General features: G+C 71.2%; 41 protein-coding genes and 5 tRNA genes (1 of these 46 running past the window's edge). 32 read left to right on the plus strand and 14 right to left on the minus strand.

Translation table 11 applies throughout. The features are described 5' to 3' along the window. Positions 1-128 precede the first annotated feature (128 nt). Positions 129-1412 carry an adenylosuccinate synthase gene (locus P3T37_RS28005; RefSeq protein WP_280726693.1) on the minus strand — a complete coding sequence of 428 codons (1284 nt, stop codon included), beginning with the start codon at positions 1410-1412 and terminating at the stop codon, positions 129-131. A 126-nt stretch (positions 1413-1538) separates the two neighbouring features. On the opposite strand from P3T37_RS28005, the gene P3T37_RS28010 reads away from it, so the two are divergent. The 3 genes from P3T37_RS28010 (at position 1539) to purM (ending at position 5252) form a co-directional block, all read left to right on the plus strand. After that, positions 1539-2372 carry a diacylglycerol kinase family protein gene (locus tag P3T37_RS28010; protein WP_280726694.1) on the plus strand — a complete coding sequence of 278 codons (834 nt, stop codon included), beginning with the start codon at positions 1539-1541 and terminating at the stop codon, positions 2370-2372. 151 nt (positions 2373-2523) lie between these two features. Then, a complete protein-coding gene (purF, locus tag P3T37_RS28015; protein ID WP_280726695.1) occupies positions 2524-4104 on the plus strand; it encodes an amidophosphoribosyltransferase in 1581 nt (526 codons plus the stop codon). A 71-nt stretch (positions 4105-4175) separates the two neighbouring features. Then, positions 4176-5252 carry a phosphoribosylformylglycinamidine cyclo-ligase gene (gene purM / locus P3T37_RS28020; RefSeq protein WP_280726696.1) on the plus strand — a complete coding sequence of 359 codons (1077 nt, stop codon included), beginning with the start codon at positions 4176-4178 and terminating at the stop codon, positions 5250-5252. Positions 5253-5408: 156 nt separating this feature from the next. Here the strand turns inward: purM and P3T37_RS28025 are convergent, their stop codons facing one another. Together P3T37_RS28025 and P3T37_RS28030 are read right to left on the minus strand one after the other, a co-directional pair. Further along, positions 5409-5663, minus strand: coding sequence for a DUF3073 domain-containing protein (locus P3T37_RS28025; RefSeq protein ID WP_280726697.1), 255 nt, complete (start codon positions 5661-5663; stop codon positions 5409-5411). A gap of 379 nt (positions 5664-6042) precedes the next feature. Beyond that, positions 6043-7173, minus strand: coding sequence for a Glu/Leu/Phe/Val dehydrogenase dimerization domain-containing protein (locus tag P3T37_RS28030; protein ID WP_280726782.1), 1131 nt, complete (start codon positions 7171-7173; stop codon positions 6043-6045). A 212-nt stretch (positions 7174-7385) separates the two neighbouring features. Here P3T37_RS28030 and P3T37_RS28035 point away from each other — a divergent pair, with 212 nt between their 5' ends. Further along, on the plus strand, positions 7386-8288 hold the full coding sequence (locus P3T37_RS28035) for a hypothetical protein (RefSeq protein WP_280726698.1): 903 nt from the start codon (positions 7386-7388) through the stop codon (positions 8286-8288). Between the two features lie 551 nt (positions 8289-8839). Beyond that, positions 8840-9046: a developmental transcriptional regulator BldC gene (gene bldC, locus P3T37_RS28040; RefSeq protein ID WP_280726699.1), complete on the plus strand. Its 207-nt coding sequence runs from the start codon at positions 8840-8842 to the stop codon at positions 9044-9046. Positions 9047-9580: 534 nt separating this feature from the next. Here bldC and P3T37_RS28045 read toward each other — a convergent pair. From P3T37_RS28045 to P3T37_RS28055, 3 genes are all read right to left on the minus strand, one after another. Beyond that, positions 9581-9654: transfer RNA gene (locus tag P3T37_RS28045), tRNA-Asp, on the minus strand. A 136-nt stretch (positions 9655-9790) separates the two neighbouring features. After that, positions 9791-13699: an ATP-dependent RNA helicase HrpA gene (hrpA, locus tag P3T37_RS28050; protein ID WP_280726783.1), complete on the minus strand. Its 3909-nt coding sequence runs from the start codon at positions 13697-13699 to the stop codon at positions 9791-9793. Positions 13700-13892: 193 nt separating this feature from the next. Continuing rightward, positions 13893-14903: a LysR family transcriptional regulator gene (locus P3T37_RS28055; RefSeq protein WP_280726700.1), complete on the minus strand. Its 1011-nt coding sequence runs from the start codon at positions 14901-14903 to the stop codon at positions 13893-13895. A gap of 155 nt (positions 14904-15058) precedes the next feature. On the opposite strand from P3T37_RS28055, the gene P3T37_RS28060 reads away from it, so the two are divergent. Further along, positions 15059-15988, plus strand: coding sequence for a zinc-binding dehydrogenase (locus P3T37_RS28060; protein ID WP_280726701.1), 930 nt, complete (start codon positions 15059-15061; stop codon positions 15986-15988). 31 nt (positions 15989-16019) lie between these two features. After that, on the plus strand, positions 16020-17063 hold the full coding sequence (locus P3T37_RS28065) for an alpha/beta hydrolase (protein WP_280726702.1): 1044 nt from the start codon (positions 16020-16022) through the stop codon (positions 17061-17063). 229 nt (positions 17064-17292) lie between these two features. Here the strand turns inward: P3T37_RS28065 and P3T37_RS28070 are convergent, their stop codons facing one another. The 5 genes from P3T37_RS28070 to P3T37_RS28090 form a co-directional block, all read right to left on the minus strand. Further along, positions 17293-17838 carry a Uma2 family endonuclease gene (locus P3T37_RS28070; RefSeq protein ID WP_280726703.1) on the minus strand — a complete coding sequence of 182 codons (546 nt, stop codon included), beginning with the start codon at positions 17836-17838 and terminating at the stop codon, positions 17293-17295. 111 nt (positions 17839-17949) lie between these two features. Beyond that, positions 17950-18023 (minus strand) — tRNA-Phe (locus P3T37_RS28075). A gap of 29 nt (positions 18024-18052) precedes the next feature. Continuing rightward, positions 18053-18126 (minus strand) — tRNA-Asp (locus P3T37_RS28080). Positions 18127-18192: 66 nt separating this feature from the next. Beyond that, positions 18193-18265 (minus strand) — tRNA-Glu (locus P3T37_RS28085). A 133-nt stretch (positions 18266-18398) separates the two neighbouring features. After that, positions 18399-18740 carry a metallopeptidase family protein gene (locus P3T37_RS28090; protein ID WP_280726784.1) on the minus strand — a complete coding sequence of 114 codons (342 nt, stop codon included), beginning with the start codon at positions 18738-18740 and terminating at the stop codon, positions 18399-18401. A gap of 345 nt (positions 18741-19085) precedes the next feature. Between P3T37_RS28090 and P3T37_RS28095 the strand changes: the two genes are divergently transcribed. The 3 genes from P3T37_RS28095 (at position 19086) to P3T37_RS28105 (ending at position 23557) form a co-directional block, all read left to right on the plus strand. Next, positions 19086-19985, plus strand: coding sequence for a hypothetical protein (locus P3T37_RS28095; RefSeq protein WP_280726704.1), 900 nt, complete (start codon positions 19086-19088; stop codon positions 19983-19985). A 195-nt stretch (positions 19986-20180) separates the two neighbouring features. Beyond that, positions 20181-22589: a DEAD/DEAH box helicase gene (locus P3T37_RS28100; RefSeq protein WP_280726705.1), complete on the plus strand. Its 2409-nt coding sequence runs from the start codon at positions 20181-20183 to the stop codon at positions 22587-22589. A gap of 140 nt (positions 22590-22729) precedes the next feature. Next, positions 22730-23557 (plus strand): TIGR02452 family protein, encoded by an 828-nt coding sequence (locus tag P3T37_RS28105; protein WP_280726706.1) that lies wholly within the window; start codon positions 22730-22732, stop codon positions 23555-23557. A 13-nt stretch (positions 23558-23570) separates the two neighbouring features. Here P3T37_RS28105 and P3T37_RS28110 read toward each other — a convergent pair whose 3' ends face one another. After that, entirely contained in the window at positions 23571-23876 is a 306-nt protein-coding gene (locus P3T37_RS28110) for a hypothetical protein (protein ID WP_280726707.1), read from the minus strand. Positions 23877-24027: 151 nt separating this feature from the next. Here P3T37_RS28110 and P3T37_RS28115 point away from each other — a divergent pair, with 151 nt between their 5' ends. The 3 genes from P3T37_RS28115 (at position 24028) to P3T37_RS28125 (ending at position 25239) form a co-directional block, all read left to right on the plus strand. Further along, on the plus strand, positions 24028-24765 hold the full coding sequence (locus tag P3T37_RS28115) for a nucleotidyltransferase domain-containing protein (RefSeq protein WP_280726708.1): 738 nt from the start codon (positions 24028-24030) through the stop codon (positions 24763-24765). Between the two features lie 47 nt (positions 24766-24812). After that, a tRNA-Lys gene (locus P3T37_RS28120) sits at positions 24813-24885 on the plus strand. A gap of 126 nt (positions 24886-25011) precedes the next feature. After that, positions 25012-25239: a phospholipase D-like domain-containing protein gene (locus P3T37_RS28125; RefSeq protein WP_348533290.1), complete on the plus strand. Its 228-nt coding sequence runs from the start codon at positions 25012-25014 to the stop codon at positions 25237-25239. A gap of 211 nt (positions 25240-25450) precedes the next feature. Here P3T37_RS28125 and P3T37_RS28130 read toward each other — a convergent pair whose 3' ends face one another. Beyond that, a complete protein-coding gene (locus tag P3T37_RS28130; protein ID WP_280726710.1) occupies positions 25451-26017 on the minus strand; it encodes a helix-turn-helix domain-containing protein in 567 nt (188 codons plus the stop codon). A gap of 626 nt (positions 26018-26643) precedes the next feature. On the opposite strand from P3T37_RS28130, the gene P3T37_RS28135 reads away from it, so the two are divergent. The 6 genes from P3T37_RS28135 to P3T37_RS28160 all read left to right on the plus strand — a co-directional run bounded on the left by P3T37_RS28135 (position 26644) and on the right by P3T37_RS28160 (position 31156). After that, positions 26644-27000, plus strand: a complete 357-nt coding sequence (locus P3T37_RS28135) for a hypothetical protein (RefSeq protein ID WP_280726711.1) — start codon at positions 26644-26646, stop codon at positions 26998-27000. Positions 27001-27097: 97 nt separating this feature from the next. Beyond that, a complete protein-coding gene (locus tag P3T37_RS28140; RefSeq protein ID WP_280726712.1) occupies positions 27098-27784 on the plus strand; it encodes a DUF5819 family protein in 687 nt (228 codons plus the stop codon). After that, complete coding sequence (locus P3T37_RS28145; RefSeq protein WP_280726713.1) at positions 27781-28803, plus strand: hypothetical protein; 1023 nt, start codon at positions 27781-27783, stop codon at positions 28801-28803. Before P3T37_RS28140 ends, P3T37_RS28145 begins: the two co-directional genes overlap by 4 nt. A 22-nt stretch (positions 28804-28825) precedes the next feature. Beyond that, complete coding sequence (locus tag P3T37_RS28150; RefSeq protein ID WP_280726714.1) at positions 28826-29191, plus strand: DCC1-like thiol-disulfide oxidoreductase family protein; 366 nt, start codon at positions 28826-28828, stop codon at positions 29189-29191. A gap of 29 nt (positions 29192-29220) precedes the next feature. Further along, positions 29221-30471 carry a M23 family metallopeptidase gene (locus P3T37_RS28155; RefSeq protein ID WP_280726715.1) on the plus strand — a complete coding sequence of 417 codons (1251 nt, stop codon included), beginning with the start codon at positions 29221-29223 and terminating at the stop codon, positions 30469-30471. Positions 30472-30634: 163 nt separating this feature from the next. Then, positions 30635-31156, plus strand: a complete 522-nt coding sequence (locus P3T37_RS28160; protein WP_280726716.1) for a hypothetical protein — start codon at positions 30635-30637, stop codon at positions 31154-31156. A gap of 443 nt (positions 31157-31599) precedes the next feature. On the opposite strand, the gene P3T37_RS28165 is transcribed toward P3T37_RS28160, so the two are convergent. Next, positions 31600-31791, minus strand: coding sequence for a hypothetical protein (locus tag P3T37_RS28165; RefSeq protein ID WP_280726717.1), 192 nt, complete (start codon positions 31789-31791; stop codon positions 31600-31602). A gap of 309 nt (positions 31792-32100) precedes the next feature. Here P3T37_RS28165 and P3T37_RS28170 point away from each other — a divergent pair, with 309 nt between their 5' ends. The 13 genes from P3T37_RS28170 to P3T37_RS28230 all read left to right on the plus strand — a co-directional run. Further along, positions 32101-33402, plus strand: a complete 1302-nt coding sequence (locus P3T37_RS28170; RefSeq protein ID WP_280726718.1) for a helix-turn-helix domain-containing protein — start codon at positions 32101-32103, stop codon at positions 33400-33402. A 39-nt stretch (positions 33403-33441) separates the two neighbouring features. After that, on the plus strand, positions 33442-33885 hold the full coding sequence (locus P3T37_RS28175) for a cobalamin-dependent protein (RefSeq protein ID WP_280726719.1): 444 nt from the start codon (positions 33442-33444) through the stop codon (positions 33883-33885). Beyond that, positions 33882-35165, plus strand: coding sequence for a methylaspartate mutase (locus P3T37_RS28180; RefSeq protein WP_280726720.1), 1284 nt, complete (start codon positions 33882-33884; stop codon positions 35163-35165). Before P3T37_RS28175 ends, P3T37_RS28180 begins: the two co-directional genes overlap by 4 nt. A gap of 29 nt (positions 35166-35194) precedes the next feature. Beyond that, positions 35195-36187, plus strand: coding sequence for an asparagine synthetase A (locus P3T37_RS28185; RefSeq protein ID WP_280726721.1), 993 nt, complete (start codon positions 35195-35197; stop codon positions 36185-36187). Continuing rightward, positions 36184-37410 carry a glutamate synthase-related protein gene (locus P3T37_RS28190; protein WP_280726722.1) on the plus strand — a complete coding sequence of 409 codons (1227 nt, stop codon included), beginning with the start codon at positions 36184-36186 and terminating at the stop codon, positions 37408-37410. The genes P3T37_RS28185 and P3T37_RS28190 overlap by 4 nt, the downstream gene beginning before the upstream one ends. Positions 37411-37553: 143 nt before the next feature. Further along, on the plus strand, positions 37554-42197 hold the full coding sequence (locus P3T37_RS28195; RefSeq protein WP_280726723.1) for a non-ribosomal peptide synthetase: 4644 nt from the start codon (positions 37554-37556) through the stop codon (positions 42195-42197). A gap of 86 nt (positions 42198-42283) precedes the next feature. After that, positions 42284-46744 carry an amino acid adenylation domain-containing protein gene (locus P3T37_RS28200; protein WP_280726724.1) on the plus strand — a complete coding sequence of 1487 codons (4461 nt, stop codon included), beginning with the start codon at positions 42284-42286 and terminating at the stop codon, positions 46742-46744. Beyond that, a complete protein-coding gene (locus P3T37_RS28205) occupies positions 46741-48495 on the plus strand; it encodes a non-ribosomal peptide synthetase (protein WP_280726725.1) in 1755 nt (584 codons plus the stop codon). The genes P3T37_RS28200 and P3T37_RS28205 overlap by 4 nt, the downstream gene beginning before the upstream one ends. Then, a complete protein-coding gene (locus tag P3T37_RS28210; protein ID WP_280726726.1) occupies positions 48492-49265 on the plus strand; it encodes a thioesterase domain-containing protein in 774 nt (257 codons plus the stop codon). Before P3T37_RS28205 ends, P3T37_RS28210 begins: the two co-directional genes overlap by 4 nt. Further along, positions 49262-50455 (plus strand): cytochrome P450, encoded by a 1194-nt coding sequence (locus P3T37_RS28215; protein ID WP_280726727.1) that lies wholly within the window; start codon positions 49262-49264, stop codon positions 50453-50455. Before P3T37_RS28210 ends, P3T37_RS28215 begins: the two co-directional genes overlap by 4 nt. An 83-nt stretch (positions 50456-50538) precedes the next feature. Then, positions 50539-50751 (plus strand): MbtH family protein, encoded by a 213-nt coding sequence (locus tag P3T37_RS28220; RefSeq protein WP_280726728.1) that lies wholly within the window; start codon positions 50539-50541, stop codon positions 50749-50751. A gap of 7 nt (positions 50752-50758) precedes the next feature. Further along, positions 50759-51754, plus strand: a complete 996-nt coding sequence (locus tag P3T37_RS28225; protein WP_280726729.1) for a TauD/TfdA family dioxygenase — start codon at positions 50759-50761, stop codon at positions 51752-51754. Between the two features lie 32 nt (positions 51755-51786). After that, a protein-coding gene (locus P3T37_RS28230) for a non-ribosomal peptide synthetase (RefSeq protein ID WP_280726730.1) crosses the window boundary here: on the plus strand, positions 51787-57671 show its 5' portion. 1108 nt of this gene lie beyond the right edge of the window; 5885 of the gene's 6993 nt are visible here — the first part of the coding sequence; its start codon is at positions 51787-51789; its stop codon lies off the right edge, out of view.

Here is a 57671-nt window from a genome sequence, read left to right on the forward strand (position 1 = left end):
CTCCCTCAATCCTGCGAGACCACCACGCTCAACGCCCACGGTCCCCGCAACTCCCATCGATCACGGGTGTTGCGAGGACCGTTAGAACCCAAGGGGTCGGCGGGGCCTTCTCAGGGTCGAACCGGGGCTCAGACGAACGAGTTGATCTGGATCGTCTCGTACCGGCCCGGGCCGACGCCGATGGCGGAGATCGGCGCGCCCGACATCTCCTCCAGCGCCTTCACGTAGGCCTGGGCGTTCTTCGGCAGGTCGCTGAAGCTCTGCGCCTTGCTGAGGTCCTCGGTCCAGCCGGGGAAGTTCTCGTAGATCGGCTTCGCGTGGTGGAAGTCCGACTGGTTGTACGGGAGCTCGTCGACGCGCTTGCCGTCGATCTCGTACGCCACGCAGACCGGGATCTGCTCCCAGCCGGTCAGCACGTCCAGCTTGGTGAGGAAGAAGTCGGTCAGGCCGTTGACCCGGGTCGCGTAGCGCGCGATCACCGCGTCGAACCAGCCGCAGCGGCGGTCACGGCCGGTGGTGACACCGCGTTCGCCGCCGATCCGGCGCAGCGCCTCGCCGTCGGCGTCCAGCAGCTCGGTCGGGAACGGGCCCGAGCCGACGCGGGTGGTGTACGCCTTGAGGATGCCGATGACCCGGTCGATCTTCGTCGGGCCGATGCCCGCGCCGGTGCAGGCGCCGCCGGCCGTCGGGTTGGACGAGGTCACGAAGGGGTACGTGCCGTGGTCGACGTCCAGCAGGGTGCCCTGGCCGCCCTCCAGCAGGACGACCTTGTTCGCCTTCAGCGCCTCGTCCAGGACGAGGGTGGTGTCGGCGAGGAAGGGGCGCAGCTTGTCGGCGTAGCCGAGGTACTCCTGCACCACCAGCTCGGCCGGGATGGCGCGGCGGTTGTAGAGCTTGACCAGCAGCTGGTTCTTGTCGTGCAGCGCGGCCTCGACCTTCTGCTGAAGGATCGACTCGTCGAAGATGTCCTGCACCCGGATGCCGACACGGTTGATCTTGTCCGCGTAGGTCGGGCCGATGCCGCGGCCGGTGGTGCCGATCTTGCGCTTGCCGAGGAAGCGCTCGACCACCTTGTCCAGCGTGCGGTGGTACGGCGTGATCAGGTGGGCGTTGCCCGAGATCAGCAGCTTCGAGGTGTCGATGCCGCGCTCGTTCAGGCCGCTGAGCTCGGAGAGCAGCACGCCCGGGTCGATCACGACACCGTTGCCGATCACCGGCGTCACGTTCGGGCTGAGGATGCCGGAAGGGAGCAGGTGGAGGGCATACTTCTGGTCGCCGATGACCACCGTGTGACCGGCGTTGTTGCCACCCTGGTAGCGGACGACGTAGTCGACGGATCCGCCGAGGAGGTCGGTGGCCTTCCCCTTGCCCTCGTCTCCCCACTGAGCGCCAACGAGCACGAGTGCCGGCACAGGCGTACACCCCTTCCGGTTGGGGCATCCTGCGTAGGCCGCAGTCTGCCCCGAGATAGACGAAGCCCCTGGCGCAATAGCGCAAGGGGCTCTTGCACCGAGAGATTACCTGAGGAAGGACCGGTCGTGTCGTCCCAGTCCACGTCCGTACCCCCGCCGTCCGATACCCCGCAGCCGCCGGGGAGCTGCCCGCTGCTGCTCCTGCTGGACCCGGTCGCGCGCGAGGCCGACGGCGAGGCGGTGCGGATCGCCCGGGACGTGCTCGCGGGGGGCGCGGACGTCAAGGTCGTGCTTCCGGAGAATTCGGCCGAACTCGACCGGGTGCTGTCGCACCGCGGCCGCCGCCGTCCGGTGGTGATCGGTTCTGATCTGACGTTGCAACGGGTGGTGCAGGCCCTGCACCGGCAGCGCGAGTTGGCCGCTGGGCCGCTCGGTCTGGTGCCGGTCGGCCGGGCGTCGGCGGTGGCGCTGGCGCGAGCGCTGGGGGTGCCGACCGAGCCGGTCGCGGCGGCCCGGGCGGTGCTGACGGGCGTGCCGCGCGACTGCGGGATGCTGCTGGACGACGAGGGCGGGGTGGTGCTGGGCGAGGTCCGGATCCCCGGGCGCGGGCAGGGCCATCCCGGTGGCTGGCGTTCGCTATGGGCGAAATTGGTTGCGGCCGAGCAGGTGGAGCCGGAGCCCTCCCGGCTGCGCGTGGAGGCCGACGGACGTCCGCTCAGCGGTCACGACCGTCCGATCCGGCTGGTCGCGCTGCGGATGCCGGCCGGCTCCTCGGCGGCCGAGGTGGTGGTCCGGCAGTCCGGTCCGGGCGGGGCGCTGCTGCGCGTGCGGGCCTCCAGCGTGACCGTGGCGGGCCGGACCTTCGGCTACGAGGCGGACGGCTGCCCGGTCGGCCCGGTCCGGGCGCGGACCTGGACGGCCCATCCGGACACCTGGGGACTGCTGGTTCCCGCAGGGTGAGCAGCGTCACCCGGACACCCCTGGGTGCCGGGCACAGCCCGGCCGCAGGCATGGTAAGGGGTTTTGTCTACGCGCGTTGCCAGCGAAATCGCCAAGCCGGACCCGATCCCTCGTTCGGGAAGCCTGTGCCAACTGCCCTAGACTCGAAGACGTGCCTCGTGGTGACGGAAGACTCAACCACGACCTTCTTCCCGGTGAGAAAGGCCCCCAGGACGCTTGTGGCGTCTTCGGTGTCTGGGCTCCCGGCGAGGAGGTCGCCAAGCTCTCGTACTTCGGCCTCTATGCCCTGCAGCACCGCGGACAGGAATCCGCGGGAATCGCAGTGAGCAATGGGTCCCAGATTCTCGTCTTCAAGGACATGGGACTTGTCTCCCAGGTCTTCGACGAAGCGGCTCTGGGGTCCTTGCACGGGCATATCGCCGTCGGACATGCCCGCTACTCGACCACCGGGTCCTCGGTCTGGGAGAACGCCCAGCCGACCTTCCGGGCGACCGCTCACGGTTCGCTGGCCCTGGGCCACAACGGAAACCTGGTGAACACCGCCGAACTCGCGGAGATGGTCGCCCAGCTCCCCGGTGCCGAGCACGTCTCGCGCTCCGGCCGGACCGCCGCGACCAACGACACCGATCTGGTGACCGCGCTGCTCGCCGGCCATCCCGACCTGTCCATCGAGGAGACCGCCCGGCAGATCCTGCCGAAGGTCAAGGGCGCCTTCTCGCTCGTCTTCATGGACGAGCACACCCTCTACGCCGCCCGTGACCCGCAGGGCATCCGCCCGCTGGTCCTCGGCCGGCTCGAACGCGGCTGGGTGGTGGCCTCCGAGACGGCGGCCCTGGACATCTGCGGCGCCAGCTTCATCCGCGAGGTGGAGCCGGGCGAGCTGATCGCCATCGACGAGAACGGCATGCGGACCTCCCGCTTCGCCGAGGCCGCGCCCAAGGGCTGCGTCTTCGAGTACGTCTACCTGGCCCGTCCGGACACCTCCATCGCCGGCCGCAACGTCCACCTCTCGCGCGTCGAGATGGGCCGCAGGCTGGCCGCCGAGGCCCCTGTCGAGGCCGACATGGTGATAGCCACGCCGGAGTCGGGTACCCCCGCGGCGATCGGCTACGCCGAGGCCAGCGGCATCCCGTACGGCTCCGGCCTGGTGAAGAACGCCTACGTCGGGCGCACCTTCATCCAGCCCAGCCAGACGATCCGCCAGCTCGGCATCCGGCTCAAGCTCAACCCGCTCAAGGAAGTCATCGCGGGCAAGCGCCTGGTGGTGGTGGACGACTCGATCGTCCGCGGCAACACCCAGCGCGCGCTGGTCCGGATGCTCCGCGAGGCGGGCGCCGCCGAGGTGCACATCCGGATCTCCTCGCCGCCGGTGAAGTGGCCGTGCTTCTTCGGCATCGACTTCGCCACCCGCGCCGAGCTGATCGCCAACGGGATGACGGTGGAGGAGATCGGCCGCACGCTCGGTGCCGACTCGCTCGCCTACATCTCGCTGGACGGCATGATCGAGGCGACCAAGCAGCCCAAGGACAAGCTCTGCCGGGCCTGCTTCGACGGGGTCTACCCGATGGAGCTGCCGGACCCGGCGCTGCTCGGCAAGCTCCTGCTGGAGGCAGAAATTGCCGGCAGCCAGCAGCCGCCGGTCGTGCGGGGCAAGCCCACCGGCTCGGACCTCGACGGGGTCCAGTCGCTGCTCGGTGGCCACGGCGCGGCCGACGCGCTGCGCCGACCGTAGTCATCCCGCCGCGGGCCCCCACCAGGGGCCCGCGGCGGACCACTCCCCAGACCCGAGAGGGCCTTAAAGCCGTGACCAGCAAAGATTCCGGTGCCACCTACGCCGCCGCGGGCGTGGACATCGAGGCGGGTGACCGCGCCGTCGAGCTCATGAAGCAGTGGGTGAAGAAGACCAACCGCCCCGAGGTGGTCGGCGGCCTCGGCGGCTTCGCCGGGCTCTTCGACATCTCCGCCCTCAAGCGCTACGAGCGGCCGCTGCTGGCCTCGGCGACCGACGGGGTGGGGACCAAGGTCGCGCTGGCCGCCGCGATGGACAAGCACGACACGATCGGCCACGACCTGGTCGGCATGGTCGTCGACGACCTGGTGGTCTGCGGCGCCGAGCCGCTCTTCATGACCGACTACATCTGCGTCGGCAAGGTCCACCCCGAGCGGGTCGCCCAGATCGTCAAGGGCATCGCGGAGGGCTGCGTGCTGGCCGGCTGCGCGCTGGTCGGCGGCGAGACCGCCGAGCACCCGGGCCTGCTGGGCCCGGACGAGTACGACGTGGCGGGCGCCGGCACCGGCGTGGTGGAGGCCGACGCGCTGCTCGGCGCCGAGCGGGTCCGCGCGGGCGACGTGGTGATCGCGATGGCCGCCTCCGGGCTGCACTCCAACGGCTACTCGCTGGTGCGCCACGTGCTGCTGAACCAGGCCGGCTGGAAGCTCGACCGCGACGTGCCCGAGTTCGGGCGCACGCTGGGCGAGGAGCTGCTGGAGCCGACCCGGATCTACTCGCTGGACTGCCTGGCGCTCACCCGCGCCACCGAGATCCACGCGTTCTCGCACGTCACCGGCGGCGGCCTGGCCGCCAACCTGGCCCGGGTCATCCCGCAGGGCCTGCACGCCCGCCTGGACCGCGGCACCTGGACGCCGCTGCCGGTCTTCCAGACGGTGGCCGAGGTCGGCTCGATGCAGACCCTGGAGATCGAGAAGACCCTCAACATGGGCATCGGCATGGTGGCCGTCGTCCCGCCGGAGTCGGTGGACGTGGTGCTGGCGATCCTGGAGGACCGCGGCGTCGAGGCCTGGCTGCTCGGCGACATCGTCAACCTGCAGGACGGCCCCTACGAGGGCGGCGCGGCGCTGTACGGCGAGTACGCCGAGTAGAACCCGGATGTAGAAAGAACGTACGACGATACGGCCGCGGGGCTCCCCAAGGGGGCCCCGCAGCCGTATCCGAGGCCCGGGCGGGGTGTCTGCGTGCGGACGCGCCGAAGACCGGTCCGGCACCTGGAAGGCACCTGGACCGGTCAGGGCGGACTGCTACGCGCGGCGGCGGGCTTGGTGGTGGCCTGCGCCCGCCTCCTCGTCCTCTTCGTCCTCGTCGGCGTAGTAATCCGCATACGCCGCGTAGGGATCGTCCTCGTCCTCTTCGTCCTCAACCGGCTCAGGGTTGATCGAAGGAACGGGTGAAACGCCCAGCTCGCTGGACAGACGATTAGCATCGAAGCCGCCGCCGTTGTACTTCAGCTCGCGGGCAACCTTCGTCTGCTTGGCCTTGGCCCGGCCGCGCCCCATGGGTCGACCCCCTCAACGATGGGGCTCACGGCCCCGAGTCTGACACGTGTTCATGATCAGGAGCGGCTCCCCCGAAGTGGGATAGCCGTCCCTTGGAGCATTAACGGTACCTGTTTCCGCCGTCGGACGGTACGTCGCCGGTGTGACGTGGCGCGCACTGTCAGTCCGCAGAACCCGGTCTCTCCAGGTCACACGGGGGTTTCCAGGCATTCACAGGGTGTCCGGAAGGTGCCCGGGACCGTCGTTCTCCGACCGATTATCCCCCGACCGGGGCGCTGTGATCGCCCGATCGGGGGACGGACCGAGAATCCGGTTCCACATTGTGATGCGGAGACGGCGTGTCGGCCCAGTGGTCGGCGCAGTGGTGGAGCGGCTGGGCTCAGCCCCGGCGGGCGCCCGGCAGCAGGATCGTGCGCAGGGCACTGATCTCCCGCATCCGCAGCTCGGCGAGGCGGTCGGCGGCCACGGCCGGCGGGACCCCGTCGGAGGCGGCCCGGGTGAAGATCTCCAGGGTGGTGTCGAAGATCTTCGTGGCCTTGTTCTTGGCCCGCTCGAAGTTGAAGCCGTCGATCTCGTCGGCCACCTGGATCACCCCGCCGGAGTTCACCAGGTAGTCGGGCGCGTAGAGGATGCCGCGGTCGGCCAGGTCCTTCTCGACGCCCGGGTGGGCCAGCTGGTTGTTGGCCGCGCCGCAGACCACCGAGGTGCCGGCGGCGGTCAGCGCGCCCACCGTGTCGTCGTCCAGCGCGCCGCCCAGGGCGCACGGGGCGTAGACGTCCAGCGAGGACGCGAGCAGCGCCTGGGAGTCGGCGACCACCTCGACGTCCGGGTGGGCGGCCCGGACCCGGTTGACGGCGGTCTCCGAGACGTCGGTGATGACCACGGTCGCACCGTCGGCCACCAGGTGGCCGACCAGGTAGTGGCCGACCTTGCCGACGCCCGCGACGCCGACCCGCTTGCCGCGCAGCGTCGGGGTGCCCCAGCGGGCCTGGGCCGAGGCCCGCATGCCCTGGAAGACGCCGAAGGCGGTCAGGATCGAGGAGTCGCCCGCGCCGCCCTGCTCGGGGGAGCGGCCGGTGACGTAGTCGCACTCGCGGGCGACCACGTCCATGTCCTGGACGTAGGTGCCCACGTCGCAGGCGGTGATGTAGCGGCCGGCCAGCGACTGCACGAAGCGGCCGTAGGCGCGCAGCAGGGCCTCGCTCTTGTCGCCGCCCTCGGCCTTGGCCGCCGGGTTGCCGATGATCACGGCCTTGCCGCCGCCGAGGTCGAGCCCGGCGAGCGCGTTCTTGTAGCTCATGCCGCGGGACAGGCGCAGCGCGTCCTCCAGGGCCTCCTCCTCGGAGGCGTACTGGTGGAAGCGGGTGCCGCCGAGGGCGGGGCCCAGTGCGGTGGAGTGGATGGCGATGATCGCCTTGAGGCCCGAGGCCCGGTCGTGGCAGAGCACAACCTGCTCGTGCCCGTCGCCGGGGGCGCCGTCCTGCTCAGTACGGAAGATCCGGCTCAGCACGCCTGGTGCGGGGTGCGTCGCGGATACGGTGCGTACGTCGGTCACTGTGGTGACTCCAGTATCTGCAGGCCCGCTGCTGTGGTGCGGGCATCTACGGCGAAGCGTAGTCCGGGAAGGGGCGCCCGGGCTCCCCCCGTCCACGCTTCGATCTGCACACCCCGATCGGCGGATCGGGCGCGGATCCTCCCGGCCGGTCGGTGGCGCGTGCGACGATGCGAGGCGTGACCGTTGTCCGTACCTCGGTGTTACCGCCGTACGCAGCACACCTGCGGGTGTACGAGCCGCTCGGCGCCTATCCGGAGCCCGAGCGGGCCCGCTGGCAGGCCTCTGCGGCGGCGCACGGCCCGGATGCCGCCTCGGCGGACGCGCCGGTCGCCCGGGCGGCGCTGGAAGCACAGCGGGGGGCGCTTGCGGAGGTGGCCGCGCGGACGCCCCGCGCGCTGCCCGAGCGGGAGAGCGAGCGGGCCTTCGTCCGGCTGCTCGACGGGGTGCTGTACGTCTGCCCCTGGTCGGTCCGGCTGCGCAGTTGGCAGGCGCTGGACGAGCTGCGCGCCTCGATGCCGGTGGCACTGCTGGACACCGTGCTGCCGCAGGCGGTGCGGGAGGACGCGGTGGCGGCGCAGGCCCGCTGGCAGGTGGCGCACCCCGACGCCCGGCCCTGGATCCTGACGTCCCGTTGGGAGGTGCCGGTGCGCTGGTTCCTGCCGTTCGGGGCGGAGGACCGCCGCTACCTGCCGGCCGAGCCGTTGCTGGAGGAGGAAGGGGAGGAGCCGGCCGCCCTCTTCTACCTGACCTCCATGGCGCAGGCCCGGCGCCGGGTGGCCCGCGGCTACCGGGTGCTGCGGGAGCGGCTGCCGGGGGCGCCGCTGACCCTGGGGGCGGAGCAGGTGGGACGCTGGCTGGAGGAGTTCCACCCGCGCTCGCTGGTGGAACTGGACTACGGGGGGTTGGTGCACGCGATCGGGGCGCGGCGCCTGGCGGTGGACCACTCGGCGGCCGAGGTGGCGGCCGGCCTGGACGCGCTGCGGGCCGGGGACAGCGCGGGGGCGGCGCTGGCGTACGAGGTGGTGGCGGAGCGCTGGCGGCGGGTGCAGGCGCTGCGCCAGGCGAACTGACCCGGAACCCGCCCGCTGGACCGCTGAGGGGCGGTCAGCGGCCCCTGAGGGGACGTGAACGCCGGTACCTGGGGTAGGGATGGGGCTGGGGGTGTAGGAGTGGCGTGTGGGACCTGGGACCAAGGTCCCGGTTCGGGTCAATAGCCAACGAACGTGACACTACTCACCGTTGACGTGAACTAACGCTTAAGGGTAAAAATGGGACAACCAGCCCAACTCTCCTCAGCGCTGTCCACTTTTGGGTGGATCTGGGGTCGGTGTGCCCTTTGGGGGGAATCGATAGGTCTGGCCGCCCCGCTACCGGTTGTCACATAAACGTGACTGTCCGCTATGGGGTGGTCCATCGCCATCCGTCGCTCTTGAACCCGTGAGGGGCCAATTTTGGCGGTTTGGTCGATAGGGCTGGACGGATGGTGTAGTTGTAGACACCAGGACAAGCCGTTCGTCCTATTACCGACTCGGTCCGTCTGTGCCATTTCGGGCATCGCGGGCCAAGGTGCAGAATTTGAAGGATAGAACCGCCCTGGTTCGGTTCTCCGAGGAGGCCGCTCATGACCGCTCGTACACCTGACGCTGAGCCACTGCTGACGCCGGCAGAGGTTGCCACCATGTTCCGCGTAGACCCGAAGACGGTCACGCGCTGGGCCAAGACGGGCAAGCTCACGTCCATCCGCACACTCGGCGGCCACCGCCGCTACCGGGAGGCGGAGGTTCGCGCTCTGCTCGCCGGGATTCCCGCTCAGCGCACCGAGGTCTGAGTGCTCGATCCGGGCCGCCGGGCCCGCTGATCGAAACACTCGCCGCCTCGCGTGCTGTGCACGCTTTGCAGCTTTGCCCAAGGGGTCGTAGCCCCGGACTCCGCCGGGTCCGGGATGCGGCCCCTTCGGCATGCCCGCGCCGCCTGCCGGACCTTTTCGAGAGGTAGGACGATGGGATGCCTGGCGTCACCCCTGTCATCAGCGTCCACCTATTCGTGACTGTCATTTGACCCGACAATGCGGCGGGAAAAGATAGCCATTGTGACGTGTGTGGCGCGTGGGATTCATGATGATGTGCAGAAAAGGGAAAGCCGAAGAAGTCTGTACAATTTTACATATTAAATGATGGTCTCATGAGGGGGGGTCCGCGCTGTGCGTCTTCAAGAAAAGATAAGTGACGACCGTCACAGGCGACCCTCTTGTGGTCTGGACCAACCTGTCGATAATGCCGTCTGACGACCCGTCGGGCCCGGGGATGCGGCGGTCAAACGACAAGAGGCCCGGAACCTGTGGTTCCGGGCCTCTTGTGCACTGCGATCCTGACGGGACTTGAACCCGCGACCTCCACCTTGACAGGGTGGCGAGCTAACCAACTGCTCCACAGGACCAGAGTTTTCACTGGCGAACCAGTGTTTGTTTGCCGCCCTCAGCAGCGACAAGACAGATCGTACTGCATCGCAGGCCCCCAGGTCGAACCCGTGCCGCGGGGACGCGTGGACGCCTCCCCGCGGCACGGGCCGCGGCTCAGAGCTTGGCCGCCGCGGCGTCCATGGCGCGCATGATCCGCTTCTCCGAGACCGGGGTCGGCGTGCCCAGCGACTGGGCGAAGAAGCTCACCCGCAGCTCCTCGATCATCCAGCGGATCTGCAGCAGCTCCGCCGAGGGCTCCCGGCCGGCCGGGACGGACGCCAGCAGCTCGCCGTACGCCTGCTGCACCTGCTGGACCTTGAGCAGCTGCTGCAGGTCGCGCTGCGGGTGGTTGGGCAGCGCCTCCAGGCGGCGGTCCACCGCCAGCAGGTAGCGCTTCAGGTCCGGCAGCCGCTGCCAGCCGGTGTCGGTGACGAAGCGGGGGTGCACCAGCGAGGTGAGGTGCAGCTTGACGTCGTTCACGGCGTTGAGCAGCACCGGGCTGCTGACCGACTTCAGCCGGGTGGTGGCCCGGTGAAAGGCGATCAGTGCGCCGGCCGTCTTCAGGGTGGTGTCGGCCGACAGCTCGTAGAGGTCGGCGCGGACCTTGTCGTACAGCTTGGTGTACGCCGCCTCGTCCCAGGCCGGGCCGCCGGCGCCGGCCATCAGCCGGTCGGTGGCGCAGTTGACGATGTCCTCGAACAGCGCCGGGATCGAGCCGTGCGGGTTGTAGGAGAGTGCCAGTTTGGCCTGGTTGCCCAGCCGGCCCTGGATCGACTTGGCGGGCGAGTTGACGGCCAGCGTGAGCAGCCGCCGGGTGCCGCGCCACATCGCGTGCTGCTGCGCCTCGGGCGTGTCGAAGAGCCGGACCGCGACCGAGTCGCCCTCGTCCACCAGGGCCGGGTAGGCCCGCAGCGAGTGCCCGCGGGTGCGCTGCTCGAAGGTGCGCTGCAGGACGGGCAGCGAGGCCGGCCAGGAGGTCAGGCCGGTCTGCTCGATGCCCTGGCCGGAGGCCGCCGTGGAGAGCGTCTCCTTCAGCTTCGGCTTGAGCTGGAGCCGCAGCTCCTCCAGGTCCTTGGACTCGGCGAGTTTGCGCTTGCCGTCCACCACCCGGAAGGTCACCTTGAGGTGGTCGGGGACCCGCTCGTCGTCCCAGGAGTCGGCGGGGATGGCGATGCCCGACATCCGGTGCAGGATCCGCTCCAGGGTCGGCAGCAGCGGCTCCTGGCGGTCCTTCACCTGGCGCAGCGCGGCCTTGGCGAAGTCCGGGGCCGGCACGAAGTTGCGCCGGATCGCCTTGGGCAGGGCGCGGATGTAGGCGGTCACCAGGTCGCCGCGCAGCCCTGGGATCTGCCAGTCGAAGCCCTCGGAGGAGACCTGGTTGAGCACCGGCAGCGGGATGTGCACGGTCACGCCGTCCGCGTCGCTGCCGGGCTCGAACTGGTAGGTGAGCTGGAAGCGGAGCTTGCCCTGCTGCCAGTAGTCCGGGTAGTCGGCCTCGGTGATCCCGTCGGCGGAATCGTTGATCAGCATCGACTTCTCGAAGTTGAGCAGGTCGGGCTGGTCGTGCCGGGTCTTCTTCCACCAGGAGTCGAAGTGCCGGGTGGAGACGATGTCCTCGGGCAGCCGGCTGTCGTAGAAGTCGAAGAGGGTCTGGTCGTCCACCATGATGTCGCGCCGCCGGGCGCGGTTCTCCAGCTCCTCGACCTCCTGGAGCAGCTTGCGGTTGGCGGCGAAGAAGTGGTGGTGGGTCTCCCAGTCGCCCTCGACCAGGGCGTTGCGGATGAACAGCTCGCGGCAGAGCTCGGCGTCGATCCGGCCGTAGTTGACCTTGCGCTGGGCGACGATCGGCATCCCGTAGAGGGTGACCCGCTCGAAGGCCAGCACGGCGCCGGCCTTCTTCTCCCAGTGCGGTTCGCTGTACGTGCGCTTGGTGAGGTGCTCGGCGAGCGGCTCGACCCACTCCGGCTCGATCTTGGCGTTGATCCGGGCCCAGAGCCGCGAGGTCTCCACCAGCTCGGCCGACATCACCCAGCGCGGCGGCTTCTTGAAGAGCCCCGAACCGGGGAAGACCGCGAACCGGGCGCCGCGCGCGCCGCCGTACTCGCGCTTCTCGACGTCGTACAGGCCCAGGTGCGAGAGCAGTCCCGAGAGCAGCGACTGGTGGATCCGGTCGGCGTCCGGTTCGGCATCGGGGTGCGGTTCGTCGATGGTGACCCCGAGCTGCTTGGCGACCGTGCGCAGCTGGGAGTAGATGTCCTGCCACTCCCGTATCCGCAGGTAGTTCAGGAACTCGGTCTTGCACATCCGGCGGAACGCGGAGGAGGAGAGCTCCTTCTGCTGCTCCCTGACGTAGCGCCACATCGCCAGGTAGGAGAGGAAGTCGGAGGTCTCGGAGGTGAAGCGGCGATGCCGGTCGTCGGCCGCCTGGCGCTTCTCGGTGGGCCGCTCGCGCGGGTCCTGGATGGAGAGCGCGGCGGCGATCACCATCACGTCGCGTACGCAGCCGTTGCGGTCCGCCTCCAGCACCATCCGGGCGAGGCGCGGGTCCACCGGCAGCTGGGCGAGCTTGCGGCCCAGCGGGGTGAGCCGCTTGCGGTGGTCCTTCTCGTTCGGGTCCAGCGCGCCCAGCTCGTGCAGCAGGCTGACGCCGTCCTTGATGTTGCGGGAGTCCGGCGGGTCCAGGAACGGGAAGGCCGCGATGTCGCCGAGGCCGGCCGCCGTCATCTGCAGGATGACCGAGGCCAGGTTGGTGCGCAGGATCTCCGCGTCGGTGAACTCCGGCCGGGCGAGGAAGTCCTCCTCGGAGTAGAGCCGGATGCAGATGCCGTCCGAGGTGCGGCCGCAGCGGCCCTTGCGCTGGTTGGCGCTGGCCTGGCTGATCGCCTCGATCGGCAGGCGCTGGACCTTGGTGCGGTGGCTGTAGCGGGAGATCCGGGCGGTGCCCGGGTCGATCACGTACTTGATGCCCGGGACGGTCAGCGAGGTCTCGGCGACGTTGGTGGCCAGCACGATCCGGCGGCTGCCGGAGCGCTGGAAGACCTTGTGCTGCTCGGCGGAGCTCAGCCGGGCGTAGAGCGGGAGGACCTCGGTGGACTTCAGCCGGAGCTTCTCCAGCGCGTCCGCCGTGTCGCGGATCTCGCGCTCGCCGGAGAGGAAGACCAGGATGTCGCCGGGCCCCTCGGCCTGAAGCTCCTGGGCCGCCTCGCAGATCGCCTGGATCTGGTCGCGGTCGCGGTCCAGCTCCTCTTCCTCGGCGTCCTCGTCGATCACCGGGCGGTAGCGCACCTCGACCGGATAGGTGCGACCGGAGACCTCGATGATCGGGGCGTCGTTGAAGTGCTGGGCGAAGCGCTCGGGGTCGATGGTCGCCGAGGTGATGATCACCTTGAGGTCGGGGCGGCGGGGCAGCAGCTGTTTGACGTACCCGAGGATGAAGTCGATGTTCAGGCTGCGCTCGTGCGCCTCGTCGATGATCAGGGTGTCGTACTGGCGCAGCTCGCGGTCGGTCTGGATCTCGGCCAGCAGGATGCCGTCCGTCATCAGCTTGACCAGGGTGTCCGGGCCGACCTGGTCGGTGAACCGGACCTTCCAGCCGACGGCCTCGCCGAGCGGGGTGTTCAGCTCCTCGGCCACCCGGTCCGCCACCGTGCGGGCGGCGATCCGGCGGGGCTGGGTGTGGCCGATCAGGCCCTTGATGCCGCGGCCCAGCTCCAGGCAGATCTTGGGGATCTGGGTGGTCTTGCCGGAGCCCGTCTCACCGGCCACGATCACCACTTGGTGGTCGCGGACGGCCGCCAGGATGTCGTCCTTCTTCTGGCTCACCGGGAGCTCGGCCGGGTAGCCGATCACCGGGACGGCCGCCCGGCGCTGCTCCACCCGCAGCTCGGCCCGGGTGATCTCGGCGGCCAGCTCCTCGGTGATCTTGCGCTGGGCCTCGGGCTTGCGGACCCGCCGAGCGCCGTCCAGTCGGCGGCCGATCCGCTGCTGGTCGCGCAGCGTCAGCTCGGGCAGCCGCGCGGCCAGCTCGCCGACGGTGGGGGCCTCGGTCGGCTGGACGGCATCGGTCGACTGGACTACGGGAGAACTCAACTCGGGCATCCCTCTAGGCTCGCAAGGAGGGGCGGTCTGGCGCACCTCGGTTTTTCTGAGTGCCCCTGGCGGATTCGACGTGGGCTTCTCAGCCCGTCAAGTGTCACACCCGGGGGGCTTGGGGGCTTCAGCCCGGTAGCGCGGCGCGGTCCGGGCCCGGTAGCCAGTCGTGCCGCGGGTCGTAGTCCAGCCAGCGGCTGTGCCGGGCCTGCTCGGTGAAGGCGCGCAGCAGCGGTTCGAGCAGCGGGTGCGGGTCGGTGACGCGCCAGAGCAGCGACCAGGCGTAGAGCGGCGTCGGGTCGACCAGCGGGATCGACCGGACGCCGGGCAGGTCCGGCAGCGGGCTGTCGGCCGGGAAGAGCGAGAAGTGCCGGGGATCGGTGCGCAGGTGCTGGATGAAGTGGTCGAAGCCGAGGTTGCGGCCGCCGGCCCGCTCGGTGATGCCGAAGTGGTCGGCGAAGCGGTTCAGGAAGTCCAGGCGGTCGATGGGTGCCGGGTAGCAGAGGACGCTGTCGCGTAGCTGGGCCGGCCGCAGGGCGGTCGCGTCGGCCAGCGGGTGCGCGGTGCTGAGCAGCACGTCGACGGGCTCGAGGCGGACCAGGCGGTGGGTCAGGCCTGCGTCGAGTCGCTCGCCTCGGTCGTCTCGGTCGAGTCGCTCGCCTGGCTCGCCTGGCTCGCCTCGCTGGCCTCGCCGGCCGAGTGGGTGGACCCGGCCGAAGCCCGCGTCGGTCGCGCCGCGCAGCAGGGCGGCCGCCACGGACGGCAGGTCGCGGCCGGGCGCGGGCTCCACGGTGAGCCCGGCCGCCTCGACGGCCTGCGCGACCGTGCGCATCGGCACGTAGAGGTGGCTCCAGAAGTCGATCCGCAGCGGCCGCCGGTCCTCGCGCAGCGCGGCCACGGCGCTGTCGCCGTCCGCGAGCAGGCGCCGGGCCGGCTCCAGGAAGCGCCGGCCGGCAGCGGTCAGCCGCACGCCGTGCCGGTCGCGGTCGAACAGGCGGGTGCCGAGCAGCTCCTCCAGCCGGGCGATCCGCTTGGACAGCGCCTGCTGGCTGATCGCCAGGCGTTCGGCGGCGCGGCCGAAGTGCAGCTCCTCGGCTGTGGAGGTGAAGGCGCGGACCTGGGCGAGGTCGAGATCCATGCGGTCACCCTAGGGCGTCGGTGGGCGTGGGTGACAACCGTCGGTTGTCGGCGGGGGCGGGTGGTTGTTGGACCGGGGCGCGGAGTGCGGGGTGTGCTGGGAGCCGTCCGGTCGGGTGACCGGGCGACGGCTCGGAGAGAGGGTGTGGAGCGATCATGAAGGCCCTGACAGCGACCGGTCGGCCCGATGTACCGGTGGCGTTCGCCGAGGTCGAGCAGCCCCGACCGCGGCCGAACGAGGCACTGGTGAAGGTCGAGGCGTTCTCGGTGAACCGCGGCGAGACCTTCAAGCTGGAGGACCCGGCGGCCCGGTGGCAGCCGGGTAAGGACGTCGCGGGCCTGGTGGTGCAGGCTGCCGCGGACGGTTCCGGGCCGGCGGCCTGCACCCGGGTGGTGGGGCACCCGTCCGGCGGCGGCTGGGCCGAGTACGTCGCCGTGCCGACCGACGCGCTCGCCGAGCTGCCCGAGTCGATCGGCAGCGTGCAGGCCGCGGCCCTGCCGCTGGCTGGTCTGACCGCGCTGCGGCTGCTGCGCGTCGCCGGGCCGGTGATCGGCCGCCGGCTGCTGCTGACCGGTGCCTCCGGCGGCGTGGGCCACTACGTCACCGAACTCGCCGCCGCGGCCGGCGCCGAGGTCACCGTGGTGGTCGCCTCCGCGGAGCGCGGGCGGCGGCTGGTGGAGCTCGGCGCCGCGGAGGTGGTGCACGAGGTCGCCGACGCGACCGGCCCCTACGACCTCGTGCTGGAGTCGACCGGCGGTGCGGACCTGCCGCTCGCACTCGCCCGCCTGGCCAAGCGCGGGACGCTGATCTGGTTTGGCCAGGCCAGCCGGACCCCGGCCACGCTCGACTTCTTCGACTTCTTCGCCGGCCCCGAGTCGGCGACCCTGCGGCACTTCCACTACGCGGACTCCGACGTTCCCGACAGCGAGGATCTGGCCGCCCTGGTCCGGCTGGTCGCCGCCGGCCGGCTCACCCCGGAGATCGGGCGGATCGCGCCGTGGGCGGAGACCGCCGCCGTGCTGGCCGACCTGCGCGAGCGCCGGATCCGCGGCAAGGCCGTGCTCACGGTGTCCGCGTCGATCTGAACCCTCCGAGAACCTCTGGAAAGCGATGCACATGACGAGATTTGTGGACCTGCCCGACGTGCTGGCGCCCTTCGTGGCGGCCAACCTCCCCCGGGCCACCGGCGCCGGGCTCGACCCGCACGAGTACGGCCGGGTCACCGAGCGGCTGCGGTCGCTGCGCGACTGGCCCGAGGCGTTCGCCGCGGCCGGGCGCGGGCACCGGGCTGCGGGCGACCGGGCGCTCGGGCAGGGGAGGACGGTGAGTGCCGGTGAGGCCTACCGGCTGGCTGCCCGCTGGTTCCACTTCGCCACCCTGCTCCCGCACCCCGATCGGGACGGCGCGGCCCGTGCGGCCGCCGACGCCGACGAGGCGATGAGCCGAGCGCTGGAGCTGCTGGACCCGACGGCCGTGCGGATCGAGGGGGAGGGCTTCGTCGGGTGGTTGCGGCGGCCGGCCGGGATCGAGCGCCCGCCGGTGGTGCTGGTGGTGCCCGGGATGGACTCCGGCAAGGAGGAGTTCCACGCCGTCACGCGGGCGCTGCTGCGTCGCGGGGTGGCGGCCTTCACGCTGGACGGGCCCGGGCAGGGAGTGCTCGCCGCGACCAGCCGCCCCACGGCGGACTATCACCGGGTGGTCGGCCGGGTGATCGACGCGCTGGAGCCGCGCGGCGACGTGGACGGCGGCCGGATCGCGGTGATCGGGCTCAGCCTCGGCGGCTACTACGCGGCGGTCAGCGCTGCCCGCGAGCCGCGGGTCCGCGCCACCGCCACCGTCAGCGGCCCGCACCGCCTGGACTGGGACGCGCTGCCGCCGTTCGTCACCGAGACGCTCGCCCAGCGCTGCGGCGGCCCTGACGCCGCGCAGGAGTTCGCCCGCCGGGTCGACCTCGCGCAGGTGGCCCCGCTGATCGCCGGACCGCTGCGGGTGGTGGACGGCGGCCTGGACGTCATCCCGGGCGTGGTCAACGGTGAGCCGCTGGCCCGGCGGGTACCGCAGGGCGAGTACCTGCTGGTGCCGCACGGCGGCCACCTGCTCGGTGAGGCCGTCCCGGACTGGCTGCCGGGGGCGGCGGACTGGCTGGTGGAGAGGTTGTAGGGGTGGACTAGGGGGTGGATCAGGGGGTGGAGCGGCAGGCGAGGACGGCGTTCTGGCCGCCGAAGCCGCTGGAGTTGCTGAGCGCGCCGCCCGGCGCTGGAGCAACTGGCGGCCGCTGAAGCCGAGTTGCGGAGCGGCGGCGCGGCCGCCAGGGGCGCAGCGCGCGGAAGGCCGGCGAGACCGACGACCGCCTCTTCGCGGTGGCCGCCTGGTGGCGGGCCGGCAACGGTCAGTAGGGGAGCAGTTCGGTCGTGCTCAGGTCGAAGTCGAACGGTTCCGGGATGTGCAGCGTCTCACCGAAGTCGATGTCCTCGCGGCGGTGGTACTTCGTGCCGTCGGGGCGACTGAAGAGCGTGACGGTCTTCAGCCTGGCGTCGATCAACAGGTACAGCGGGATCCCCATCAGCGGGTAGTCGCGCACCTTCCCGACCCAGTCGTTCTCCGGGTTGGAGGGGGAGACCAGTTCGACGGCGACAGCGGCGACTTCGGAGGGGACCTGATTGTCAGTCGTCTCCAACGCCTCGCCCGGAAGGTATGTCAGGTCCGGGTTGCGGCTCTTGCCCACGTTCGGTGAAACGAGGTCGGTGTTCTCGCTCGGCAGCAGCTCCGACGGGGCGTGCGCGTCGAACTGGCGGCGGACCAGGAGAAGGTTTCGCTGGTGGATGCCCGAGGGGCTGACCGTCATCACGATGGTGTCGCCTGACAGCTCCACCTTGAACCCGTCGGGCAGGCTTCGGCGGGCCTCTTCGAGGAGTGCGAAATGCTCCGGGTTCATGCGCGGCGCCTCCTGGGGTGTGCCGGGCTGCCCCTCAGCGTAGCTCCGGGGGGACACGAAAAAGCCCCCAGCGAGTGATCTCGCTGGGGGCTTTCTGCTGTTCAGCAGCTGTGGCCAGGGCCGGGGTCGAACCGGCGACCTTCCGCTTTTCAGGCGGACGCTCGTACCAACTGAGCTACCTGGCCGTACTGCACCATCCCCTTGCGGGGATGAGCGATCCTGACGGGACTTGAACCCGCGACCTCCACCTTGACAGGGTGGCGAGCTAACCAACTGCTCCACAGGACCTCAACAGAGCCTTGCGACCCTGACTGTACTACTTGTACCGCGTACTGCTGTCGAACTGTACTGCCGTGCCCCCAACGGGATTCGAACCCGTGCTACCGCCTTGAAAGGGCGACGTCCTGGGCCACTAGACGATGAGGGCTTGCGGCCCGCCCGGCTGATCTCCAGCGGTCGGGGACGTGAGAAGCATATGGGATGCGGGCGGGAACGCCAAAACCGGTTTCGGCAGGCGAGGCGGGGTGGCGTGGGGAGCCGCAGGGGAGGCGACGGGGGACTCATGACCAGCCGAGCTCGTGCAGTTCGTGATCGTCGAAGCCGAAGTGGTGGGCCACCTCGTGGATGACGGTGGTGCGGACCTCGGACATCGCCAGCTCGCGCGTCTCGCACATCCGCAGGGTCGGGCCGCGGTAGACGATGATCCGGTCGGGCAGTACGCCGGCGTACCACTCGCCGCGTTCGGTCAGCGGGGTGCCCTCGTAGAGGCCGAGCAGGTCGGGGGTGGCGGGGTCGGGCTCGTCCTCCACGAAGACCGCCACGTTGTCCATCATCGCCGCCAGCTGCGGGGGGATCTGGTCGAGCGCGTCGCTGACCAGTGCCTCGAAATCGTCCCGGCTCATGTCCACGGGCCCATTGTCGGCGGCCGGGTGAGGGCGTGCCAGGTGGTGTGCGGTCGCACGTCGGTTCGGCACGCCAGTTCGCCGCGCGGGGTGAGTCGTTCGATCTGTTCGAGCGGATTCGGACGGCGGAGCCCTGGACGGCCATCCGGTGGGCGTTCGGCCGTGTCCACGCGGCGCGCCAGGCGTTGGGCACCGAAAGCGGCCGTGCGCGATGGGCGGCCAGGTGGGGCGGGCGGAGAGGCGGCGGCGATGGTTCCGACGGGTTCGAGCGGGGGCACGGCACGGGGTACGGCTGCGGAGGGCCGCGCGGGGGCGGGCGCTGCGCTCGGCGGTGCCCGGGGCGGCGTGCTGCGCGCCAGGGCCGTCCGGGTGGCGGTTGCGGGCGGCGCGGTCCCGGGTGCGCTCGCCGGCGCGGTGGGCGGGCAGCTGGGCCGGGCGGTGGGGGTGGCGACGGCCGGGCGTGGCGGGTCGGTGCGTTCGGCCGTCGCCGCGCGGGCGGCGCGGAGCGGCCCGCCCACCCGGCCGGCGGTGTTCCGCACGGTGGCGGTGCGGACGGCCGTCCTCGCGCTGGCCGGTCTGAGCGTGGCCGGCTGCATGGAGGTCAGCCCCAGCTCGGACCAGCAGCCGGCCGGGCGTACCGCCGGCCAGGCCAACCCGACCGGCCGACCGAGCACCGGGACGAGCGCCGGCCAGGGTCGCAGCGGCGGCTCCCGGACCGAGCGGACGGGCGGGGCCAGGGGCGAGGCCGCCTCGGCGGGCGCGGCGGCCGGTGCACCCGGCGCGGGCGGTTCGGTGGTGGCCGCCGGCGACCCCAGCCCCGGCATGTCGGCACTCCCCGGCGCGCCGCTGCCCGGCGGTGTGGTCGCGATTCCGGTCCGTCCGGGCGAGTCGGCGGGAGCGCCGACCGGCGGGACCACGGCCGGGGGCGGCGGGGCGGGCGGCACGGTCCGGGGCACGTCCGGCGGGGCGACGGGCTCCGGCGGTACGGGCGCCGCAGGGGGCACCAGCGGCGCCGCGGGCGGTACGGGGGCGGGTGGCGGGTCCACCGGCGGCGGCGCGGCCGGTGGCGGTACCGCGGGCGGCTCGGGCGGCGGTACCGGCGCCTCGTCCAGCCCGGGCGGGCCGGTGGAGTCGCCGCCGAGCTCCAGCCACCCGTCGCCGCTGCCGTCCGTTCCGGCCCTTCCGGGCCCCTCCGCGAGCAGTAGCGGTTCCGCGGCCCCGGGTGCTGGTTCGGCTGGGCATTGAGGGCCTGGCCAGCGCATTTGCCTTCGGAGTAGTGGTTCGTCTATCTTGGTAGATCGTTCGTTTGATTCATTTGTCTGGCGCCCTGAATCCCCATTGGCGCCCCTGGCGCGTTCCGGCGATCCGTGGCTGACCGCATTGAGGCGGTTGTATGCGAACCCCCGGACTTAGGCGCGTGCCACTTCCGGAAGGTTTTGCATGTCTCTCGTTGACGACGACCGCTTCGCCATGCCCGCGAGCGGCTCCGCCGCCGATTTCCCCGCTGACGCCGCTCCGGCCGACGCGATCGACCCCACCGAGGTCACTGAGGTCATCGAGTCCTTCGAGGCCGAGTTCGACTCGGAGCTCGACGCCGACCTCGACGACGCCCCGGCGGCCCCCGCCGAGCGCACCGTGACCTTCGGCGACCTGGGCCTGCACGACGACATCGTGCGTGCTCTCGCCAAGCGTGACGTCACCACCCCGTTCCCGATCCAGGCCGCGACCATCCCGGACGCGCTGGCCGGCAAGGACGTCCTGGGCCGCGGCCGCACCGGCTCCGGCAAGACCCTGAGCTTCGGCCTGCCGCTGCTCACCCGGATCGCCGGCGCCGAGGGCCGTACCCGCCCGAAGCACCCGCGCGGCCTGATCCTGGTCCCGACCCGCGAGCTGGCCATGCAGGTCGCCGACGCGCTGGAGCCGTTCGGCTCGGTGCTCGGCCTCAAGCTCAAGGTCGTCTGCGGCGGTACCTCGATGTCCAACCAGATCTACGCGCTGGAGCGCGGTGTCGACGTCCTGGTCGCCACCCCCGGCCGCCTGCGCGACCTGATCAACCGCAGCGTCGCCAAGCTCGACGACGTGATGGTCACCGTCCTGGACGAGGCCGACCAGATGGCCGACATGGGCTTCCTGCCCGAGGTCACTGAGATCCTCGACAAGGTCCCGACCGGCGGCCAGAGCCTGCTCTTCTCGGCCACCCTCGAGAACGAGATCGACAGCCTGGTCAAGCGCTACCTGAAGAACCCGGTCACCCACGAGGTCGACGCGGCCCAGGGCGCGGTCACCACCATGAGCCACCACATCCTCGTGGTGAAGCCCAAGGACAAGGCGCCGATCACCAACGCGATCGCCGCCCGCAAGGGCCGCACGATCATCTTCGTCCGGACCCAGATGGGCGCGGACCGGGTGGCCGAGCAGCTGATCGAGGCCGGCGTGAAGGCCGACGCACTGCACGGCGGGATGACCCAGGGCGCCCGTACCCGGGTGCTCGGCGACTTCAAGGACGGCTACCTCAACGTCGTCGTCGCCACCGACGTCGCGGCCCGCGGTATCCACGTGGACGACATCGACCTGGTCCTCAACGTGGACCCGGCCGGCGACCACAAGGACTACCTGCACCGCTCCGGCCGCACCGCGCGGGCCGGCCGCTCCGGCGCCGTCGTCACCCTGGTGCTGCCGCACCAGCGCCGTGGCGTGTTCCGCCTGATGGAGGACGCGGGTGTCGACGCCAGCCGCCACATCCTCGACCACGCCTTCGACGCCGAGGTGGCCCGGATCACCGGCGCCCGCTCGCTGATCGAGGTCCAGGCGGAGAGCGCGGCCGGCATCGCCGGTGCCGCCGAGCGTGAGATCGCCGACATGACCCGCCAGCTGGAGAAGGCGCAGCGCCGGGCGACCGAGCTGCGCGACGAGGCCGACCGCCTGGCCGCCCGCGCGGCGCGCGAGCGTGCCGAGCTGGGCATCGAGGACGACGCCCCGGTCGTGGAGGCCGTCGCGGGCGAGACCGGCGTCGCCGAGAACGCCGCGCCGGTGCGCGAGGCCCGTGAGGTCCGCGAGGTCCGTGAGGTCCGCGAGGTCCGCGAGCCGCGTGAGGAGCGCACTCCGGCGTTCCGCGAGTCGCGCGACGAGCGTCCGGCCCGTTCCTACGGTGACCGCGACAACCGCGGCGGTGGCCGTGAGCGCGACAACCGTTCGGGTGGCGGCTTCAACCGTGACCGTGACGACCGTCCGGCGCGTTCGTTCGGTGACCGTGACAACCGCTCCTCGGGTGGCGGCTTCAACCGTGACCGCGATGACCGTCCGGCGCGTTCGTTCGGTGACCGTGACAACCGCTCCTCGGGTGGCGGCTTCAACCGTGACCGTGACGACCGTCCGGCGCGTTCGTTCGGTGACCGTCCGGCCGGCCGTTCCTTCGGTGACCGTGACAACCGCTCCTCCGGTGGCGGCTTCAACCGCGACCGCGACGACCGCGGTGGCCGTTCGTTCGGTGACCGTCCGGCGGGTCGCTCGTTCGGTGACCGTGACAACCGCTCCTCGGGTGGCGGCTTCAACCGCGACCGCGACGACCGTCCGGCGCGTTCGTTCGGTGACCGTCCGGCCGGCCGTTCCTTCGGTGACCGTGACAACCGCACCGGCGGCGGCGCCGGCGCGAGCCGTCCGTTCGCCCGCCGCGACGACCACCGCTCGGGCGGCCGCCCGCAGCAGGGTGGTTCCTCCTACGGTGACCGCGACAACCGCGGTGGCGGCCGTTCGTTCGGCGACCGCGACAACCGTGGCGGCAGCTTCAACGGCGGCAACGGTGGCGGCGGCTTCAACGGCGGCGACCGCAAGCCGCGTTGGAAGAGCTGACACTCGGTAGTGAAGTAAGCAGTCGGCGGGCCCGTTCCACTTCGGTGGGGCGGGCCCGTCGGCGTTGCCGGAGCTCAGTTGTGCTGCGAGTGAGAATAACTAGGTGGCGGGCCGGGCCGTCAGCCCGTACGGTCTGACGCATGAGCAGCAGACTGCACCAAGTGGCCGTGGTGAACGAGGAGATCGCCGAGCGCGGGACGTACCGGAGCCCGAGCGGCGCGACGGTGGACGTGGCGGCGCGGCTGGCCGCGGCCCGGGCCGGGACGGTCAGCTACACCCCGGAGCAGCTGACCGCGCTCCTGGAGTCGGCACCGCCCGCCGCAGCAGACCGGGCGCGGGTGGAGGTCACCGCCGAGGGCAGCATGCAGGCCGCCGAACGGCTGCACCGGGCGGGCGCGCGACACATCGGCGTGCTCAACTTCGCCTCGGCCCGCAACCCCGGCGGCGGCTACCTGCGCGGCGCTCGCGCCCAGGAGGAGGACGTCTGCCGCACCGCGCTGCTGTACTCGTGCCTGCTGGCCGCGCCCGACTACTACGCGGCGCACCGCGCCGGCGACGACCTCCGCTACAGCCACCGGGTGATCTTCTCGCCGGACGTGCCGGTGATCCGCGACGGGCGCGGCGAACTGGCCGCCCAGCCGTACGAGGTGGGCTTCCTGACCTCGCCCGCCCCCAACGCCGGCCAGCTGCGCCGCCGTTCCGCGGACGTCGACGTACGGGAGGTGCTGGCCGAGCGCGCGGCCATGGTGCTCGCGGTCGCGGCGCGGCACGGCGTACGGGAGCTGGTCCTCGGCGCGTGGGGCTGCGGGGTGTTCGCGAACGACCCGGGCGAGGTGGCTGAGGCCTTCGAGCTCGCGCTCGGCCGCTACGGGACGGCGTTCGACCGGGTGGTCTTCGCGGTCTGGGACCGCACGCCGGTCTCGCCGAACCGGGCGGCCTTCGAAGCCCGGTTCGGCGGCCGGTCCTGAGACCGATCAGGTGCTAGTTGGAGGCGGCGCGCCGGGTGAGCGCCGAGGCCGCCGTCACCACGCCCGTGACGGCGAGCACGGACGGCCAGGCGCCGATCTTCTTCGCCAGCGGGTGCGAGCCGCCGAACGCCCCCAGGTACAGCCCGGTCAGCGCCACGGCCGAGGCCGCGCCGCTCTCCCGCCGCCAGCGGTACGCGCAGGCCGCGCCCGCGCCCGCCAGCACCGCGCCGCCCAGCTCGCGCCGGCCCGTCCAGCGCGCGGCGCCGTAGCCGCCGATCAGCCCGGTCGCCGCGATCAGAGCGGTCGGGATCTTCGCCATCGTGTACTCCAGTCTCTGGTCTGTGCGGGGCCTTTCGATCGACCCTAACCCGGGGGTGCGCGTGGAAATGGGTCGCGCGGAAATGGGTCGCGGGGAAACCCGGGCAGCGGGGAGACTCTCGGCAGACGAGAACAGGTCAGGGGTGTGAGTGATGTACGAGGTGCTGTCCGGCATCGTGGGTTCCACCGCGTACGGGCTGGCGCACGCGGGGTCGGACGTGGACCGGCTCGGCATGTTCGCCGTCCGCACCGAGGAGCTGCACGGCCTGCGCCGACCGGTCGAGTCGCACGTCACCACCGCGCCCGACCGGACCTGGCACGAGGCCGCCAAGTGGTGCCGGCTGGCCCTGAACTGCAACCCGACCGCCTCCGAACTCGCCTGGCTGCCCGATGAGTTGTACGAGGTCAGAACCGAGCTGGGGGACGAGCTGATCGGGCTGCGAACCGGCCTGCTGAGCAGCCGGGCGGTGCGCGGTTCCTACCTCGGCTACGCCACTCAGCAGTTCCGGAAGCTGCAGACCCGCGACCGCACCGACACCAGATCCCGGACCCAGGGCGCCAAGCACGCCCGCCACCTGGTCCGGCTGCTGGAACAGGGCGTCCGGCTGCACGAGACCGGCGAGCTCCGAGTCCGCCTCACCGACCCCGAGCGGGTACGGGAGTTGGGCGAGCGCATCGCCGACCACCCCGACCTCGCCGTCCCCCTGCTGGCCGACGCCGAACAGCGCTTCGACCGCCCCGGCGTCCTCCCCGACACCCCGGACGAACCGGCCGTCGAAGACTGGCTCCGCCGCCTACGCCGCGCCCACCTGCCCGCCCCCGCGCAGCCGCAGGAACGCGACCCGCGCGGCGCCCGAAACACTGGTCAACGCGCGGGGATCACCGGGTAGGATCATCGCGGCAGGTGCCGTACCACCACGGTGGTCGCCCAGCCGACGGGGCGCTAGCTCAATGGTTAGAGCTGCGGACTTTTAATCCGTAGGTTCAGGGTTCGAGCCCCTGGCGCCCCACAAGATCAAACAATGCCTGGCCTGGGCGTTCTCCCTCTGAGGGGAACGCCCTTCGTCATGATCGGCTCTGTGGTGGGTCGGCGGTGGGGCCCGGGTGGGGCGTGACAGCGCGGTCAGCGAGCGGGGATTCCTGGCGGCACGTACGTGCGCAACCACGCAAAGTTCCTCGCGATCGACCACCGCCTCCTGCTGGTGACCAGTGCGAACTTCTCCTGGAGTGCTGAGAACAACAACGTCGAGTTCGGCGACCTCGTCGACAACCCGAACCTCACGGAGACTGTCGAACGAGAGCTGCACGAGGCGGAAGGGGTGTTGTGCGAGCGAGTCCCGGGGCCTGCCGCGCAGCCAGATTGAGATTTCCCGTGATCAGCAATAATGCCCATGCGACCAGAACGGAAGCGGCCGGGATCCTGGTCCGAGCAGGGCGAGCGGGAGGGAGTGCCCGACCGAGCCCGGTCTTCTGGGTAGGTCTTTTGGTACAGCGGCAGCAGCCTTTGACTCATACTCCGAGGCCAGAACTGTGGGGGACTCGTTATGAGCTGACGAGACTGCGCTGTCACTGCTGTTAGTTGTCTGCGGAAGTTTCCGGGTGAGATATTCCGGCCGCAGCTATCACGATGATAAGAAAGCTCACGACCTTCTCGGACGCCAGTGCGTAGTCGTTGCGGCGATTTTGAACCACGAATCCAGCAGCTTGAAGCTGGCGCAGGTGATGGTACAGCTGCCCCGTCGTGCCGAGCTCGGGTATTTCCTGTAGTGCCTGTGTGTTGTGCGCGCCTTGAAGCAGGCGGCGCAGGATCTCAAGCCGTACGGGGTGAGCCAGGGCGGCGAGTACGGGAGCGGCTGGTGACCAGCCCGTCGCCAGGACCTCGGGCACCGGCTCCTCGACCTGCCACAGCAGGCTGCCTGATCCTGGCGTCTTCAGAACGCCTGCGTAGACCAGAGAGCCGCTCACCTCGCCCTTCTCGAAGGGGGTGCCGTGACGTTCTTTGAGTCGCTCGGCGACCCAGAAGGTGGTGGGCTCAGAGCTGGGGACGGCATTCCGTTGTTCAAGGGACGCAACTCGCCGTTCAAGCATCGCCAATCGGGCTGTAATGCGGGCGCTCCGCGCCGCTATCCCTCGTATCGACATGACTGAACGTTACTACGGGAGTCCAGCGTTCCGCATCGCCAGGGCGTAACAAGCGGGAGACCAGTGGCTGTACGCCTGCCGTCGAAGGGCTGCGGGTCGAGCCCCAGGGTGGGCCCGGCTCTCCATCGACGCTGTCCTGCGGTCGTGACGTAGGACCCCTCCGGTCACTTCGCTCGTCCCTTCTATCCCAAGGGATAGTCGCGGCCGGCCTGCGCAGGATGCCTCCCCGCCTCGCTCGCCGGCGTTCCCCGTGCCGCCGAGCGGAACACGATGGCCCCGGCGAACAGCGGCTCGATCCGTGGCGGATAATCGGAATACGTTATTCCGTAGAACTTTTGTCCAATTAGAAGCCATATATCACCCTAATTACCCAAGTGTCAGTGGATGCCTCTTTTGTTTATTGATCGGGCGACATTTTCGCTGAAAATGGTGATCTAATTGACCATTCCTTTGCCTGCTGCCTCGTGGCTGTGCATGCAAATCTGTTAGCGTTTCTCTTGCGATCGCAAAGAAACGCAGCCGGGGGGCTGAAGCTCTTGTTGACCAGGGGCTTTGCGCTGCGCACGCATTCACCCCTCGGGCGTACTCGGAGTTTCCGTGCTCTGCACCCGAAGGAGAGATTGATCTTGAAGCAGTTCACGCACAAGAAGGTTCTGGCGACGCTGGCCTGCGCGGCCGTGCTGTCCGTGGGATCCGCCGGAATCGCAATGGCCGACGACAGCTCCGCGCTGGCCAACAAGACGACCGCCGCGACCGTGGTCAAGGGGGCACCCGACGTCAGCCACCCGCAGTGGCTCGGCGCGGTGCTGGAAGGCGCGGCCGGCGTCGTCGCCGGTCAGGCCGTCTACGACGGTGCGGTTGCCTACTCGCCGGCCGTTGGCGGGGCCGTGGCCGCGTCGACCTGGACCAGCATCGCTCTGGCCAGCCCCGCGTCCTCGCAGCACCAGGCCGTGAGCGACACGCAGTTCAACATCCAGCACTGATCCCACAGCACGACCACCGCTAGCGCGGTTCATCGCGGGGCCCGCTGAAGCAAGCAGCGGGCCCCGCTCCCCTGAACAGCCTTGGATGGATCGGAAGATGGACGACAATCCGAACGTTGCGAGCGTGCCGGAGCGGCGCTTCTCCCTGGTACTGCTCAGCGGGCTGGTGCTCAGCATAGTGTTCGCCGCCTTCGCGCTGTGCGTCTGCGTGCTGGTAGCTCCGCAATCTCCGGCCCGTGTACGCCTCCTGCCGTACACGTCGAAACTCACTCACCCCTACTTCGACCAGGTGTGGACGCTGTTCGCGCCCAACCCGCCCACCGACAACCTCGACTGGATCGTGCAGGCCCGCTACGTCGACCCTGCCGGCGCCCAGCATGAAGGCCCGCCGGTCAACGCCACCACGCAGCTGATCGATCATGCCAAGCACGACCGCCTGGCTCCGAGCCGACTGATCGCGCTGCCCATGGCATTCCATGACCAGATCTCCGACTACATGGGCACACGCGGCACCATCACCGGCGCGCACCTGGACGACGCTGCCCAGCAGCGGGCCTTTCAGGCGCTGAACCTCCAGTACGCCGCCTGCTTCGACCAGATTCAACGCTTCGCCTCCGCGGAGGCAGCAGCGCAGTACCCAGGCGAGACGATCACCGAGGTGCGGGCGGTGCTGGTGCAGCAGGAGATCACGCCGTTCTCCGACCGGTACCAGCAGACGCAGCAGCCCTGGAAGCAGTACTGGGACTCCGGTTGGAAGACCTACACCGCGGGGGTGGGAGCATGAAGGGGTCGGTCCTCCTGGTCCGAACCGAGCAGTTCTTCGAGCGATTCGCCGTCCAGCGCCACCGGTTGATCGGCCTGGCCCTGCTACGTGTGGTGCTCGGCGGGTCTGCGCTCGTGATGTACATGTCCGACTACGGCAACAGGGAACTGCTCTGGGGACCGGACGCCGTGACCTCCTTCACGGAGTTCCGCCACACGATCCCCGGCGGACAGTTCTCCCTCTACCAGTTCAGCACCTCACAGCTGTGGTTCGAGGTCGTCTTCCATCTCGGCATCGTCGTCGCCCTGGCGTTCGCCGTCCTCGGCGGCCGGATCCTGACGGTCATCCACGCAGTGTTCCTGCTCTCGCTGTTCATCCGCGACCCCCAACTGCTCGAAGGCGGGGACAACCTGGCGCGCATCGTCATCCTGTTCCTCCCCTTCGCCACGACGGACGCCTACTTCAGTCCGTTCGCGGAGCGGCGCCGGCGCAAGCTGGCCGCGCAGAGCGGGCCAAGTGCGGTCACTCTGCTGCACAACTTCATGGCGCTCTTCGTCGTCTTCCAGGTCACCGTGCTCTACTTCGTCTCCGGCGTGTGGAAGGTGATCGGCCAGACCTGGTACCAGGGCACCTCGATGTACTTCATCTCGCGGCTGGATCAGTTCGCGTTCTCCGGTCCGCTGACCTGGCTGATGAATAACGCCTTCGCAGGCACCGCGCTCAGCTACTTCACCATCGTCATCGAAGTCGCCTTCCCGCTGTTCGTCGTCACCCGGCGCCGCTGGCTGCGCGAGCTGGGGGTGGCGAGCATCGAGGCCCTGCACATCGGCATCGCGTTCGGCATGGGGTTGGTCGTCTTCGCGGGCATCATGATCGGCGGCGACCTCGCCTGCCTGCGCGATGACGACTACCGGGCCCTGGCGACCCGGGCGCGGACCCTTCTCAGCCGCGTCCGCGCTGCCCGCCCGACCCTGCCTGAGAGCGTCCCCTCCTCGCTCGCCGACCCTTCGATCGCTTTGGTGGACGCCCATGAAGTCTGATGCTCCCTCGACCGGACGCCGTGTGGAAGCCACCTTCGTTTTCGACGGCGAGTGCGGGTTCTGCCGCTGGAGCCTGCTCCAACTCCAGCAACGGCTCCCCGTACAGCCCGTCCCCCAGGCATGGCAGTCCATCGACTTGTCCACGCTCGGTCTCTCCGAGGCCCAGACGGCACAGGCCGCGTGGTGGATCGACGAGACGGGGAGATACCCGGGCCACGAGGCGTTCGCCCGCTGGCTGCGCGTCAATCGAGCCCCTTGGTCGTGCCTGGGCCGGCTGATGACCGTGCCCGGGGTGTCCACACTCTGCCGCTGGGGCTACCGGGCCGTCGCCCGCAACCGCAGAAGGATACCGGGCCCTTGGGAGCACAGCTGCGGCATCGTCCGCTGATCACCTGAACCAGGACGGGAACCACGAGGATGAACCAGACAGACACCGAACAGGAACGACTGCGTGAGTTCCTGACCGCCCCACAGCTCGACCGATCGATCTTCGCCCCAGGATTCGCCGAGCGAATCGGCGCTGAGCACCTGGAGGCGATCCGTGATCAGGTCCGACAGGAGTTCGGGGAGGTCCGCTCCGTCACCCCTGATGGCCCGGCAGGCAAGTACCGCGTGAACTGCGCACAGGGAGCCCTGCCGGCCTCGGTGAACATCGACCCCCAGGGGCGCATCGTCCTGCTGTGGCTCGGCATCGCCCACCCGGGGCAGGCCCGGTCGGTTCGGCAGCGCCTGCTCGTTCCTCTGCTCGCCCTCGTCGTCCCCGTCCTGGCCGCCCCGGCATTGGCCGTCAACGCCGCGATGACCGGTACCCGAACCGACGCCCTGCAGTCCCTCCTCGCCAGCCTCGCGCTGGTCCCGGCCAGCTGGCTGCGCGCACCGTGGGCCTGGATCAGCCAGTACAGCCGCACTGCCATGGCGCTGATCACCCTCGTCCTTCTCGGCGTCGCAGCCGTGCGACTGCCCGGCCTGCCCACAGGTCACGCCTCGTTCTGGAGCCTGGCGCTCACGGCGGCAGCCGTACTCAGCGCGGTCGCGATGACCATCAGCAGTCGTGAAGCGCGCAGCAGCCGCAGCCCCCTCCTGATTTCCAACCCGCTGCCGGACCGCCGAGTCCTGGTCTTTCAGGGCGGCGGCCCGTCCATCAACCACCACACCCGCAGCCCGACACAGCGCTTCGCACTCGACCTCATCTGCCTCGACCGCTACGGGGCCAGGGCCCGCGGCCCAGTACCGCGAAACAGCGACGCCTACCACGCATACGGCGCGACCGTGACGGCCCCCTGCGACGGGACCGTCATCGCCTGCGTCGACGGCTACGAAGACCAACCCGTCCTGGCCAGTCCGCTCGAACCCGGACCGCTCCACGCGCAGCCGACCGTCGGCAACCACATCGCCCTTCAAGTCCCGCGCGCCACAGCTGGGGCCGACGGGGAGAGCACCATTGTCATCCTCGCCCACCTGCAGAAGAACAGCATTCGCGTCCAGCAGGGCGAGACCGTGACCGTCGGACAACCTCTCGCCCTGGTGGGAAACTCCGGCAACACCACTGAGCCCCACCTGCACATCCACGCCGAGGTCCGCACCTCCGACACTGTGGCCCCGGTGCCGCTACGACTTGCCAGCCGACCAACACGCGCCCTGCTCCGGGGCGAACGTCTCGACCGCTGAGCACAACTGCCTTTGTCCGCACGCCGATCTCGTGTGAGGAATCATGCACTGCGCCCGCGCTGCCAGCGCCACTGTTGTTGCCATCATGGCCCTCGGCCTCCTGGTCGGCTGTAGCCGAAGCCTCGGTCCGACCCCTCAGGCCACTACCCCTGCGCAGACCGCCATGCTCCTCACCCCGGCGGACATGCCCAGTGGCTATCAACTCGCCAACCGCACCGACAACATGCCACTTCCAATCCAGTCGGCGAGTCAGCCATCAGCCTGCACCGTTGGTGTCAACTCCGCTGTCAGCGGTAGCAACACGCCAACAGCAGCAGTGGAGTTCTCGAAGGATGCGACCCATCCACTCATCGATGAGACGATCACCACCACCACAACGGCGCAGGCCCGCACGGCACTTGATCGCCTGACCGTCTCGCTTACACAGTGCCCCAAGACCCGCACCGTCAACGGCACCACCGTCACGATCACCTCAATAACCGTGCCTACCCTCGGCGATCAGTCCTACGGCATCCAAATGACCTCGGGCACAGGGCCAGCCGAAGTCATTGCCCAAATGATCTCCATCCGCAAGGGGGCGGCACTCGCGACGGTGATCACCACCACCCTCGGCAGCCCGTCCGCCGGGGACAGCAACCTCTCACAGGCACTGGCCAGGGCCGCAGCCGACCGGCTGCAGGGCTGACTCCTCTACATGGATCGATCCTGCCAGGCCCGCAGCCCTGGACATCCTGAGGTGACCCCCGCGATGCGGACACGCCTGACAATGGATCTTGTTATCCAGGAAGGTGAAGATCCGCGTGGCAAGATCCTCGACCTACCATCCGAACACCTTCGGACTTCGCGGCACAGTGCGGCACGTCGCTGCCTTGTCGCGGTCGCTCGGGAGTCGCAGCCAGGCTCTACATGGTGTCTGAATCTGCCCAAACGTCGGATTTGGCGACACTTGGCGGCATCAACCGGCACCTACCTGGGACGGTGACGCTGCGGGTACTCCCGGACTGTTAATCCGTAGGTTCAGGGTTCGAGCCCCTGGCGCCCCACGTGACGCGAGGCCAGGTCAGACACCGTCTGACCTGGCCTTTTCATGTCCTGCCGCCCGGTCGGCGCCCGCCGCCGGCTCGAAACTCAGCGTGCCCCGCCTGTCCTGCCCAGGAGCCGGACGCCGGCGGCGATCAACCCGGCCGCACATGCCGTCAGCAGTAGCGTGGTCAGGATCTCGTGCAGCACCACCGCGAGCGCGATGGCGCCGAAGGACAGCGCCAGGAGCGCGAGGGCCAGGAGCAGCGTTCCTCCGGTACGTGCGTGCGCATCGTTCATGTGGGGCCACCTCTGTGGTTCGCGGCGATGATGTCGAGGGGTGCTTCTGCTGGGGGGAGGATTCCCAATCGGCTGCCCTTCATGCAGTTTTGACTGAAGGTCAGATGCTGGGGAGTGCGTCGCGGCGCGGCGTGGTGACCGATTGCTCACGGTGCGCAGTCGGCCGGTTCTGCGGGGTCGATATCCGGGGTGGAGATCGACCGTCGATCTGCCGTAGATCCGTTGCGTGGAGCATCTGGCAGCAGGGGAACCGGCCGGGTGGCCGTACGGCCCCGGTGGGGTTGTCGGCAGACGTACGAGGAGAGCGGCATGGATGGTGGTCAGCCGGTATCGAGTTTTGGTGAGCTGCTCAAGATCCGGCGCGAACGGGCCGGGCTGACGCAGCAGAGCCTGGCCGACTACGCGACGCTGAGTGTGCGGGCGGTCCGGGACATGGAGACCGGGCGGGTGCGGCGGCCGAGGCACGAGACGGTTCGGCTGCTCGCCGACGCGCTGCGGATCGAGGGGCGGACGCGATCGTCCTTCGAGGCGGCGGCCAGGCAGCGGGAGTTCGCTTCCGAGCCGGTGGCGCCGCCGGCCGCGCGGAACGCGATGGTGGCGCGGGAGGCGGAGACCGAGGCGCTGTTCGAGGCGCTCACCGTGCACGGTGACCGGCTGGTGTCGGTGGTCGGGCTGGACGGGGTGGGCAAGAGCAGGCTCGCGCTTGAGGTGGCCTGGCGGGTTCATGACGCGGTGCAGTGGTCGGTGCAGTGGACGCCCTGCGGCGAGCGGGAGGTGGTGGGCGGGGGTTCGGCCTTGGCGCACGGGCGGTTCGACGGGCTGGCCGAGCTGATCGACACCCGGCCGACGCTGCTGGTGCTGGACGGTGCCGACGGCGGCGTGAACCCCGCGATGCTGGACGAGCTGTTCCATCGCTGCGCGGGGCTGCGGGTGCTGATCACCTCCAGGGCTCCGCAGGGGCTCGACGGTGAGCAGGTGATCCCGCTGGCGCCGCTGGAGACGCCGGTGGCCGGCCAGGACGGTGACGTGTCGGCTCTGGGCGCGGTCGGGTCGGTGCGGCTGCTGGTGTCGCACATGCGGCGGCTGAGGCCCGGCTTCACGCTGGGGCAGCACGAGGCGCCGGTGATCGCCGAGCTGTGCAGGTACCTGGACGGGCTTCCCCGCGCGCTGGAGTTCGCGGCGGGCTGGACGGCGGTGCAGTCGCCCGGTCAGCTGATGGAGCGGTTGACGGGCAGCCCGTTCGCGCTGGCCGCGCCGCCGGTGACGTCCTGCGAGCGCGGGGACGTCCGCGAGTCGCTGAACCGCACGCTGAGGGCGCTGGCGCCTCGTCAACGTGCGCTGCTGGCGAGGCTGGCGGACGAGGAGCAGGGCTGGTCGGTGGAGGAGGCGGTCCTGATGACCGGCCGGCCGGTCCAGGAGTGCCTGGAGGCCGTCCACGAGCTGTTCTCCCGGGGTGTGATCCGTGCGGCGGAGGGCGCGGCGGCTCACGACGGGGTCCGGTTCACCGTGCTGAACCTGTTCCGCGTCCTGTGCCGGGAGGAACGCAACCGCTGGTCCACGGCGGCGGCCGGACGACACGAGTTCCCGGTCCTCACGGCGCTGGCGGGCTGACGAATTCACCACCAATCGACTATCGACGAGGGTTCTGTCATGGAGTGCGAGAGAGTCGGGCACCGTGAGCTGGATGTCATTGTGACGTCCATGGTCTCGGATTCCCACACCTGGAATCTGGTGTTCCTGCAATTGCTGTTGGAGGAGCTCGGTCACCGGGTGACCAATTTGGGCGCCTGCGTTCCCGATGAGCTCGTTGTCGAGGAATGCCGGCGTGCGGAGCCGGATCTGATCGTTGTCAGCAGCGTCAACGGGCACGGGTTCAACGACGGCATGCGGGTGATCAACGGGCTGCGGTCCTGCCCCGAGCTGATGGGAACGCCGATCGTGATCGGCGGGAAGCTGGGCATCGCCGGGGTGGGCGACGGGGCTTCGGCCAGGGCGCTGCGCGCGGCGGGGTTCGACGGGGTCTTCGAGGAGGGCGCCTCGGTGGAGGCGTTCCTGGAGTTCCTGGAGTCCCTGTCCACGCGCGTGCTGCTGTGACGGGGTTCGGGCGCTTCGTCGCGCAGGCCAGAGCAGCGGGCGAGCTGGTGGTGCAGCCGCGGATGGGGATGAGCGATCCCCTCGTCATGCGGGACGGCCTGGCCGCCACCCGGCGGGCGGCGGCCACCACGGTCGGCACGATCACGCTGGACAGCTACACCAGGACGGGCGAGATCGCCGCGGCGAGGCGGGCGATCGACGAGGGCGTCGGCCTCAACGGCTACCCGATCGTCTCGTACGAGGCCGGTGTGACCAGAGCGGTGCTGAGCGGGATCGCGGACGCGGGTTTCCCGGTCCAGGTCCGGCACGGGTCCGCCCGGCCGGAGGCGATCTTCGCCGCGCTGCTGGCGGCGGGCCTGGACGCGACCGAGGGCGGTCCGGTCTCGTACTGCCTGCCCTACAGCCGGGCCCCGCTGCGGGAGGCGGTGGCCAGCTGGGAGCGGTGCTGCGAGCTGCTGGCCTCGGTCCGGGGCACCGGGCTGGAGCCGCATCTGGAGACCTTCGGCGGCTGCATGATGGGCCAGCTCTGTCCGCCGAGCCTGCTGGTGGCGATCAGCGTGCTGGAGGGGCTGTTCTTCCGGCAGCACGGGCTGCGCAGCATCTCGCTCAGCTACGCGCAGCAGGCGAACATCCACCAGGACGAGGAGGCCGTCGCGGCGCTGTCGCGGCTCGCCGCCGAGCTGCTGGCGGACATCGACTGGCACGTCGTCGTCTACGCCTACATGGGCGTGTACCCGCAGTCGCCCGGCGGTGCCCAGCTGCTGCTCGACGAGGCGGCCCGGCTGTCGGTGCGGACGGGGGCGGCCCGGCTGATCGTGAAGACGACGGCCGAGGCGCACCGCATCCCCACGGTCGCGGAGAACGTGCGGGCGCTGGAGAGCGCGGCCGGCGTGGCGGCGGAGGAGCGGCGGGCGGGGGCACACGCCAGCGTCCCCGACACCGGCCTCTACGCGGAGGCGCGTGCGCTGGTCGACGCCGTGCTGGAACTCGGCGAGGACGTCGGACGGGCGCTGGTCCGCGCCTTCGCCAAGGGCTACCTGGACGTTCCGTACTGCCTGCACCCGGACAACGCCGGGCGCTCCCGCAGCCGCCTCGACGCCGGAGGGCGGCTGCACTGGGCCACCGCCGGGTCGATGCCGATCGCCTCGATGGTCGAGAAGGGCCGGTCGCCGATCCTCGGCTCCTCGGAGCTGCTGGGCGCGCTGAGTTACGTACAGAGGACCTTCGACCGGCGGGCCTACGAGGCGCCGGCCGGTGCCGGAATATCCGTTTCGCGATGATTCACCATGAGAGATTGGGACAAGACGCCATGATCGAGGATGGGCCCACGCAGCCGGGAGACCCCCGCGCTCACCTGTCGTCCCCGGCCACGCGCAGCACCCTGCGCATCCAGAACCAGCTGCTCGCCGCCGCGCGCGAGTACCTGACGTCGGCCGGGTTCACCGAAATGCTGCCGCCGGTCATCGGGCCGGTCACCGACCCCGGTGGCCGTGGTTCGAAGCAGGTCGACATCGACTTCTACGGCCACCGCTACAAGCTGATGACCAGCGCCATCCTGTACAAGCAGGCCTCCCTGCTGGCCTTCGACAAGATCTTCTGCATCGCGCCCAACGTCCGGCTGGAGCCGCTGGAGACCGCCAACACCAGCCGCCACCTCGCCGAGTTCCACCAGCTCGACGTGGAGGTGGCGGGGGCCTCGCGGGAGCAGATCATCCAGCTCGTCGAGGACCTCGTCGTGCACATGGTGCAGCGCACGATCGCGGCGCTGCCCGAGGAGTTCGCGGCGCTCGGCCGGGACGTGGACGCCTTCGCCGACCTGGTCCAGGGGATGTTCGCCCGGACCACCCACGCCGAGGCGGTCGCCGACCTGCACGCGGTGGGCCATGACCAGAGCGCGGACGCCGAGATCGACTGGGCGGGCGAGGCGCTGCTGTCCTCGAAGTCCAGCCGGCCGTTCTTCGTCACCGACTACCCGAAGGGCTCGCGGGGCTTCTACGACCGGGAGTCCCGGACCGAGGCCGGGGTGCTGCGCAACTTCGACCTCATCGCCCCCGAGGGCTTCGGCGAGCTGTGCAGCGGGAGCGAGCGGACGAACGACTACGCGGAGATCATCACCCGGATGCGGGAGACCGGCGAGAACCCGCAGAAGTACCGCTGGTACCTGGAGTTGGTGAAGGAGGGCATCCCGGCCAGCGCCGGATTCGGCATCGGCGTCGAGCGCCTCACCCGCTACGTGGCCGGTCTCGACGCGGTGTGGCAGGCGAACGCCTTCCCCAAGCTGCCCGGGGTGGTCTCGCCGTGAGCGACCTGACGGCGCCGGGGTTCCCCGGCGAGGCGGTGCGGCTGCGGGCCAGAACGGGCGCCGCCGCCGCGTTCCCGCCCGCCGCGGAGTACGGGCAGGTGCTGTTCGGCGCGCAGTGCGGTACCCCCGGCGACCAGCTGGACGCGATGCGCCTGGTGCCGCCGGTGTTCATGCCGCAGCGGCTGGCGAAACTGATCGACCTCGGCCGTGAGCCGCTCTACCAGGACGTCGAACTCGGCACGGTGATCGGCGGGTTCAGCTCCCCGCTGCCGGTGTACGTGTCGGCGCTGGGCTCGACCCGGGCCGCCGGCGGCGACCTCGGTCTGGCGCTGAGCCGCCAGGCCGGAGCGCTCGGGATCCCGATGGTCATCGGCGAGAACGTCGTCCCGGTCAACGGGTACGGACGGCTGGACGAGGACGCGGGGCGCTCGCTGCTCGGGCGGCTGCGCGCGTACACCGAACACCTGGGCGACGGGCCGGACGGCGGTGTCGCCGTGCAGCAGAGCACCGAGGACGCGGATGCGGAGGTGTGGAACCTCGTCTACAGCGACCCCGCGGCCCGTCCGCTGCTCGACTCGGGGCGCCTGGCCTTCGAACTGAAGGTGGGTCAGGGCGCCAAGCCGGGCCTGGGCGGCATGACGGTGGTCGACGCCGAGGCGGCCGCCCGGATGGCGGGCCAGTACGGGCTCGACCCGGTCTTCGGCGAGGGGCGGGTGCTGCGTTCCAGCAGCCCCGGCACCTTCACGGCGGAGATCCTGCGCCAGCAGATCCGGCTGATGCGCAACAACTTCCCGAAGGCCAGGGTCTGGGTGAAGCTGATCCCCGGCCGGGACGTGGCGGAAGCGGTACGCGTGGCGGTCGAGGCCGGTGCGGACGCCGTGACGGTGGACGGCGCGGAGGGCGGGACGGGCTGGGCGCCGTCGGCGTTCACCGGGCAGGTGGGCCTCCCGCTCGCCGAGTGCCTGCGCCGGATCGGCGAGAAGCCCCCGTGCCTGCTGGTCTCCGGGCGGATCTGGGAGGGCGGCAGGGCGGTCAAGAGCCTGGCGCTGGGTGCGACCGCGGTGGGCCTCGGCCGTGCGGCCCTGCTTGCGGTGGCCGAGGACCAGCAGGACGGCCTGATCCGTTTCGTGGAATGCCTTTCGATGGAAATGCGGCTGATTGTTTCGGCGCTCGGAAAGTACGCTCCGGGTGAGATCTCCCCGGACGACGTCTGGTCGCCCTGAACCGGCATCTGATACTGCCGTTCTTCTTCCTGTTCTTCTGCCGACTCGCACATTCGGGTGCGTCATATCGTCGGCACACTGCATCGGTGTCGTTAATCCAGCGGGGTTGAATCATGTCCTCATTCGGTATCCCTTTTGAATCGATGGCGCGCTGCCATCCGGCACGGCCCGCGGTGCGCCGCGACGGCCGGACCGTCACCTACCAGGAGCTCGACGAGCAGAGCGGCGCGCTCGCCGGACAGATCGCGCCGGGCCAGGTCGTCGCCGTCGCCAGCCGTGACCGGATCGACTACGTCATCGGGATGCTGGCGGTGTTCAAGGCCGGCGGCATCTACCTGCCGCTGGATACCGAAGCCCCGGCCGAGCGCACCGAGTTCATCCTCGCCGACGCCGGTGCGACGCTGCTGCTGACGGACGGTGTGCTGAGCGAGCGCGCCCCGCTCGCGGCGGCGGCTCCCTGCGCCGGGTACCTGATCTACACCTCGGGGACGACCGGCCGCCCGAAGGGCGTCCTGGTGTCGCTCGACGCCCTGTCGGTGCACATCGCCTCCGCCGCCGCCCTGTTCGGCGTGACCGAGGACGACGTGGTGCTCCACTTCGCCCGGCCGACCGTCGATGTGGCCGTCGAGCAGGTCCTCACCGCGCTGAGCGCGGGTGCCTGCGTGGTGATCCCGGCGAAGCCGCTGCTGGCGCCCGCCGAGCTGCTCGGCCTGCTGGAGGCGGAGGGCGTGACGGTCGCCAACCTGTCCGCCGGGTACTTCCAGGAGGTGGTCACCGCGCTGCGCGAGCACGGCTCCGCGCCCCGGACGCTGCGCCTGATGATCTCCGGCAGCGACCGGCTCTACCCCGACACCGTCACTGCCTGGCGCGAGCTCACCGGCGTCCCGCTGTTCAACGCCTACGGCCCCACCGAGACGACGATCACCGCGACCGTCCAGGACCTTTCGGCAGGCATCGACGGGGAGTTGGTGCCGATCGGCGCGGCCGTCGGCCCGCGCACCACCCACGTGCTGGACGAGAAGCTGCGGCCGTGCCCGGCGGGCACCGCCGGCGAGCTCTACATCGGCGGCCCGGCCGTCGCCCAGGGCTACTGGGGCCGGACGGCGTTGACCGCCGAGCGCTTCGTGGCCGACCCCTTCTCCGACGCCCCCGGCGCACGGATGTACCGCACCGGAGACGTGGTCCGCCGCGCCTCGGAGGGCGCCGGCCTGGAGTTCGTCGGGCGCAGCGACCACCAGGTGAAGATCCGCGGGTTCCGCGTCGAGCCGGGCGAGATCGAGGAGGCACTGGCCGCCCACCCGAGCGTGGCCGGCTGCGTGGTGGTCGCCCACGACGGCCGCCTGGCGGCCTACGCCACCGGGACCGTCGGCGCGTCGCCGGAGTACACCGAGGTCAGGGGCTTCCTGGCCGAGCGGCTGCCCGAGCACATGATCCCGGCGAGCCTCACCGTGCTGGACGAGTTCCCGCTGACGGCGGGCGGCAAGATCGACCGCGCGGCGCTGCCGGTGCCCGGTGCCCAGGCGGCCGAGCGCCGCGGCTACCTGCCGCCGCGCACACCGGCGGAGCAGCTGATCGCTGCGGTCTGGTCCGACATCCTGGGCGTTCCGGAGGTCGGCGCCAACGACAACTTCTTCCACCTCGGCGGCGATTCGCTGACGGCCGTCCGGGTGGTGGGCCGGGTCTTCGACGTGTTCGGCATGATCTCGCCCTACACGATCTTCGACGCGCCGACGCTCTCGGAGTTCGCCGCGGCCGTGACCGCCGCGGAGGGCGGCGAGCGCCCGCCGCTGACCCGGGCCGGGCTGCGGGAGGCCCCGCTGTCGAAGTTCCAGCGCGGCCTGTGGACCCTGGAGCAGTGGAACCCCGGTCTGGCCACCTACAACGTGCCGTGGGTGTTCCGGTTCGCCGGTCCGGCCGATCCCGAGCTGCTGCACGCGGCTCTGGAGATCATCACCTCCCGGCACGAGAGCCTGCGGACCACCTTCCTGCTCGGTGAGTCCGGCCCTCAGCAGATCATCCACGACCGGATGCCGGTGCCCTTCGAGGTCACCGACGCCCCGGCGGAGCGGATCGGCGCGCTGGTCGAGGCGACCGCGACCCTTCCGTTCGACCTGGAGACCGGTCCGCTGCTGCGCGCCCACGCCATCCGCACCCCGGACGGCGCGCTCACCCTGGTGCTGGTCGTCCACCACATCACCTGGGACGAGGGGTCGCTGCCGGTCCTGGAGAACGAGCTCCAGGAGATCTACGAGGCGCTGCGCGAGGGGCGGCCGCACATGCTGCCCGAACTCCCGGCGCAGTACGCCGACTACAGCGCCCAGCAGTACGAGGAGCAGGACGACAGCGGCCAACTCGACTACTGGGCCGAGCACCTGCGGGACGCCCCGAAGTCGCCCGTGCTGCCGACCGACCACCCGCGCCCGGAGTTCCCGGAGTTCCGCGGCGCGCACCACTCGTTCGCCATGGCGAGGCCGGTCGCGCGTGCGGTGCGCGAGTTCGCGCGCAGCGAGGACGCCACGCCGTTCATGGTGCTGCTGGCCGGTCTCGCGCTGACGCTGCACCGCCGCTCCGGCGAGGACGACATGGTCCTCGGGGCGCCGGTGAGTGTCCGCAGTCGTACCGAACTGTCCGGCATGATCGGCTACTTCATCAACCTGCTGCCGCTGCGCCTGAAGGTCGAGTCCGGCGCCTCGTTCCGCGAGCTGGTGCGCCATGTGCGCGAGGTCTCGATCGGCGGGTACCGCCACCAGGACGCCCCCTACGACGAGATCACCGGCCTGGTGCTGGCGGACCGTGAGGATCGCGACCCGCTCTGCCAGGTCCTGCTGGAGCTGCACCCGCTGGACACCCGCCCGCTGACCATCGACGGCACCTCCGTCTCCCGGGCGATCCACAGCAACGCCGTGTCGCGGTTCGACCTGTCGATCTCGGTGGACGACCGGGGGACCGACTTCACCGGCCGCTTCGAGTACGACTGCGACCTGTTCGAGGAGGCGACGATGGCGGAGCTCTGCGACAGCTGGATGTCCACCCTCGCCGTCGCGGTCGAGGCGCCGGCGCACAGCCTGTTCGAGGCGCAGGTCGCGCGGACCCCGGCCACCACCGCGCTGGTGTTCGGCGATGCGGGCCTGACCTACGCGGAGCTGAACGCGCGGGCCAACCGGCTGGCGCACTTGCTGGCCGCCCGCGGTGTCGGCCGGGGCTCGGTCGTCGCGATCCTGGTGGAGCGCGGCTTCGACCTGGTCACCGGGCTGCTCGCGGTGCTGAAGACCGGCGCCGGCTACACCCTGCTCGACCCGGACTTCCCGGCCGAGCGGCTCGCCGGGGCGGTGGCCGACTGCGGCTCCGCGCTGGTCCTCACCCACCGGCACCAGGCGCCGCCCTTCCAGGGACCCGAGTTCCTCGACCTGGACGCGGTGGCCGAGGAGGTCGCCCGCTGCTCCGACCAGGACCCGGGGCTGCCGGCCACCGGCGACGACCTGGCCTGCGTCATGTTCACCTCGGGAACCACCGGGCGCCCCAAGGGCGTTGCGGTCCCGCACCGGGCGCTGACCACCACCTACCTCGGCCAGGACTACGCGAGCTTCGGCTCGGACGAGGTGTGGCTGCAGTGCTCCCCGGTCTCCTGGGACGCCTTCGCGCTGGAGCTGTACGGCGCGCTCGTCTTCGGCGGCGTCTGCGTGCTCCAGCCGGGCCAGCGGCCCGACCCGCAGACCATCTCCGAGCTGACCCTGCGCCACGGCGTCACCCAACTCCAGCTGTCGGCAAGCCTGTTCAACTTCCTCCTGGAGGAGTTCCCGGCGACCTTCAGCCACGTCAGGACCGCCTTCACCGCGGGGGAGCGCGCCTCGGTGACCCATGTCGCCAAGGCGCTGGAGACCTACCCGGGGCTGCGGGTGGGCAACGGGTACGGCCCGGTGGAGAGCCTGGGCTTCACCACCTGCCACACGGTCACCGCCGAGGACGTCACCGCGTCGTCCATCCCGATCGGCCGCCCGCTGGCCGGCAAGGACATCCAGGTCCTGGACGCCGAACTGCAGCCGGTCGGCCCCGGCGTGACCGGCGAGCTCTACGCCGCCGGCGGCGGTCTGGCGTACGGGTACGTCGGGCAGCCCGGCCTCACCGCCGGACGCTTCGTCGCTCACCCGCACGGCCGTCCGGGTGAGCGGCTCTACCGCACCGGCGACCTCGGCCACCGGACGGCGGACGGCACGCTGGAGATCACCGGGCGGATCGACGACCAGTTCAAGATCCGCGGGTTCCGCGTCGAGCCGGGCGAGATCGAGGACGTCCTCAACCGCCATGCGGATGTGCGGGAATGCGTGGTCACCGTCTACGAGCCGACCCCCGGCGACCGGCGGCTCGCCGCCTACGTCACGACCGGGCCCGAGCCGGTGGCCGCCGACGTCATCCTCGACTGCCTGTCCCAGCGGCTTCCGGAGTACATGATTCCGGCCACCCTCGACATCCTCGACGCGCTGCCGCTGAACGCCAACGGCAAGGTCGACCGCCGCGCGCTGCCCGCACCGTCGAGCGGCGGCAGGGCGGCCGCCGGTGAGCAGGCGCTGGCCGGGGCGGAACTGCTGGTGGCCGAGGCGATGCGCGAGGTCCTCGGCATCGACGAGGTCGGCCGGGACGACCACTTCTTCCGGATCGGCGGCAACTCCCTGGCCGCCGTGCGGGTCGCGATGCGGCTGTCGCGCGAGACCGGCCACCGGGTCCCGCCGCACCTGGTGTTCAGGGCGAAGACGGTGAGCGCCATCGCCGAGCGGCTGATGGCCATGTAGGGCCGGTACGGACGCGACACCGTGCGACATCGCGCGACACCGAAGGAACCAAGGAAGGCAGAAGGACATTGACCGCATCTGGAGACGTGACCCGCATCGCCCCGCTGTCGGGGCTGCAACGGGGGCTGTGGTTCCTCGACCGATGGAACCCTGAGGCAGCGACCTACAACATCCCGTGGATCTTCGAGTTCGCGGGAGCGCTCGACCTGGCGCTGCTGGAGCAGTCCCTGGCCGCCGTGAGCGCACGGCACGAGGCGCTGCGGACGACCTTCGCCCTGCACACCGAGGGCCCGCGCCAGCTGGTCCACGCGCCGGCGGCCGTCCCCCTCGCCGTCACCGACCTGCGGGAGCTGTCCGAGGACGAGCGCGCGCAGCGGGCGGAGAGCGTCATCGCCGCCGCGGCCGCGGCCCCCTTCGACCTGGAGACGGGACCGCTGATCCGGGCGTCCGCCCTGCTGCGGAGCGACTGCGCGACGACCGTGGTGATCGTCGTCCACCACATCGTGTGGGACGGCTGGTCGGCAGGCGTGTTCGAGCAGGAACTGGCCGAGATCTACACCGCGTTGGTCGAAGGGCGCCGGCCCGAGCTGCCGGAGCTCACCACCCAGTACGCCGACTACGCGGTCGAGGAGGAGAACGCCTCCTTCGAGGAGCACCTGACCCACTGGAAGCGCGAACTGGACGGCGCGCCCGTCCTGTTGGAGCTTCCGGGCGACCGGCCGCGTCCGTCGGCCCAGACCTACCGGGGCCACACCGAGCCGTTCGGGCTGACGCAGGGCACCGCGGCGCGGGTGCGGGAGCTGGCCGAGGCCGAGGGCGTGACGCCGTTCATGGTGCAGCTGGCCGCCTTCGCGGTCCTGCTCAACCGCTACACCGGCGTCGAGGACATGGTCATCGGCACGCCGGTGACCACCCGCAACCGGCCCGAACTCGAGAACCTGGTCGGCTACTTCGTCAACCTGCTGCCGCTGCGGGTCCGGCTCGGCGCGACGATGACCTTCCGCGAGCTGCTCCAGCAGGTCCAGGACAGCGCCTTCGACGCGTACTCCTACCTGGACGTCCCCTTCGACCAGATCGTCGACCAGCTGGCCCTGGACCGCTCGGCCCAGCACCCCCCGCTCGTCCAGGTGGTGTTCGGCGCGCACGCCGAGGACCACGAGCCGCTGAAGTTCGGCCCCGCCGAGGCGCACCGCCAGGTGTTCTCCAACGGCACCACGAAGTTCGACCTGACCTGGTCGGTCTTCGACGACGGCGAGCTGCGCGGCGAGGTCGAGTACAGCACCGACCTGTTCGACGCGCAGACGGTCCGCCGGATGACCGCCGACTGGCAGACCCTGCTGACGGCCGCGCTGGACGACTGCGACGCGACGATCCTGCGCCTCACCACCCCGGAGCGGGAGGCGGCGGCCAGCGCGCCGGTCGCCATCCCCGAGGGCCGCTGCCTGCACGAGCTCTTCGAGGAGGCGGTCGACGCCCACGGCGGCCGCACCGCGCTCAGCGACGCCACCCGCTCGCTGAGCTACACCGAGCTGGACGAGTGCGCCAACCGGCTGTCCCACGCCCTGATCGCGTCCGGCATCGGCGCCGGCGACCGGGTCGGGCTGCTGATGGACCGCACGGCGGACATCCTGGTCTCGGTGCTCGCGGTGCTGAAGGCCGGCGCCGTCTACGTGCCGGTCGACCTGACCGCCCCCGCCGGGCGCGCGGCGATGGTCTTCGGTGACACCGAGGTGTCCCTGGTCCTCACCGACCGGCCCGAGCGGGTGCCGCAGGGCCCCTGGGTCACGTACGAACTCACCGAGCGCGCAGCCGAGATCGCCGCCATGCCGGCCCACCGGCCCGGCGTCGCGGTCCGCCCCGGCGACGTCGCCTACACGATCTTCACCTCGGGCTCCACCGGGCGGCCCAAGGGCGTCGCGGTCGCGCACGAGCACGTGAGCCGCCTGATGGCGGCCGGCGCCGAGCACTTCGCCTTCGGCCCCGAGGAGGTGTGGACGCTCTTCCACAGCTACGCCTTCGACTGGACGGTCTGGGAGATGTGGGGCGCCCTGCACCACGGCGGCCGCCTGGTCGTGGTGCCGTACGTCACGAGCCGCTCGCCCGCCGAGTTCGCCGAGCTGCTGGAGGAGGAGGGCGTCACCAACCTGTGCCTGACGCCTTCCGCGCTGCGGCAGTTGGAGCCGGCCCTGCGCCAGCGCCCGCGTGCGCTGCCGTCGCTGAAGTGGATCATGCTGGGCGGTGAGGCGCTCGACCCCGACGTCGTCCAGCGCTGGTTCGCCCTCGACCCGCTGCCCCCGGCGCGGCTGTGCAACCTGTACGGCATCACCGAGACCACCGTCCACGTCACCACCCACGACGTGGTCGGCACGGCGGACGGCTTCGAGCGCAGCCTGATCGGCGCCCCGATGCCGCACCTGAGCACGATGGTGCTCGACGACTGGCTGCGGCCCTGCCCGGTGGGCGTCCCCGGTGAGCTGTACATCGGCGGCGGCAGCCTGGCCCACGGCTACTGGGGGCGGCCCGAGTTGACGGCCGGACGCTTCGTCGCGGACCCGTTCGGCGGGACGCCGGGCGCCCGGATGTACCGCACCGGCGACGTGGCGCGGCGGCTGCCCGGCGGCGGCCTGGAGTACGTGGGGCGCGCGGACTTCCAGGTGAAGCTGCGCGGCTTCCGGATCGAACTGGGCGAGATCGAGAACGCGTTGAGCGCGCACCCGGACGTGGACGCCTGCGTGGTGACCGTGCACGACCAGCGTCTGGCGGCCTACGTCACCGGCGGATCACCGGACGGCGTACGGGAGTTCCTGTCCCGCTCGCTTCCCGACTACATGATCCCGGCCAGCGTCACCGTGCTGGAGACGCTGCCCCTGACGGTCAACGGCAAGGTCGACCGGGCCGCGCTGCCGGCCCCGGGCGTCCGCACGGTGGCGCAGGGCGAGCACGTCGCGCCCCGCACGCCGGCCGAGGTGCTCTTCGCCGCCGTCTGGTCGCAGGTGCTGGACGTTGCCGACATAGGCGTCCACGACGACTTCTTCCACCTCGGCGGCGACTCGATCCGGGCCGTCCAGATGGCCGGCGCGCTGCACGACCAGGGCTGGGCGGTCTCGCTGCGGGACGTCTTCAACGCCCCGACCATCGCCGCCCTCGTCCCGCTGGCCCGCCCGGTCGCGGGTAGCGCCGGTGACAACGTGCCGTTCGCACTGCTGGACGACGCGATCCGGGCCGAGCTGCCGGAGGGCCTGGCGGACGCCTATCCGATGGTCTCCATGCAGCTCAGCATGATCTTCCACATGGAGATCGCCGGGTCGACCGACAGCTACCACAACGTCAACAGCTACCGGATCGCCTCCGACCTCGACGAGGAAGCGTTCCGCCGGGCGGTCGCCGAGGTCATGACGCGGCACCCCGTGCTGCGCACCGGCCTGGACATCTCCGGCTACGACGAGCCGCTCCAGCTGGTGTACGGCGAACTGCCGCTGCCCGTCGGCTTCGAGGACCTGCGCGGCGCCGACGCGCAGGCCCAGGACGCCGCCGTCCACACCGTCTTCGACCAGCACCGCGGCACGCCGTTCGACCTGATGGAGCCGCCGCTGTTCCGGATCACGGTGCAGCGCCTGGAGGACGCCGTCTTCCAGCTCACCATCTCCGAGCACCACGCCATCCTGGACGGCTGGAGCTTCACCTCCTTCCTCGCCGAGCTGCTGGACCGGCACGCCGCCCTCGCGGCCGACCCGGCCAGCGCGCCCGCCGCGCCCCCCGGCTCCACCTTCCGCGACTTCGTGGCGGTCGAGCGCGAGGCGGCGAAGGACGAGCAGTCGCTGGCGTACTGGCGCCAGAAGCTCGCCGGCGTCAGCGGCGCCCTGTGGACGGGTGCGGGCGACGCGCACGACCTGCCCCGCACCGTCGAGCGCGTGCTGCCCGACGCACCGGAGCAGCTGCGCAAGGTCGCCGACGCCGCCGGCGTCCCGATCAAGTCGGTCGCGCTGGCCGCCCACATGCGGGCCCTCCAGCAGATCACCGGCCTGACCAAGGTCACCACCGGCCTGGCGATGAACGGGCGACTGGAGCGCCGCGGCGGCATCGAGACCTACGGCCTGTTCCTCAACACCGTTCCGCTGGTCTGCGAGCCGTCCGGCGACGACCTGCTGGGCCTGGTGCGCACAGTGCACCAGGAGGAGCTGGACATGATGCCGCACCGCCGGGTGCCGTTCGCCCGGCTGGCCCGGCTGATGTCCGACACCCAGCTGGACAGCCAGTTCGGCTACCTGCGCTTCCACGCCCTCGGGCAGCTGGGCTCGGCGCAGATCGTGGACGGTCGGATCGGCTGCGAGCCGACCCTGCGCCACGAGCCCAACAGCTTCGCCTTTGGCGCCTCGCTGATCCAGGACCCGGTCTCGGACCGCGTGCTGCTGGCCGTGGACCACCAGCGGTCCGTGGTCCCGGACGCCCTCGCCGACCGGTTCATCGACGCCTACGCGGCCGCCCTCCAGGAGATGGCCGCGACCACCGACATGCAGCACACCACCGAGCAGAGGTTCTCGCGATGACCCACACCGACGCACTGACCCGCTTCCTGAAGGCCGCCGAGGCCACCCCCGACCGGGCCGCCGTGCGCGCCGTCGACGGTGAGCTGACCTTCGCCGCGCTGGAGCGCCGTACCGCCGAACTCGCCGGGGCGCTGCAGAGCCGGGGCATCGGGCGCGGCGACCGGGTCGGGGTGCACCTGCCCCGGACCGCGGAGCTCGTCGTGGCGCTGCTCGCGGTGTGGCGGGCGGGGGCGGCGTACGTGCCGCTCGACCCCTCGTACCCGCAGGACCGCCTCGCCTACATGGCCGCGGACTCCGGCATCTCGCTGCTGATCACCGCGGACGCGGCAGCCGTGACGCTGCCGGAGGGCGTCGCGACGCTCCGCACGGCGGCGGCGCATGCCCCGGCCGAGGCTGTGGCGTTCACCGCGCTGGACCCCGCGTACGTCATCTACACCTCCGGGTCCACCGGCCGGCCCAAGGGCGTCGAGGTCAGCCGCGGCAATGTCGCCTCGCTGCTGGCGGGCCTGGAGGAGAACGGCATGTACCGCCCCGAGGCGGGCGTGGTGGGCTGGAACGCGAGCGTCTCCTTCGATGCCTCCGTCCAGCAGTGGGCGCGGATCTGCCGCGGCGACACCCTGGTCGTCATCGACGACGCGCGGCGCACCGACCCGGTCGCGCTGGCCGCCCTGCTGGACGAGCACGGCGTCACCGACCTGGACCTGACCCCCTCGCACTGGGAGCTGCTGCGCGAGCCGCTCACCGGACGCACCCCGCGCCTCTTCATGGGCGGCGAGCCGGTTCCCGCGAGCACCTGGCAGGAGATCGCCACCGGTGGCATCGAGGCGCTCAACCTCTACGGCCCCACCGAGTGCACCGTCGACTCCACGGCCGCCTGGATCACCGGTGAGGGACCGCACATCGGCACCGCCCTGCCCGGCGTGAGCGTGCGGGTGCTGGACGAGGCGCTGCGGCCGGTGGCCGACGGCGTGACCGGCGAGGTCTACATCGCCGGGCCGGGCGTCGCCCACGGCTACGTGAACCGCCCGGGCCTGACCGCCGAGCGCTTCGTCGCGGACCCGGCCGGAGGCGGGGCAAGGATGTACCGCACCGGCGACCGGGCCCGGATCGCCGCCGGCGGCGTCCTGGAGTACGCGGGCCGCGTCGACCGGCAGATCAAGCTGCGCGGCTACCGGATCGAGCTCGGCGAGATCGAGGGCGCCCTGACCCGGCACCCGGAGGTCGCCGAAGGCGTCGTCACGGTGCACGAGAGCGCCCCCGGCGACCAGCGGCTGATCGCCTACGTCACCACTGGCACGGCCTCCCCGACGGCCGCGGGCATCCTGGACCACCTGCGCGCGGTGCTGCCCGCGCACATGATCCCCTCCGGCGTCACCATCCTGGACGCGCTGCCGCTCACCCCCAACGGCAAGGTCGACCACGCCGCCCTGCCGATCCCGGCCGCCGCACCGGCCGCCGCCGCGCCCGCCGCGGACGCCTCTCTGGACGAGCAGGTCGCCGACGTCTGGCGCACCGTCCTCGGCCTGGCCACCGTCGAGCCGACCGATGACTTCCTCGCGCTGGGCGGCCACTCGCTCGCCGCGCTGCGCGTCGTGCACATCCTGCGCCGCAAGCTCAACGCCGAGCTCCAGCTGCGCCACCTGCTGGACTCCCGCGACCTCGCCGACTTCACCGAGTCGGTCCGGACGGCCGCCCGCGCGGGCGTCGCCAAGCGTCCGTCGCTGGTCGGCGCCGGCGGCGGTGTCCGGTGATCACCGGAGCGCGGCCGAGGGCCGAGGGCGACTGGCTGCTCGTGCCGGCGCCGCAGGAGCACCGCCCGTACCGGCTGTTCTGCTTCCCGCACGCCGGCGGTGACGCCACCGCCTACCGCCGACTGGCCCACGCGATCGCCCCGTTCGCCGAGGTCTGGGCGCTGCGGATGCCGGCTCGCGGGGGGCGGCGGCGCGATCCGATGCCCGCCACCTTCGACCTGCTGGTCCGCACCCTGGTCGAGGAGCTGACCCCGCACCTGGGCGGCGACTTCGGCTTCTACGGGCAGAGCTTCGGCGCCCTGCTCGGCTACGAGGTGGCCCGGGCCCTGCCGCAGGAGCTGCGCCCCCAGGTGGTGGTGGCCGCCTCGGCCGCGCCGCCCAGCGCCTGGACCGGCACGATGCCGCAGGGCCGCGCCGCGGCCGACCTGCTGCGGCTTGCGGGCATGGGCGAACTGATCGAGGCGGAACCGGAGTTGCGCGACATGGCGCTGGCCGCCATCCAGAGCGACCTGGACGTGAAGAACACCTACCGCTACCGGCCGTCCCCGCTGCTCGACACCGACCTGTACGCGATCGCGGGCGACGGCGACCCGATGCTCGACCCCGGCCAGCTGGCCGGCTGGGCCCAGCACACCTCCGGCGACTTCGGCCTGTCGGTGGTCCCCGGCGGGCACCTGCTGGCGACCGTGGACGACCGCGGCCCGGTGGACCTGCTGACCTCGATCATCGGGCGCCGCTCGGCGCAGACCTCCCTGAAGGAGCACCAGTGAGCCTCACCATGACCACCACCAGGGTCGATCTGACGGACCCGACGCTGTGGGCCCGGCCCGACATCGCCGAGATCGTCGACGGCCTGCGCGCCGAGGGCGCCGTGCACCGGATGGAGACCGCCGACGACGGTCCCGTCTGGTCGGTGCTCTCCTACGACCTGGCGAGCGAGGTCCTGAAGGACACCGCGACGTACAGCTCGGAGGGCGGCTCGCTGCTCGGCGCCGGAGTCGGCGTCACCCCGGCCGGCGCGGGCCGCATGATGGCGCTGTCCGACCCGCCCCGGCACCGTGAACTCCGCACCCCCGCCGTGCCGTTCTTCTCGCCCAGCGGCGCGCGCAACGCCTCCCGGAGCATCACCGAGCTGGCCGGGGAGATCTTCGACAAGGCGATGGAGCTGGGCGAGGTCGACCTGTCGGACGCCGTCTCCGCGCTCCCGCTGGCGGTGATGTGCGACCTGCTCGACGTCCCCGCCAAGGACCGCGAGATGGTCGTCCGGGTCTGCGACCAGGCGTTCCTGGGACGTACGGCCGAGGAGCGCCGGGCCGGCCACCAGCAGCTGATTCCGTTCCTGCTGCACCAGGTGATGATGCGCCGGGCCAAGCCGGGCGACGACCTGATCAGCAAGATGGCCACCTACCGGGTCGGCGGCCGGCTGCTGCCCGTGGAGGACGTCGTCCTCAACCTGGACAACATCGTCGTCGGCGGCGTCCAGACCGTGCGCCACACGGCGGCCATGGGCCTGCTGACGCTCACTCAGCATCCGGAGCTGTGGCGGAAGTTGCAGTCCGGCGAGGCCGAGATGGGCCCCGCGCTGGACGAGCTGCTGCGCTGGACCTCGGTCGGCCTGCACACGCTGCGCACCGCCAGCCGGGACGTGGTGCTCGGCGGTCACCAGGTCCGCGAAGGGGACCGGGTCGTCGTCTGGACCTGGGCGGCCAACCGCGACCCCGCGGCCTTCGACCGGCCGCACGAGATCATCCTCGACCGGTCGCCCAACCGGCACCTGGCGCTGGGCCTGGGCGCCCACTACTGCATCGGCGCGCCGCTGGCGAAGGCCGAGCTCAGCGCGCTGTTCTCGGCCGCGCTGGAGCGCGTCGCGCAGATCGTGCCGACCGGGCCGCCGGTGCACAACCGCTCGATCATCAACTTCGGGCTCGACCACTTCCCGGTGCGCCTGATCGCCCGCTGAGCCACCGGTTTTCTGCCTGCTCTTCTGCCGGATGTCCGCACCGCGGCGCCCATAGATTCGACTCAACCAAGGAGGTCACCACCATGACGAACCCATTCGAGGACGACAACAGCAAGTACCTGGTGCTGGTGAACGACGAGAACCAGCACTCGCTCTGGCCGGCCTGGATCGAGGTGCCGGAGGGCTGGTTCGCCACCCACCGCGAGGACACCCGCCAGGGCTGCCTCGGCTACATCGAGAAGAACTGGACCGACATCCGTCCGGCCAGCCTCGTCGCGACGCTCGAGCGGCAGTGACCCGGCCATGCTGAACTGGGAGATCAACCCGGGCCGGCCGGCCCTGACGCAGGTGTCCGGCGTGACGGACATGGACGCGGCGTGCGCCTGGCTGGAGACGGCCGCCCCCGACCTGCGGGCGGGCCTGCACGAGTACGGCGTGGTGTTCCTGCGCGGCCTGCCCGTCGCGGACAGTGCGGACGTCGCCAGGATCCGCGAGATCCTGGTCCCCACCCGGACCCCGTACCGCGAGAAGGCCACCCCGCGCAGCGACTTCGGCAACGGCGTCTCCTCGTCCACCGACCTGCCGCCCGCGCAGTCGATCCACATGCACAACGAGAACAGCTACACGCTGACCTTCCCCGGTCTGCTGCTCTTCGCCTGCCTGATCGCCCCGCCGGTGGGCGGCGCCACCCCGACCGCGGACGTCCGCAAGGTGCTCGACGCCCTGCCGCCGCGGCTGGTGGAGCGGATGAAGTCGTCCGGCTGGACGCTCACCCGCAACTACTCCGAGTACGTCTCGCTGGACTGGCGCACCGCGTTCGCCACCGACGACCCGGCGAAGGTCGCCGAGTACTGCGCGGAGAACCACATCGCCATGGAGTGGCGTGAGGACGGCTCGCTGCGCACCAGCCAGCTCCGCCCGGGGACGATCACCCACCCGGTCACCGGCGACGAGGTGTGGTTCAACCACATGGCGTTCTGGAACGAGTGGTCGCTGGAGCCGGACATCCGCGAGGCGATGACCGAGCTGTTCGGCTCCGACGGCCTGCCGTTCAACACCGGCATGGGCGACGGCGAGCCGCTCACCCGCGAGGACGTGGAGACGATCAACGCGGCCTACGCGGCCGCCACCGTGCGGGAGACCTGGCAGCAGGGCGACGTGATGCTCGTGGACAACATCCTCGCCACGCACGGCCGCGACCCCTTCAGCGGTGACCGCAAGATCGCCGTCGTGATGGGCGAGCCCGTCGACGTCCTGGACTGCAAGCCCAGCGTGCTCCCCGCAGCCTCCGCCGTCTGACACCTCCTGCTCAGTGATGTGAAGGAAGAATCGTGATTCCGGTTTCGTTCGCGCAGCAGCGCCTCTGGCTCGTCGACCAGATCGAGGGGCCGAGCCCGCTCTACAATCTGCCGTTCGCCGTCCGTCTGCGCGGCGGGCTGGACATCCCCGCGCTGCGGGACGCGGTGGCCGATGTCGTGGAGCGGCACGAGGCGCTGCGCACGGTGTTCCCGGTTCTCGCGGGTGTTCCCGTGCAGCAGGTCGTGCCGTCCCACGAGGCGCAGCCGCGCTTCGAGGCGGTCGACTGCTCACCGGAGGACTATCCGACACTGCGCGACGCGGCCGCGGCCTGCACCTTCGACCTGCGGACCGAACTGCCCATCCGGGTCACGGTCTTCGGCCTGGGTGCCGAGGAGCACGTGCTGCTGGTGGTGCTCCACCACATCGCGGGCGACGGCTGGTCGCAGGGGCCGTTCCTGCGCGATCTGGCGGCTGCGTACACGGCGCGGTGCGCGGGCGGGGCTCCCAGGTGGGAGCCGCTGCCGGTGCAGTACGCGGACTACGCCGCATGGCAGCGCGAGCTGCTGGGCAGCGACACCGACCCGGACAGCCTGCTGTCCCGTCAACTGGACTACTGGCGCGGGAACCTGGCCGGGATACCCGAGGAGCTGACGCTTCCGACGGACCGCCCCCGGCCGCCGGTGCCGAGCAAGGAGGCCGACGCCTTCGGCTTCCGCTTCGGCCCCGAACTGCACGCTGCCCTGCTCGGCGTTGCGCGCAGCCACCGGGTGACCCTGTTCATGGTGCTGCAGGCGGGTCTGGCGGCGCTGCTCACCCGTCTGGGCGCCGGCACGGACGTGCCGATCGGGTCCGTGGTCGCGGGCCGCTCCGACGACGCGCTGGACGACCTGGTCGGATTCTTCGTCAACACCCTGGTGCTGCGCACGGACACCTCCGGGGACCCGACGTTCGCGGCGCTGCTGGCGCAGGTCCGCGAGACGCACCTGGAGGCCCACGCCAACGAGGACGTTCCGTTCGAGCGGCTGGTGGAGGAGATCAACCCGGTCCGCTCGCTCTCCAGGCACCCGCTGTTCCAGGTGCTGCTGGTCCTGCAGAACAACGACCCCGCGCGGCTCGACCTGGCCGGTCTGGAGACCTCGGCCGAGCCGATCGGGATGAGGGTCGCCAAGTTCGACCTCAACATCGGCATGGAGGAGGTGTTCGGCCCGGACGGCGCCCCCGCCGGGATCACGGGCTCGGTGGAGTACACCGCGGACCTGTTCGACGAGGGAACGGTCGAGGCGATGACCGTCCGCCTCGGCCGGCTGCTGGCGGCGGCCGCCGCCGACCCGCGGACCACCATCGGGCGGATCGACATCCTGGGGGAGGACGAGCGGTCGCGGATCCTCACCGAGTGGAACGCGACCACGGCGCCCGCGGTGGCGGCAGCCTCGCTGGCGCAGCTGTTCCAGGCGCAGGTGGCGCGTACTCCCGCGGCCGTCGCGGTCGCGGGCGAGGTCGACCTCAGCTACGCGGAGCTCAACGCGCGGGCGAACCGGCTCGCGCACCACCTGATCGCCCTGGGCGTCGGGCCCGAGACGCCGGTGGCGATGCTGATGGAGCGCTCGGCGGACGTGGTGGTGGCCACCCTGGCCATCGTCAAGGCCGGCGGCGCCTACGTGCCGATGCACACCAGCTTCCCGCCGGAGCGGATGGCCCTGGTGGTCGCCGACACCCGCGCCGCCGTGCTGCTGACGGACCGGGCCGAGGTCGGGTTCGAGCACACGGCGCACGTGGTGCGCCTGACGGACGCCCTGCCCGAGCTGACGGCCGATCCGCTCGTCACCGTCCACCCGGACCAGCTCGCCTACGTGATGTACACCTCCGGATCGACGGGTCTGCCCAAGGGCGTGGCCGTCCGGCACCGCGACGTGGCCGACCTGGCGGCCGACCACCGCTGGGCGGACGGCTCGCACGACCGGATCCTGCTGCACTCGCCGCACGCGTTCGACGCGGCGACCTACGAGATCTGGGTGCCGCTGCTCTCGGGCGGCGCGGTCGTGGTCGCACCCCCGGGAAGCCTCGACGCGTCGGGGCTGCGCGAGGTGGTCGCGCGTCACCAGGTGACCGGTCTCTTCCTCACCAAGGCGCTCTTCGACCTGGTCGCCGAGGAGAGCCCCGAGTCCTTCGCCGGCCTGCGGACGGTTTCCACCGGCGGGGAGGCCGCGTCGCCCAGCCTGATGCGCCGGGTTCGCGAGGCCTGCCCCGACCTGCTGCTCGCCCACGTCTACGGCCCGACCGAGGCCACCACGTTCGCCACCTTCCAGGAGCTGTCGGGCGCGGATCTGACCGGGGTGCGGGTGCCGATCGGCGGCCCGCTGGACCACATGCGGCTCTACGTCCTGGACGCCGGCTTGCAGCCGGTCCCGGCCGGCGCGCCCGGTGAGCTGTACGTGGCGGGCGCCGGGCTGGCGCGCGGCTACTGGAACCGGTCCGCGCTGACGGCCGAACGCTTCGTGGCCTGCCCGTTCGGCAGCGGCGAGAGGATGTACCGGACCGGTGACCTGGTGAGCTGGCGCGCGGACGGCGTGCTGGAGTTCCAGGGCCGGGTCGACGGCCAGGTCAAGCTGCGCGGCTTCCGCATCGAACTCGGCGAGATCGAGGCGGTGCTGGGACGGCACGAGGGCGTCGGGCAGCTCATGGTGATGGCCCGCGAGGACCGCCCCGGCGATCTGCGGCTGGTCGCCTACTGCACGCCCTCCGGTGAGGTACCCGAACTGGCCCTGGAGCTGCGGCGGTTCGCCGCCGCCTCGCTGCCGGTCTACATGGTCCCGTCCGCGGTGGTGGTGCTGGACGCGCTGCCGCTGAACGCGAACGGGAAGGTCGACCGCAAGGCGCTGCCCGTCCCGGACCTGGCGTCCGGGACGGCGGGCCGGTCCGCCCGCGACCCGCGGGAGGAGATCCTGTGCGGGCTGTTCGCCGAGGTGCTCGGCGTCGGCTCGGTCTCGATCGACGACGACTTCTTCACGCTGGGCGGCCACTCGCTGCTGGCGACCCGGCTGGCCAGCCGGGCGCGCGCGGTCCTCGGCCTGGAGATGGGGATCGCCGACCTGTTCCAGGCGCCGACGGTCGCCGAACTGGGCGAGCGCCTCTCCGGTGACCGGACCCGGCCGGCCCTGCGGCCGCAGCCGCGCCCCGAGGCGCTCGCGCTCTCGTTCGCGCAGCGCCGGCTCTGGTTCGTCGGCCAGGTCGAGGGCCCCAGCGCCTCCTTCAACGTCTCGCTCGCCCTGCGGCTGCGCGGCCGCCTGGACACGGCGGCGCTGGAGGCCGCGCTCGGTGACGTGGTCTCCCGGCACGAGGCGCTGCGCACGGTGTTCCCCGAAACCGGCGGCGTCCCGCGGCAGGAAGTGCTGGCCGGACCCACGGGTCCGCTGCTCACCCGCACCGACCGCTCGGTCTCCGACGTCTTCGGCCACGTCTTCGACACCGCCGTCGACCTGCCGTTCCACGCCTACCTGCGCGCCGACGGCACCGACGAGCACGTGCTGGTCCTGGTCATGCACCACATCGCCAGCGACGGATGGTCCCTGGACCCGCTCTTCCGCGACCTCGCGGCGGCCTACGCGGCGCGCTGCGACGGCGACGCCCCCGGCTGGGAGCCGCTCCCCGTCCAGTACGCGGACTACACCCTCTGGCAGCAGGACCTGCTCGGCTCCGACGAGGACCCCGACAGCCTGCTCGCCGGCCAACTGGCCTTCTGGAAGGGCGCCCTGGCCGGACTGCCGGACGAACTGGCGCTGCCCACCGACCGGCCGAGGCCGCCGGTGCCCAGCTACCGGGGCGAGCTGGTCCCGCTCGAACTCGACGCCGCGCTGCACGCCCAACTCGCCGAGCTGGCAAGGGAAAACGGCGTCACGCTCTTCATGGTGCTACAGGCCGCGCTGGCCGCGCTGCTGAGCCGCTTCGGCGCGGGCGACGACGTGCCGATCGGCGCGCCGGTTGCCGGGCGGATGGACGAGGCCCTGGACGACCTGGTCGGCTTCTTCGCCAACACCATGGTGCTGCGGGTGGACCTCTCGGGCCGCCCGAGCTTCGCCGATCTGCTGGCCCGGGTCCGGGCGACCAACCTGGCCGCCTACGCCCACCAGGACGTCCCGTTCGAGCGGCTGGTGGAGGAGCTCAACCCGGTCCGCTCGCTGGCCAGGCACCCGCTCTTCCAGGTGATGCTCGCGTTCAACAACACCGCTGAGGCGAACCTGGAATTCCCGGGCGTCACGGCGGAGTTCGAGCCCGCCGGGTTCGGCACCGCCAAGTTCGACCTGACCGCGAACCTGACCGAGCACCGCCTGGCCGACGGCTCCCCGGCGGGCATCGCCGGCGCCCTGGAGTACGCGACCGACCTCTTCGACGGGTCCACCGCCGAGCGGCTGGCCGCCGCCTGGGAGCGGCTGCTGCGGGCGGTGGCGGCGGATCCCGCCCAGGAGATCGCCTCGGCGGACGTCCTCACCGGCGAGGAGCGCCACCGGATCCTCACCGAGTGGAACGACACCGCCACCGAGGTGCCCTCGGGCACCGTGCCCGCGCAGTTCGAGGCGCAGGTCGCCCGGACGCCGCAGGGGACGGCCCTCGTCTTCGAGGGCGTCGAGCTGACGTACGCGGAGCTCAACGCCCGCGCCAACCGCCTCGCGCACCTGCTGATCGAGCGGGGTGCGGGCCCGGAGCGGACCGTCGCCCTGGTGCTCGGGCGCTCCGTCGAGATGGTGGTCTCGATGCTCGCCGTCCTCAAGACCGGCGGCGCCTACCTGCCCGTCGACCCGGGGTACCCGACCGCGCGCATCACCCACATGCTGGAGGACTGCGGCCCCGCCCTGCTGGTCGCCACGACGCAGAGCGCCGCGGCGATCCCCGCCGGGAACCCGGCTCCCACCCTGCTGCTCGACACGCTCGACCTGGCCGCCCTCCCCGCGACCGACCCGACCGACGCCGAGCGGCGCGCGCCCCTGCTTCCCGCCCACCGGGCGTACGTGATCTACACCTCGGGTTCGACCGGCCGCCCCAAGGGCGTGATGGTCTCGCACGTGGGTGTGAGCAGCCTGGTCGACTCCCTGGCGGTCCAGTTCCTGATGGGCCCGGGCGACCGGATGCTGCAGTTCGCCTCGCCCAGCTTCGACGCCGCCCTCGCCGAGACGATGATGGCTCTGCTCACCGGCGCGACCCTGGTCCTCGCACCCGCCGAACGGCTGGCCGCCGGCGAGCAGTTGGCCGCACTCATCGCGGAGCACCGGGTCAGTCACGCGATCATCGCGCCCGCCGCGCTGGCCGTGATGTCGCCGCAGCAACTGCCGTCCGTGCGGGTGCTGATGGTCGCCGGTGAGGCGACGCCGGGTGAGCTGGTGGCGAAGTGGTCGGTCGGCCGGCAGCTGATCAACGCGTACGGCCCGACCGAGACCACGGTCTGCGCGACGGTGAGCACCCCGCTGAGCGGCTCGGACAGCCCGCCGATCGGCGGACCGATCTCCAACGCCCGGACCTACGTCCTGGACGAGCGACTCCAGCCGGTTCCGGTCGGTGTGCCGGGCGAGCTGTACGTGGCGGGCATCGGGTTGGCCCGCGGGTACCACAACCGGCCGGGGCTGACGTCCGAACGCTTCGTGGCCTGCCCGTTCGGCAACGGCGAGAGGATGTACCGCACCGGTGACCTGGCGCGCTGGCGGCCGGACGGCACGCTGGACTTCCTGGGCCGGGTGGACGACCAGGTCAAACTGCGCGGCTTCCGCATCGAGTTGGGCGAGGTCGAGGCGGCGCTCGGCCGGCACGAGGGGGTCGGACAGGTCGTCGTGGTGGCCCGCGAGGACCGGGCCGGCGACCGCCGGCTGGTGGCCTACTGCACGGCGGTCACCGAGAACCCCGAACTCCCGTCGGACCTGCGCCTGTTCGC

This window comes from Kitasatospora sp. MAA4 (assembly GCF_029893355.1).
GTDB lineage: Bacteria > Actinomycetota > Actinomycetes > Streptomycetales > Streptomycetaceae > Kitasatospora.

Coding starts and splice junctions, on each gene's coding strand:
- P3T37_RS28025 (WP_280726697.1), bottom strand. CDS start 5,663: ATGGGGCGCGGCCGGGCCAAGGCCAAGCAGACGAAGGTTGCCCGCGAG.
- P3T37_RS28035 (WP_280726698.1), top strand. CDS start 7,386: ATGCGAGGCGTGACCGTTGTCCGTACCTCGGTGTTACCGCCGTACGCA.
- bldC (WP_280726699.1), top strand. CDS start 8,840: ATGACCGCTCGTACACCTGACGCTGAGCCACTGCTGACGCCGGCAGAG.
- P3T37_RS28055 (WP_280726700.1), bottom strand. CDS start 14,903: ATGGATCTCGACCTCGCCCAGGTCCGCGCCTTCACCTCCACAGCCGAG.
- P3T37_RS28060 (WP_280726701.1), top strand. CDS start 15,059: ATGAAGGCCCTGACAGCGACCGGTCGGCCCGATGTACCGGTGGCGTTC.
- P3T37_RS28065 (WP_280726702.1), top strand. CDS start 16,020: ATGACGAGATTTGTGGACCTGCCCGACGTGCTGGCGCCCTTCGTGGCG.
- P3T37_RS28070 (WP_280726703.1), bottom strand. CDS start 17,838: ATGAACCCGGAGCATTTCGCACTCCTCGAAGAGGCCCGCCGAAGCCTG.
- P3T37_RS28090 (WP_280726784.1), bottom strand. CDS start 18,740: ATGAGCCGGGACGATTTCGAGGCACTGGTCAGCGACGCGCTCGACCAG.
- P3T37_RS28100 (WP_280726705.1), top strand. CDS start 20,181: ATGTCTCTCGTTGACGACGACCGCTTCGCCATGCCCGCGAGCGGCTCC.
- P3T37_RS28105 (WP_280726706.1), top strand. CDS start 22,730: ATGAGCAGCAGACTGCACCAAGTGGCCGTGGTGAACGAGGAGATCGCC.
- P3T37_RS28110 (WP_280726707.1), bottom strand. CDS start 23,876: ATGGCGAAGATCCCGACCGCTCTGATCGCGGCGACCGGGCTGATCGGC.
- P3T37_RS28115 (WP_280726708.1), top strand. CDS start 24,028: ATGTACGAGGTGCTGTCCGGCATCGTGGGTTCCACCGCGTACGGGCTG.
- P3T37_RS28130 (WP_280726710.1), bottom strand. CDS start 26,017: ATGTCGATACGAGGGATAGCGGCGCGGAGCGCCCGCATTACAGCCCGA.
- P3T37_RS28140 (WP_280726712.1), top strand. CDS start 27,098: ATGGACGACAATCCGAACGTTGCGAGCGTGCCGGAGCGGCGCTTCTCC.
- P3T37_RS28145 (WP_280726713.1), top strand. CDS start 27,781: ATGAAGGGGTCGGTCCTCCTGGTCCGAACCGAGCAGTTCTTCGAGCGA.
- P3T37_RS28155 (WP_280726715.1), top strand. CDS start 29,221: ATGAACCAGACAGACACCGAACAGGAACGACTGCGTGAGTTCCTGACC.
- P3T37_RS28160 (WP_280726716.1), top strand. CDS start 30,635: ATGCTCCTCACCCCGGCGGACATGCCCAGTGGCTATCAACTCGCCAAC.
- P3T37_RS28165 (WP_280726717.1), bottom strand. CDS start 31,791: ATGAACGATGCGCACGCACGTACCGGAGGAACGCTGCTCCTGGCCCTC.
- P3T37_RS28170 (WP_280726718.1), top strand. CDS start 32,101: ATGGATGGTGGTCAGCCGGTATCGAGTTTTGGTGAGCTGCTCAAGATC.
- P3T37_RS28175 (WP_280726719.1), top strand. CDS start 33,442: ATGGAGTGCGAGAGAGTCGGGCACCGTGAGCTGGATGTCATTGTGACG.
- P3T37_RS28185 (WP_280726721.1), top strand. CDS start 35,195: ATGATCGAGGATGGGCCCACGCAGCCGGGAGACCCCCGCGCTCACCTG.
- P3T37_RS28195 (WP_280726723.1), top strand. CDS start 37,554: ATGGCGCGCTGCCATCCGGCACGGCCCGCGGTGCGCCGCGACGGCCGG.
- P3T37_RS28205 (WP_280726725.1), top strand. CDS start 46,741: ATGACCCACACCGACGCACTGACCCGCTTCCTGAAGGCCGCCGAGGCC.
- P3T37_RS28220 (WP_280726728.1), top strand. CDS start 50,539: ATGACGAACCCATTCGAGGACGACAACAGCAAGTACCTGGTGCTGGTG.
- P3T37_RS28225 (WP_280726729.1), top strand. CDS start 50,759: ATGCTGAACTGGGAGATCAACCCGGGCCGGCCGGCCCTGACGCAGGTG.